Raw genomic sequence first — 55,950 nt, forward strand, 5'->3', positions numbered from 1 at the left:
AATGAAAATATTTTAATAAATGCAAACAAAATAGTTTGATCAAAGAATAGCTCTATCATTTTTCGAGATGATAGAGCTTTTATACTTTTCAGCTGCTTTATGGCTACCGGTACTTACGTACCTGATCCGGGAAAGCCGCTTCGTGCGAACTCAAACCATATCTCCGATGGAAAATGCAAACAGCCGGCTACGCCATACACTCCAACATCTTTGTATCATTTCATTTTTCAAATTCATTCATGGAAAGAAATCTCTGTGTAGAGTAATCTATATTTCGCCTGTCGGATCTATCTGCAGGCGAATGCCTGCTTTAAAATCTTGAAGTGAATAAGTGCCTATTCCGGGAGCGAAGGTTTACCTGAGCGATTGAAATGGGTACTTAATGAACGAACACCACTTACAAACACCAATGTACTCTCATTATCACAATGCCTGGTGTAGCAACACCCATATATACCCTTTCATACATGCACAGGTATGTATATAATATACCCAAGATAACATCAAAGATAAGTAATGTCAACAGACATACAAAAACATTGACTATTATTAACATAATCGAGTGTATTCCAGCTAGTTGGCTTGCTTCCCTTTTTCCCCTTCCCCCTTTTCTCACTATAAAAAAATGTAACTCTGTAACTAATGTTTGAAGAAAATGTAAAAATGTGTTAACTAATTAAATAGGTTAAAAAAACAAGTTACATTTTCGTTTACAGAAAGGTTACAAAAAAAAATATAGATGTAACTCTGAACTATAAACAGTTCCCGTTACATTTTTTTTTCGGATAAAAACAAAAAATGTTTATTTAAATGCTACTTATAATATGTTGTTTTACAATATATTACAAAACAAAATCACAGAAATACAAAAAAACATTTTTTTGTACCCTAAAGCACCCCGCCCTACTTTAATAAACATCCATAAAACTATTTCGCACAAACGAAATTAACCATATTTAACACGGTTTTTATTTTATTTTTTCGTATATTTATTAGTTATAGCGCTTTGAGAATCAATATGGTAACGACTAAAATCAAAATCAAACCCCATCTGGCAGAATGGACAAACAAAAAATACTTCAACGCAGATAACGATTGTGTGATAATCCCCGATAAACTGGATTTATACCACACAATTTGGGACTTGCTCGAAAAACGTCCTGAAAATTGCCTGAGAGACGATGGTAACATTACGCTCGGACTTCCAGACCGTCGTATAGGTAAAGATCCTGAGTATTACAACTACTTAGGTTTTCGCAGTGTGGAGATTATACAGAAACGCATCGAGATAATGTTTCATGCTGAATACCGTGCCTTGATGGATGAACGTAAGCACCGAATGGGTTGGACCTATCTCCATACGACCTATGAATTTATAAACCGATATGGTATAGAATCCATTTCTCCTGATGCACTCTATAAGGATTTTTACCGATGGCGGCGAACGGTAGCCGGACGAATGAACACAACCCGGAGTTATGAATATAAAAATCAAAAATAATTGCTCGACCAAGTGTGCTATAATGTCCGATAATTCACAAAATAACGGACATAAACCCACAATAAAACAACAATTTGTTATATATCAATTTATTACATCGCAATTCTATGACTAAATTTGATAACATGGGCGGCTTTATTTCCGCTGACTTCGTACACCGTGATGAAATCAATTATTTTGCAACGTTCGGAAGCACATGCAATGTTTCCTTGAAAGGTGACCTGAAATGGAAAAAAGCCGACATGAAACATGGTGGATTAACCATAACCGTTACCCCGAAATCAGCTGATGCCGGTAGATATTTTGAAATAAAAGGTACGATTACAATTAAAAGCGATTCATCTGACGAAGAAAGGCTTTTACTTCGCAGGCTCGAATTAAAACCCTATATTTTGATTCGCTACCAGACACCGGATAAAGTTTACCATGTTGCCGGCACTGATGAATATCCATTGGAATGCACTCTGAAACCGTTAACCCCGAATAAGCCTTCCGGATTTAACGGATACGAACTTTCATTCGAGGGAAAACAGCTTTTCATACCGCCAGTACTTAATATTTAAGTCCTTTAGGGCTTACCTGTATTGAAATAACATTGCATAAAATAATATTGCAATGTTATATCTACACCACATTTTCAACGGTATATGGATGATCGACAGCGATTATGCCGCTAACTTTCTTCCTGTTATCGCCGCCTACATCAAAGGTGAAGCTATTCAAAACACTTCTCCCGATAAGCAATCTACCGACAAAGTTGCCTTTGCCACACTACAGGCCTCTAAATATTTTGTCACACCCCACAGCTCGTTTTATGCTCCCGAAGATGCACCTGAAGACTCAGTGGCAGTAATGGCAATACGCGGAGCGATCACAAAACACAGCCAGTTCTGCGGACCCGCCGGCATGGTCGCCCAGGCTAACCTTTTAGATCGCTGCTATGCCAATGATAATATAAAGGGAATTGTTATCGTCACCGAATCCGGAGGTGGCGAAGCTTATGCCATGCAAATATTAAACGAAGCCATTGCCAGAAAAAACAAACCTGTAGTTGGGTTTATAGATGATTTCTCTGCCAGTGCCGCATATGGAATAATCTCCGGTTGTGATCAGATCGTAGCCAACAGGACTCTGGCGCGCGTCGGCAGTATCGGGGCTTATCAAACCATAGTGGATCATACCGAGTATTTCAAAAATAAAGGCATAAACCTGATTGAGATTTATGCAACTGCTTCCAAAGATAAAAATGGAGAACTCCGCGAAGCTTTAAACGGTAACCTGGAACCATTGCGCAAAATGGTAGATGTGTTTAACGAATCTTTCCTCTCCCAGGTTGAAACCAACAGAACCGGAAAACTGAAAACAGAGCGTAAAGATTGGGGAACCGGCAAGATCTTCTTTGCTGACGAAGCCTTAAAACATGGGCTTATAGACCGTATTGATTCATTTGAGAACGTACTCAATTATTTCTAATTAATAGTTTTACTCTATGCCAAAATTTCTTACAGACAAAGAGTTTGAGCGACTTACTAACAGATCGGCAATGCTTGACAGCATTGTTGCTGCAGTTGTTAAGACGAATCCCGAACTCAAAGCGGAAGATGTTACGGCTGAATTGATAATTCAGGCCTTGACATCTACAGATAATGCTTCCGATCCCGGACTTCAATCGAAGTTCGACGCTCTTCAGGAACAATACGATGGTGTTGTTAGTGAACGTGACAACCTACAGTCACAAGTTGATAATCTTCTAAACGGTGCTGCAGAAGATAGCGCTTCTATTACCTCTGATTCAGAAGTAACAGCCAAGCCTGCTACATTATTGGATATCGCCAAAAATCTTAAAGGCGATACAGCTGCAATCATCAATGCTGCAATAGAAGATGGTTTTTTACCTAAACAAAATTAGTATATGTCTTTAGTAAAAATAGATGATCTGAAAAGGGAAGCGATTAACTACGCTAATCTGCTTCACGTCTTGCCGGCATTTCAGTTAAACGAAATTTGCAAACGGCTAAAATTGAACATCGTAGAAGTTCAATATGAAGATAAAAGAGTAAACAAACGTAGAAAAGCGGGTGTTCTGCGCCCTTACTCAAGTAATGTTACCACCGGTAACAAACAGGAAATAATGAAGTTCTTCGAGACAAGCCTTAAGCCTGAGCTTATCTATGCCGAATTAGTTGATGACATCAACTCATACAGGCCGAAGAAACTTCTTTCCAATCAGGGCGAATGGGTGAATAACAAAACAAAGAAGCATCCGCTTGAGGCTGAGATCCTGCGTGATGTTGTTTTGTCATTCTCCGAAGATATCGCCTTCCAGGTGTTTTTTGCAGAACGTGACGAATCCGAACTTAAACCCGATACGGCATTTAACGGATTTTATCCCGGTATCGATGTTTATATTGCCGGTGGTGAAATTGCTTCAGGCAAAAACAATCTGAGGATTACTGGAACATTTGAAGCTCCGACAGATGAAAATGATTATGACTCTTACCTCAAACTGGTAGAGTTTGTTGCAACGGGACATCCTTTGATGAGAAGCTATCCGGTAATTCTTTATTCTGCAGAGAACCCGCTTGATCAGGCGCTCGCTTGTTACAAAAACAAAGTGAAATACTACAAGGAGCCGACAATGGCTGACATGATCGAACGCCTGCGTCAGGATGCTAAATGTCCGAAACTTGAGGTCTTAACCGATCCTATATTGGGTACAGGTGACCGCCTCACGATGGTTCAGCCCGGTCTGCTTGACATCGGTGTGAACAGTCAGTCCGATGCTTCATTCGTTCAGGTTCGCGACCCTTTCGAAAATCCAAATATGGTTCAGTTCTGGGTACAAGCCGCCTTTGGCACACGCTTAGGTGACGTTCACGAAAAACTTTTCCGGACAAACGAACAGAAGAGTACAGCTCTCGATTTCGCCGGAGACTATAAATAATAATAAATTGTATCGGTATCTCCTGCCGGTACAATTATTTTTCAATAACATAAATTTCTACTTATGTCAGACGATAAAAAATTTTATAAATCTATCCTGCGCCGTCCAGGTGGTGAAAATATGGGCGGTTACAAGAACCGTGTTTTATTTTATCCTGAGCATCTGTTTAAAGCCGTTCCGACTTTAATAGAAGCCCCTATCGATACTGCAGACCTGGCAACAGCTGAAGGAGCTTTTGAGCCGGTTGCAGCCGGAACTGAGCCTATGGCTATCTATGCCACTGATAAAACTGTAGGTATGAAAGCTGAAAATCAGGGCGAACTTGATGGTCAAAGCTTCAAAATTACCGGTGAGCTCTTCCATCCGGGCACTCAGACCGAAGTAGCCGGAGTTTGTCGTAAGATCAACAATACACCTGGTTACCTTGTGCTGGAAAGTCCTGAAGGCGAACAGTTCATCGTAGGTCAGAAAGGCTTGCCTTGTTATATAAAGCCAAGCTTTGACGGTGGAACACAACGGTCTGACCGTCGTGGATTTGCCTTTACATTCGAGAATGACAGCTATGCTCCATTCATCAAATTAAAGGTGAAGATTGATATGGACTTGTACTTTAACCCTGTAACCCAACCGTAATGTTAGAACAAATAGACAACTGGCTAAAGGACGTAAAGCGTAAATACGCTTTCGGCCTTGCCATATTTATGGCTCTTGCATCCATTGAAGTCAAGAAAAAATATGGCGATTTTTTCAAAGAAGGTGATACGGAGGATGTAGAACCGAACGATCCCCGCTTTCCTATGCTCATAAACAAGGTGACAGCCATCTACAATATTGTCAGAGCCAATCCCGATAAGTACGCTGAAGCTTTGTCTAAAATCGGGGCTCCGATCATTCGTACCAATGATCAGGTTAAACAGATCATCGCCCTGAATGAAGAAAGAGAAACTCTCCAGGCTAAGATATCAGAACTTGAAGATTTAGACGAAGACAAAGCCGCAGAAATTGACAATCTACAGGAAGAGATCGAAGATAAAGACAAAACTATCGACGAACTCAAAGAGCAACTGAAAACTCAAGGTGTCAAGGTGATGGAAGGTAAAGACCTGCCTAAAACCATCAAATCAAAGTATGACCGGGTTAAAGATATAGTTCCGCTGATGGCAGCCATACACGCTGAGCTGAAAGATACTTCCATCACTGATGAACAGCGTAAGGCTAAAGCTGCAGAACTCTGCAGGCTTGATGACGAACGCCGGACACTCTGGGACGACATCGACGCTTACCTGAATGAGTATAATTCAGTTCTTACCGAGGAAAATAAATTCCGGTATTCAGAAGATCCTGTTATTCGCGGAACTCAAATTGCAAATCGCATGGTACGCCTGAAGGAAAATATCAGGCGTAACCAGGAAGCCGCTGAAAGGCATAAGGCAAGCAATAAGCCGAATCTGGAACAGAAAGCACTTGAGAAAGTTTCTCAAATGCAGGTTGAACTTGATGAATTGACAGTGATGATAAATGAAACAAAGTGAATTTGATAAGCTTTTTCCTGGCGGAATTAAACCGAATCAAATAACACCTTATGTTCACAAAGGGAAATGGGCAATACATGAGTTATTGCCCATTTTGTTAGAGTACATAGGCACGGCAACCGTCCGGATCGCAACATTCAATATCAGCGAAGACAGCCTGCGCCCTTTGATATTGCAATCCTGCTTAGAATACCATTCGACAAGCACGATTTATTTGTACAGATATGCAAAAGCCATAAGCATACTGCGATATATGAACACTATCAACGGGGCAAGCTCACAACAAACCTTGAGCTTCGCAAGACTATTGTTAAGCTTGCTAAAGCCGGCTCTCCTGCAGCCGAACCCATTGCTCAAAAATTTATCCGTGACCAAAATATTGATGAATAATTAATTACATTTGCTTATGTCTTAAATGCAAATTAACAAGTAGATATTATGAATGTAGAAGTTACGATTAAAGATTTATTGACAATTTATTGGAGCCAAACAGTATTGATATTGGGGTTATTTTTTGGTATTATTGGATATTTTGGTAAAAGACATTTCGATTTAAAAGCGAAAAAAGGAGAGATCAACTACAACGCTTTTCAAAACTTTGGGATGCAAGCATTTAGAAGGTATCTTGATACTTTCATTGATTTTAAGCGGACTGTTTCAATTGCAAAGGATATGACTCAAGTTAATGAAAGTCTTTTGCTTTTAGAAAAAGCAGAAGCTGAATTTTCTACTTTTCTTGATAAAAAGGACAATAAAATACTGAATGAGATTACACAAAAACTTTCTAAATTACCGAAGTATTTTAATTTTAATAATCATTCGGAAATATTAAACTTAGTTATAAATGATGTATTTAGAGCAGAAATCATTGAAGAATGCGAAATTTTAGTAGAAGATTTGAAACAGGCATTTAGAAGGAAGTACCTTTATATTGATTAAATTCTATTTATTTGGAGAGGAATGTGTCTATAAATATTTAAATCGTCCTTTCAGAGCTCGCAATTGCGGGCTTTTTTTGTATCTATCAATTTAGATATCTATGCCAAACGCTAAAGACCGGGCTTCAGATAAGATTAAACGGAACCTGTTCAGACCCAAGAAAGAGATTGCCGATGAATTTTCCGAAGCCGAATATGAACGCAAGAAACGTGTCATGCTTGCTGTTACCAGGAAGATCGATGATCCGATTATTCCGGATAAAGAAATAATCGAATTTCTTGAGACAGGCTGCGATGGAACATGCAAGCCTGTCTCTACATCCACAGCCTACAGAGACTTATTGCTGATCAAAAATATTACCGGCAATATAAAACTTGCTTCCAAAGATTGGGAGCGCTATATGGTTGTAGAAACGGCTAAAGCGGAAATACGCAAATCTACAGGCAAAGACTCCAGAGCTGTTGCTTCTCTTCTCAAAGTGATAACTGAAGTCCGTCAATTGGGCCAGGACGATAAAGAAAACTTTTTTGATCTTATGGTTCCCCCTGATTACGAAATAACAGGTGATCCTGAAGCACTGGGTGAAATGGAAGGAGAACAGACTGAAAAGATCGACTATAATCAAAGGCGCAAAGAACTGCGTGAATTATATAAACCGGGTGACATAGAAGATATTGAGGTTATATATGTCAAAGACGATGAATAATCAGGATAAGCATATCTTCTCCGTTGATCAACTTCATACCAGAGAAGAAAAGGTTAAGAAATATCTTAACCTTATGCAGCGTGATTTTGTGAAAGTCAACGCACATAGCAGTTATATCATCGCAGCTCGCGGTACTGGAAAATCTGAAGGGATCGACGCTATTCGCCTGCGTGATTGCGTCTGGTCGATGCCCGGCTCTACCGGTGGGCTTATTTCGCCCTCATACTCCAAAGCATGGGGCAATACACTACCGGCTATTTGTAAAGCTTTGGCTGAATGGGGACTCATTCAGGATGTTCATTACTATGTAGGTCGCAAAGCTCCTGCAGCTGCAGGCTTTAAACAGCCTAAACGCCCGCCTCTACGTGATGCCTGGGCAAACTGCTTTCACTTCTGGAATGGCACGGTTCTGGTCATTCTGTCGTTTGCTCAGGGTATGTCTGCCAACTCAATGTCACTCGATTGGCTGATCGGTCCCGAAGCAAAATTCCTGAATTATGATAAGATAAAGTCTGAAATAAACCCTGCCAATCGTGGTAACAGGAAAGATTTCGGCTATTCTCCGCTTCATCACAGCGTTTTGTATAGTTCGGATATGCCAACATCCAAGATGGGCAGATGGTTGCTTGAGAAGCGTGAAGCCATGCGCCCTGAACATATAGACCTGATCAGAGAATTATACAGAGATTGGCTCAGGTTAAAAAGATTACCCGATCAGAACGATTATGTAAAACGCCAGATTAAAGAGGTTCTACGCGATATCAGTATCGCCCGTAAGTATCAGAAGCCTGTAAAGGAAACAAAGCGCAAAAAAAGAGAATATGCCGTGTTCTACGGCGAATATGATGTATTCGATAACCTTGAAGTCCTGGGCGAAGACTTTATACATGAGATGTACCGTGATAGTCCTACTCTGATTTGGCTGACTGCATTCCTGAACAAACGGCTACTCAAAGTAGCTAACGGTTTTTATTCCGCTTTGGATGATGATTTACATTTCTATATTCCGGACGATCCGGGCGGACTAAGCCTGGAAGGATTCAAATCCACAAACAAACAAAGTGAGTCCTGTCTTACCGACTATGATCTGGATATGTATGCTCCCCTGCATGTTGCATTCGATAGTAATGCCGCTATATCATCGATTGCTATCAGCCAGGTGGACAGAGATGCCAACAAACTCAGAACTGTTCGTTCTGATTTTGTGAAGACTCCTCTCAAGCTGCAGGATCTTGTACAAAAGACCTGCAAGTATTATGCCCTCAAGCCGATCAAAGAAGTAGTAGTCTACTATGACCAGACCTTTACATGGACAACAGGTACAACAGATGAAAGCTATGCGGACACAATAAAGAAATACTTTGAAATGAATGACTTTGATGTTACCATGGTTTATATAGGACAGCAACCCCCGCATGAATGGAGACACAAACAGATCGACCTGGCCATGAAAGGAGATGCAAGCTTACTATATCCTTTATTTAACCTGTTCAATAACGAGTATCTTAAACTGGCAATGGAACAGGCTGCTGTGAGAACCGGCAAAGATGGATTTGAAAAGGATAAGACCCCTGAGAAGCTTGCCGATAGTGAAGACAACCCGGACGAATATAAAACACACATCACCGACGCATGGGATACTCTTTTCGTTGGTACGAACTTCTTCTACACTGAGCCATACCAACTCGGAGGCGGTGTTATATTCTTAGGCAAGAATTAACTTGCGACGCACATATCATTAGGATCATCATTGGTACGGCAAAGCTGTCATTTTGCCGTATTCTTCTCATTTTTAGAGGTGTAACCCGTGCGAATTGTCGATTTTCACGTGCGCGGTTACGATTTGGGGAGGCATATTACGAAAATTTTGATTTTTGCGAAGCGAAATCCCATTCAGGACGGTGCGTGGTTCTTTGGTTCACAAATGGGAAATATTTTCCCCTTGACCCCCTTTTTTAATTGATAGCCAAATAGTTGATATTTGAAACATGAGAAAAGAATGCTTTTAATGCTTTTTGACTATAAATTATTTATATTTAATATTTTAAATAAATATGAGCGAAATAGAGACGATTTAAGGACTTATTTTAACTTTTCCATCTGAAAAGGATTAAGAAAGTAGGCAAAGAAGTGCATCTAATGTGGCATCGTTTGTTATTGGTCGGTGGCACAAAGCGGTATATTTCTATAGGCATGGTCGCCCATCGTGCTCTCTTACTCTTCCGAAATATGATTTATTTTACTCCGTTCATCTTCCTGATGTAACGGTTTTTTATATCGAAAATATTATATCAAGTAATTGATTTAAATATTGCTTTTTTTGTTACTTTGATGGAGAAAGAAAATCTTTTGCAATAGAAAAAAGAATGTGCCTAATTTAATATACTAAAGAACCGATGAATATTAATCCATCGGTTCTTCTTCATTATTATTATATATATCTAGTCAAACTATTCTTAGGATGAGACAAATGCTTGTTCAAGAATCTTATATTTTGGAATATCTTTCTATTTAGAGCTTTTCAGCAATCGATTACTTGAATCATATATTTTTATTTTTCCATCTTGTACTATTGTACCTGACCATTTGCCTGTCGTATATATTATTTTAGTAGGATCTAATAGACTTCTTAATGTAAGGATATAAGATATATTTGCTCTATATTCAGACACAATGAATTCTGCAGTAACTGTATCATAAGGATTGATTTCTTGTTTCATAGTTTCATTAAAGGTTATTTCGTTAGTTAAAATTTTTCCCGTAGTATAACTCCAATTTGTATTAGTGGTTGTTTCAGTAGTCATATTACCATCTGCAAACAACGGCACCTTAAATCCAAAGCTCGAAGAAACTTTTGTCGTAACAGATAAACCTGTAGTCTCTTTAAATTCTGATGTATTTTTTACTGTTTCTGTAAAGCTAAATGTTTTTTCAACTTTAGTATCGTACATATTTTCATATGTCATTCTTCTTACAATGATAGGCTTAAAATCTAATTTGTCTCCAGCTAATATTTTGTAATCAATATCAATTATCTCATACTCTCCTATTGGAGACATAACCCACTGTTGGCGCGCTGTTCCTTTATTTTTAAAATGTATTTTGCTTCCTACAGCGGTTAAATATACATCACTCCTATTTGTATAACCTTTTGCTAAACGAATCAAATACCTATCAGTATTCGATACATTTTCAAAATCAACATTAAACATATATCCTGCTTTCGACATCGCTGCATCGTCAGTAAGATAGGCTACTGTTTGAGTCGGATTGCTCATGCATAAATTTCGCCACCCTTTATGATACCCTCCTACTACTTGCAAGTAAAATCCTCTATAGTCACGCTTTATGTACCAACGTTCTCTTCCTGTACCAACATCCCGTCCATCGAGTTGAACCTGTCCAGAACTTTGTCTTGCGGCCATAAAACTATTTGTCTCTCCAAATAAAGTTATATTCAAAGGGATGTTGGCTGAATACAATTGAGTAATAAGATCAGGGACATTAGTTGTAACACTACTTTTAGTCTTAGAAACTTCGGAAGCATCAATGTTGTCGCTATTTAGAATATCCTCATTACAAGAGGATAACATGAAAAGCGACACAACTAGAAAAATACTAAAAATAAATGAATGTTTCATAAAAGTTAAATTTAATAAATATAAAAATAAATATGCAAATGAAAAATAATGTTTATTATTGAATATATCAAGCTTTATATCTACTATCGATAAGTCATAAATATTAATTATTGGTTACCTATACACCTATAAAGTAATTTTAATCGATTTTTATTTAATTAAAATTAAGTAATCATAATTAATAAAATTTAAAAAATCTTATACTGAAATTTTCGCTTTCTGTCGGCATATACTAGACCGTCAGAAAGTTGTTTGAACATCGCTTCAACAGTAGTTTTACGATGCTTTTTTTATAGCTTAATTCAAGCCATTTTAAGGCACTTTGTGCCGTTTCGAAACAATGTTCCATGAGTTATAGTGCGAAAATAAGCCTCTAAATGGGCTAAACAGCGGTGTTTTAAAACCTGAGAAACCCCTGTTTTTAGCCCGAAAACCGCTATTAACAGCCGTTTTATTTTGTCCTTTAGTTTCGTTGGTCCTTCCAATAATTTTGAAAGAAAAAATAAAATTATGGCACTGATCAATATTACAAAACAAGTACAGAGACGAAAACTCAGGACATATATAAGTTCGGGCAGAACTTGCAGTATTAATCTTTCAGAAAGCGAAAGAGAAAAAGATCACAGCGAAGAAGTACTGGTTACTACCGTTCATATCATAGCCGTTCCTCTTTATAAAAAGATTGAGGTTATTCCAATCAAAGCTCCTATACCCGGAGTAGGATATAAAACTAATATTTAACTATGGATCGTATTCACTGGACGAAGATATGGAAACTCATGGAGAAGAAAGATAAGAACGGTAAATCTGTTCCATTCTCTCTTTCTTATGTAAAGAAGAGTACAGGCACTATCGTAAATGTGCCCAGCTGTACCCTTACATCCATTCATTCCAAAGGCTCAACCCTGAATATACTTTATGCCTGCGAAGATAAGCCGCGAACTATTCGCAAGTGCCTGATAATAACGTTTAACGGAAAATCAGTTTATCTATGAGTAAAAAGCAAACTATTTTTGACTTTGGTACGACCGCTTATCTCGGAAAATCCAGTTCTTTTGTCAGTTTTGAAAAAGATACCGGATTCCTGGACGATACAAAGAATACTTATGCAACTGTCGAGCCTAAGAATATAAAAAAGGAAATTGAATTTGTATATTGGGGCAAAAGCAATAAGCTTCCTGTAGAGATACTGGATAAAGTACATGGAAATATTACCGTTGCTTCAAACACGGATTTCAATGCACGTATCTCATATGGTGACGGATTGATCGTTGCCAAAAAAGTCAAGAAAGACAGTCTAATCAGTTATGAAGAACTATTGCCTTCCGAGAATCCCGAAATTTTTGAATTTCTCGAAAATAACAACGTAACACGTATCCTACAGGAAGCAGGAAACGACCTGGTTACTTTTGCCGATGGTTATATCGAATTGATCTTCAATAGGAAAGAAAAGGCTCAAATTGTAAAGGTACGGCACAAAGAAGTAGCTTTCAGCCGCCTGAGCAAGCAGCATGAGAAAACTGGAATAATCGAATATCACGGCTATTCATCCAAATGGGGAGAAAGCCAACAGGACGATATAATTGCAACTCCGTTTTTAGATCGGGCAGCACCGTTATACGATCTGAAAAAGCGCTTGGGAATACTTCCTGATGAGAATACCGGAAAAGTATCGAAAACGTCAGAGAAACGGTTTATTTTGTCGTTAGGCTTGCCGGTTCCCGGACGCTTCTACTATAACAAGCCTTACTGGTGGTCGATCTTTAAATCGGGATGGTATGATATTTCGTGTGCAATGCCGCTTTTCAAACAGGCTTTGATAGAAAACAAAATGAAGATTTTGTTTGAAGTGAAGATCAACGAAACTTTTTGGGAAAAGTTATTTAAATCTGAAGGCATCACCGACCCAAAGAAAAAGGCTGATAGAAAGACTCAGTTCCTGAAAGAACTGGATGACTTCCTAGCCGGAAAAGAAAATGCTGGAAAAAGCTTCGTAAGCCATTTTAAATACGACCAGATCAAAGGCTACGAAATACATGACATCATCATTAAGCCTATCCAATCTAATCAGGATGGCGGCGAATATAATGAAGATGTGGAAGAAGCAAACAATGTTATTTCTTATGCGATGGGTGTACACCCATCTTTACAGGGTGCAACTCCCGGTAAATCCAAAAACATAAACGGAACTGAAGCAAGAGAGCTGTTTATCATAAAACAGGCTATGACAAAACCGCTGCGTGACGCTTTACTGCAGTTTCTTTATGTTTGCAAAGCTATAAACGGATGGGATCAGGATATTCACTTTGTAATTCCGAATATCATGCTTACCACCCTGGATAAAAACACCGGAGCTGAAAAGAGCATCGGTAATCAAAAAATGTAATTGTATGGCTATTATCAACTCAATAGAACAGTTAAGGGAAACGGTCAGAGTCAATAAAGATGCACCGTTCGCAAATTTTGTGATGTTCCTGAATGATGCCCGCGATCATTTTTTGCTTCATTATCTGGGTTCCAAACTTATTGATAAACTGGAGTCCGTTGATTCATCCGGTACGACAGATGAAGACGCAAAATATATCAAGATCCTACCAATGGCACGGCGTGTTTTAGGCCCGTATGCCGTTATGCTATCAACCGATGAATTGAGTATCAACACCGGTGACAGCGGACATACTGTAACTAAAACGGAAAAACTTGCGCCGGCTTCGGATGCCAAAATTGCGAAAGCTGCAAACAGCCTGCTTGAAAGATCTTGGAAAAACCTTGAGTTTCTACTTGAGTATTTAGATACGAATATTTCTTCTTTCCCGGAATGGAAAGAAAGTAAGTATTACCAAAATTGCCGTACAAAATATTTCCCGTCTGCAGCAGTATTCCAAGATGCCGGACTGATTGATATTGAATATAGCCGCCTGACGTTTGAAAAACTCAGGCAACTGATCATCCGTATTGAAGAATCGGAAGTGACCGACTTTATTACTGACGACATAGAGAAGTTTATTATTGATTCTACGGATGAAAATAAACAGAAAGCGGCTTCACTTCTGAAAAAAGTGAGAGCATATATAGGTTCTAAAGTCGGTGAACTGCACACTAGCCAGAATACAAGAGTGCAACGATCAAGACATAACAATCCGGAATATAAAGCGATAATCAGACCTTTATACAAGGACGAATCGGACAATAATCCGAATTATTATACAACACAGGCACTTTACTGGCAAGAACAAATTATTTCAATGCTTCCGGAACTTGGCTTCGGGAATACTTCGGGTAAATTGGAGTGGAGTAATGAAGGTAAAAAAATCTTTTCTGCGATTACATGAGAAATTTAAAGTTTATGGATGAAAGCCAAACGGAATATTCTTATATTCTACCCGGTGAATGGGACGAACTAACCGCCGGACAGTTGCTCTTCCTTATCGGACTGGTAAATAAAAATATATCCGCGGAAGAGATAAAGCTCAAGATGTTTCTTTTCTGCCTGAAGGCACGGATAGGAAAAAGAAACACAGATGACAGTTTTCGGCTTAAAGTAGGTAAAAATTATTTTGACCTGTCTGCAGATGAATTGTATGCCATAAGTGAAATCTTTGATTTTTTATTCCTTGAGACTGAAGACGGAATCCGGATAAATCCGTTACTTGTAAAGAATCCGTTTCCTGTAATCCGTATCGGATGGGTTAGACTGTATGGTCCCGCCGACGGATTGACAGACTATACATATCAACAATTCATGGAGCTGCAGATTGCTCAGGCTGATGCCGCCGGTTCAGAGAAAAAAGTGAATGAGTTTATCTCTTCCCTTTACAGGCGAAAGAAAGGTAAACCTTCCCAATTGTCTTTTCTGATCCCGAACAAAAAGAAGACCGCAATTGTTTGGTTTTACATGGGGTGTATGGCGTTCATTCAGGAACGGTTCCCTCTGGTGTTCTCCGGTGTCGGCTCTTCCGATCTAGCAGACGGTCAGATGAGAATAGTAGATGCGTTGGCTAAAAATGACGTAACTAAGAAAAAAGAAGTACGAAACGCTGATTTATACGAGGCTCTATATACTATGCAGATTGCAGCCGAAGAAAGCGAGAAGTTAAGGAAAAAAGAATAGTTGTTTGTTTTTTGTAGTTTTATTAAGGTTGTTTGTTTATTGAGAAAGTGTGAGCAGAGCTGCTCGCACTTTTTTTGAAAATAGTTGTAAAATAAGTACTTTTTTATTTGCATAGTTGTAAAATTACAACTATATTTGTATAGTCAAATAAACAAAAGAGGTCTATGAAAATTTGGAAAGTACGAGAAATGATCAACTATGTGGAAGGTGACGATTGGTATCTTGTAGCACAGAAAGGCAGCCACCGACACTTTAAGCATCCGACAAAGAAAGGCCGTGTCACGATTCCGGGTAAGCTAAGCGATGACTTAGACCCCAACACGGCAAACAGTATTTTAAGACAAGCAGGGCTGAAATAAGCCCTGCATAAAACTAAAAGAGCAATGGAAAATATTATTGTAACAGTAGGAATAACAGAAAATAATTATTCGGCTAGCGTCGATATAGGCGACGGTATCGCCGTAGCAACAGGCGAAACATTTGATGAATTGAAAAAAGAAATGAAATCGGCAGTAGAATTTCATTTGGAATGTATGCGCGAAGATGGAGAAGATATACCGGCTCCCTTCGATAAAGACTATGAACTGGTATATAAATTCGATCCGCAAAGTTTATTAACTCATTATAAGGGTATATTTACAAATACTGCGCTGCATCGCCTTACAGGTATAAATGAACGTCAGCTGCAGCGTTATGCTTCGGGTGAAAGCAAACCACGTCCGGAACAATCTCAAAAAATAGCTAACGCCTTACATAAGTTAGCAGATGAATTGCGAGTTGTGGATCTCTAATGTTTATTTGACGATTAACGTTTTCACAATGAGCAGCCCGGACTTTTATAGTTCGGGCTTTTTCATTTTATTTCTTATCTTCCGATAGAATAATTCAAAAATTCTTGCAATCTTTGCATCGCGACAATTATTATGTTTTTTAAACAGCTAGCTGGAATTGCTCCCTATCATTGGGAGCTGTTCCCGCTTTTGATTTTTATGCACTATAGGCGGTTGTCTATCCGTAACATGAAACAGCTAGCTGTTCATAATTGTTGTCGCAACGGGTATGGCAACCGCTTTCTTTTGCCATAGTTTTAAATGCGACAACAATGGATAAAACAGAAGCACAAAGCCTGCTCGATATTCTCTACAGCGAGAAATCGACACCGGAAGAAAAAGAACTCGCTTATCGCCGCCTATCTGAATTAATTTTGTTACTTTTGGTATAATAAATCATTATAAGCATGGGAATTATAGCATATTTCAGACAAAAAAGAAAAGCATATAACAATCAGAAGGCTACAACAAAAATTTCTGCAGTGGAGAAGCTGATCGAAAGCAAGTTTATGCTTATCGATACGAAAAATTATCAAGTGGCGATGCTTGATAATCTTTGGGCTTTATATCCTGAAGGTGAAAAGCAAATAAATTTTTGTGAAAGTCTGAAATATTATTGTGATATACAAAATGCGTATAAAGGGTATAAGGTTAATAAGAAAGCAAAGCTCCTTATATCACTCAAGTATGAGAATAACGATGTTTTGCCTTATGCTTATTTTGATGGTAAAAACATAACCTTATACCGGGAAGAAAAAGAAAACTGATTCTATATTCTTGTCCTTTAGAAGCTCGCTCCGGCGGGCTTTTTTTGTATCCATAAATTAGTCACTTATGGATAACGGAAAGTACAATCATTATCAGTATTGCGAAGCTATCGCACGCAAACTGAAACCTATCCAACACAGCGAAGATAAAAAGCAATTCTTTGAAGCTACCGAACAGGATGAACTGGAGACTCTTGAAGCACGGCTTTCTGACACAAGCGGAATCCTTTTCATTGCTATTGACGGTAGTGAATCCGCTTTCGGTTGGAAAAACTCCGACTCCCTGATGGAGCAACCTACATACAAGTTTGCCATTGTGGAGAAAACCCTCTCTGATGATTCCAGCACTATTTTTAAGGCACAACAGCATTGCAAAGCCATTGCCATGCAAGTTATTGCTCAGATGATGCAAGATGCTCAGGACTACAAAGCCGGTATGGAATTGCTAGATCCCGGCAGCTTCCAGTTGAAAGGCTTCGGCCCTATTGGAAATAATTACTACGGCATTCTTGTAGGTTTTTCGTTCGACCAGGGCATTAACTACAATATAAATCCAGAGCTATGGGTATAATGAAAAGACTGAGCGAACAGTTGCTCTCATCCCGCAGGAAACCAAAGGCAAACCTACATCATTTACCGTTTGAGATTTCCTTAGAAAGTATGTCTGAAGCCGATAAATTCGCACGTCGCCAAGATAAAGACAGCGTAGAGCAATTTAATAAAGACGTATCCGGTTGGAGCATCAACACGACACGCCGCCTGAAAGCGAATGTCCGTATGATGGTAAGAGAAGACCGTAAATTGTCGGACAGTATAAACCCAAATGTTTATTACGACAATAAATACGGTGTGAAAGAAGCAAACCGCATCGGCTTCTCCTTTGTGCGTGAAGGTATTCACATCCACAAAGGAGCCGGACGCGGACAAGGCGGATATAAAGGCTCTAAGTGGTACAATCAGTATGGAGAACAGAAGACTACACAGCTGTCGAGCCTCGCAAAGATGGGAACCGGCAACCGTAAACCGATTGAATGGTTCGATCCTGTCATTGACCAGGAACTTCCTCAATTAGCAGATTTAGTAGCTGGCTATTCTGTAACCTTATTTATGGACGCATCACGCATTTACATTGATAAATAGTTATGGCAAAGGATTTAAACAGAAGTATAAAAATTTACATCGACAATTCCGATGCTATGAAGAAATCATCGGATTTTGCCAACCGTATCGAAAAGGTTAAACAAAAACTGGAAGAACTCAATGCGCAAGGAAAAAAGGGTTCTCCGGAATATAAAAAAGCCGAAGACGAGCTTAGAAAACTCACCGCATCCTATGACAGATACCAGGCTAAACTGAAAGATACGGAACGTGTTCTGAAGAATCTTTCAGGCGCTACCCGTGGTGAACTGGAAGCCCTCAAAAAAGAACTGACACGTTCACTTAAGAACGTTGCACAAGGTACTGAAGAATATAAAGCGAAAGTACAGGCATTAATTGCCGTAGAAAAGCAACTAAGTATCGTAAAGAAAGAACAGAACGGAACATTAAGTGAAAATGAATCTATGTGGAGCCGTGCTGCTGGCGGCTTCAATAAATATTTTGGTATCGTTACATCTATTGTTGCCGGTATTACAGGTCTATCATTTACTCTCCGTAAATTATCCGAAGACGTTGCAAAGATGGATGATGTCTATGCAGACGTGATGAAAACAACCAATCTTACACGTGATGAAGTCGTTGATCTGAATGAGTCGTTTAAACAAATGGATACCCGGACTGCACGTGAAGAGCTTAATAACCTGGCACGTGATGCCGGTAAGCTCGGTATAAATGCGTCTAAAGATATTCTTGATTTTGTCGAAGCCGGAAACCAGATTAACGTTGCTCTGGGTGAAGACCTGGGCGAAGGTGCAATCAAAAATATCGGTAAAATGACCGATGTTTACAAGCTTTCTACCAAAGAACTTGAAAATATGGACCTGAAAGGCAAGATGCTTGCTATCGGTTCGGCTATAAACGATCTTGGTATGACTTCCACTGCGTCTGAAGCCTATATGGTAAGCTTCACTCAACGGCTCGGCGGTGTGGCTTCTCAAGCCGGTATATCCATACAGAATATTCTTGGCTATGCTTCGGCTCTCGATCAGTCCGGACAGTCCGTTGAAATGTCTGCAACAGCTTTACAGAATTTCATCATGAAGCTGATGGGCGAACCGTCCAAGTTTGCGAAACTTGCCGGGCTTGAAGTAAAAGCGTTCAATCAGCTTTTGCAGACTGACACTAACGCAGCGATTAAACAAGTTCTTACGGCTCTATCCGAGAAAGGCGGTTTTCAGGCTCTTATCCCTGTATTCAAAGATATGGGACTGGATGGTGCACGTGCTGTCGGTGTATTGTCTGCCTTAGCTTCCAATATTGACAAGGTGAATACTGCTCAGGAAATATCGAATAAAGCTTTCGTTGCCGGAACTTCTATTACCGACGAATACAGCATCAAGAATAATAACCTGAATGCCCAGCTGGAGAAAGCACGAAAAAATTTCAAAGATGCTTCCCTGGAACTCGGTGAGACTCTAAACCCGGTACTCCTTACTTCTACGAAATGGACTACATATTTAATCAAGGCATTACCTACAGTTATATCTTTCTTTGAAAAATACGGCAAATATCTACTGTATTTGACTGTGGTGTACGGTTTATATATTGCCGGTGTAAAAACTGCTGCAGGTATAGAAACCGTTTATAACGGTATTCTTACTATTGGCAGGTTGAGACGCATACAGATTGCTCTTGCATCTACTCAATCAACTGCAGCACAGACTTTGTACAACTCGACGTTGCAAAATGGTTCTTTAATAACCAGAGCTTATACAGCCGTTACCTCGTTGTTTTCTGCAGCTAAATTTCTTCTTACCGGCAACATTACTAAAGCTCGTATTGAAATGCAAGCATTTAATACAGCCACGAAATTAAATCCTGCCGGATTAGCTACTGCACTAATTATGGCTCTTGCTGCAGCAATGGCTTACTTATTCTATAAAACGTCCCAGGTTATTACAGCTCAAAAAGCAATAAAAGAGGCGACACAGCAATTTAACGGAGAATTGGCTAAGGAACAAAGCGAAGTGAACCGGCTTTTTTATGCTTTGAAAAGTGCAAATCCGGAAAGTGAAGAGTTCAGAAAAATCCGCAATAAAATAATCAGTCAGTACGGACCTTATATAAGAAATTTAATCAATGAAAAAGGTGAGATTATAAATATATCCCTGGCACATCAACAGGTAAATGATAAGTTGAGAGAACAAATTGCACTCAAAATAAAAAATGCTGCCTCAAGTAAAATTTTAGAAAAATCAATAGAAGATCAGCGTGACGGCGTAAGTTCGGTAATTAAAAATGTTCAAAAGCAATTATCCTTGTCTGATGATATGGCTAGTGATCTCCAGGCAAATATTAATAAAATCATAACCGATTTTACAACAAATAAAGGTTGGGAAAATAACCGTCTCGATCTGAATAAGAAAATTAAGGATCACTTAGATGCCTTTGCCGGACTCAAAAAAAGTATTGACTATAAATACAAGTCAAACTTCTTTGGAGATATATTAAATATTGAAATAGAATCGCTAACATCAAACATAACTCGTGCTGGAAAAGAAATTAAGTCAGTTGAAAATCAATTCAAAGGATTAATATCTCAAGCTACAGAAGTTCAAAATATAATTGGAGATGGTGACGATAACGATGACGGTGGCGGCGACAAAATACCACCGGTAGACCCGGACAAAGACCTTGTTGCCAAACAGAAAAAAGAACTCGATCTGATTCTGGAAAATCTTGAAACAAAACATCAAGATAGATTACATGACATAAAAAAGAAGTATCAAAGCGGAGAGATCGATTCCGAATCAGAATTTAATTCACAGATTTTCGCACAAAGTCAGGCTTATTATATTCTACAAGAGCAGGCTCTTACCGAATATTTGGAAAAAGTATCCGATAAAGCCCTGCGTTCCGATATTCAGAAGCAAATTTCCGACGTTCAGAATAAGCAACTGGATGAAACTTTGAAACATCAAAAGGCAGTCGAACAAATTATACTTGATGCTGATCCTGAGAAAAAAGAAAAGTTGACTTTTGAAAACAGGCTTCGTGAAGCTGGTCTATATGGTATAGATCGTGAGAATCTGACCAAAGATCAGCTTGAAGCCCTTGAATTACTGGAGAAGCAACATAATGACAATCTTGTTCAAATCCGGAAAGATGATAAAGCCAAAAAGAAAGCGGCATCGGAAGAAGAGTTTGAAGAATCTTTTACCTCACGTAAAGAACAACTTCAACAGGAAATAACAGCCGAAGAACAGCGTGTTTCTGTTCTCACCGGAATAGGAGCACTTTCCGGAGAAAATGCTTTTAATGCAGAAGTAGAGCTTCAGCGTAAACGTATAGCACTGATACGTGAAGAAATTGCTGCCCGTCAAAAGGCTGGTCTTGACGTAACTAAGTTGATGCAAAAGCAGCGCTCCGATGAACTTTCCCTAACCCAATTATATGTAAATGAATACAAACGCCGTACACAGCAATTTGCCCAATACGGAGAGTCGATGGGGAACTCATTAGGTAATGCTATCAATAATCAGGAAAACCTCCTTGCTGCATTTGCCGATACAGCCATAGATATACTTTTCGATGTACTTTCGCAAATAATATCAGCTGAAATAGCAAAAGTTACCGCTGTAGGTGTAGGAGCGATCGCTCAGACAACAGCAAAGGAGATCTCATCTAAAAGTTTTGCTGGTATTGCAACGGCTGCTGTACTCACAGGTGCAATCATGGCGGCAATGACTGTAGCTAAAACAGCATTGAAAGGGATGCTAGGTAAAAAAAATTCTGTATCAACGTCTTCTTCAAGCTCTACAACTACACAAAAAAGGGTGGTCAGTCAGCAGGCTGCAGGTAAATATGACGTAATTGGAGCTGATGATGGTAAACTATACAGAAATGTCCCTTTTGCTGGCAGTCCAAAGACCGGAATAGTAACACAGCCTACCCTTATAGCCGAAGATGGCGGTGAGCTAGTCGTTTCGAGTCCTGATCTTAAAGCACTTCAAAAACATATGAATTATCCATATATCGTAAAGGCTATTAATGATGTGAGAGCCGGAACTGTTCAGCAAAGGGCTTCAGGTAATTATGAGAATATAAATACTTCTCAAGTACCAGTAACCAATGATGGAGTAATTATACCAGTTGATATTTTACATGAATTAGTGAAAACGATGAAAGAGGTTCGTGACAAAGAGCTTGACTTCAATATTTACGATTTTGAGAAAAAGAAAAAAACAGTAGATAATGCACGTAATCTAGGTAAAAGAAAATGAAAGTACTTGTTAATAACTATGAGCCACTCGATTTGGCTCCTGATTTTGAATTGAACATACAGATAACAAACCCGTTGCTCACAGATCAAGGTTCAATGTCATTGCCGATGTCACTCCCGGCATCACCTCAAAATCTGAAAAATCTTGGATTTCCAAACAGGATCGACAGATCATATAAACTCCGAAAAAAAACTCCTGTTACAATCGAGGCCAGTGTCATGCAAAAGCGAGCTATATTGGAAATTTTGTCTTATAATAAAGATGATGGTATAGAATCTGTTATTTTACTTAATGAAGCTCAGATGTATACAAAGATGCAAGAGGTAAGTATGACTGCCGCCTTTCAAATAAAAAGAGAAGCAGCTTCTTTCTCTATACCAAATCAGACAATTTCAGATCCTATGGATAGGATGATCAAGTATATGGAACTTGTTATGTTAGGTCAAATAGCAGATCCTGATTTTTATCTCTTTCCTGTCGGAACAGATAATTATAAACACACGTATGAAACGAGATCAGAACAGTTCGAAGTGACTGTCTACAATTTGTTGAACGAAAAGATGACCTGGTCACAAGGAAGTAATTTTGACGATATGCAGGATATTGACCTTAATGGAAACAAATATGCTGTATTCAGGGGTAGAAGGCCCTTTAAGGTGAAGAATGGCGGTGAAGAATACGACGTGCCGAAAGGCTATGGCATAACACCCTTTCTGAAGGAAAATTTTATATTGCACCAAATTTTCAATTATTTCGGTTATGAACTACGAACGTCAATTTTCGATACAGATCCGGACTTATGCCGAATGGTATTAATCAACAATACGGCCGATGCTTTGGTTAAGGGTGTTGTCGATTATTCGCAGCTAGTACCCACATGTACTATACACGAATATCTGGAGACGGTTCGCCAAAGATTCGGTTGTGAATTTTTTGTTTCTGAAGACCTCAAATTTGTTATTCCTGTTTTTTGGAAAGATGTACTAAATAGTAATCCTCGCAGAAACTATACTGACAAAGTAGCCGGTGAGCCTACTATAGATTATGTAACACCTAAACAACTGAAACTTTGCTACAAGAGGGAAATAGATTTTACAGAATCATCTGTAGATACTTATCAGAAATTTGAGAGAGATTATGGCAAGATTATAAGATCAATGAATGATTTGCCCGGCAGGGGATGGAAAGAAGAAGATTATGATCTTGGATTTTATCTGATTCGGAAATATTGTGCGATATATGAATGTTATGAATATTGGAGTAGCAATCAGAATAAAAATGTGAGGTCTTTTCGTTATGTAACCAAGGCTTTGTTCGATTATTATCTTGAAGGTGAAGATACTGAATACGAAGAACCTACTTCAGGTATGCAGTGTGTGCCTTTTATGTATGGTGCGGTTTTATATTCTGGGGGTGGGGGTGTGTATTCATCTGACTATGGTCCAAATCTTCCTTTTTTATACATAGGTGAGCGTCGGCATATGAATACATCTTTAAAGATTATTGTAACAAGCGAAAGCGGTTCAGAATCTATTACCCACAAAGAAGAAGATCCCGGTAGTTGTTCTCTTATGGCTGCATTATATACAAAGGGGATAGGTACAATGCACCGTTTTGATATCGATGGCAATATAGTAGGTGAACTCGATCTAACTTTTGGAGGTGAGAATGGATTATACCAACGTTTTTGGAAAGATTACGACGATGTCCTAAAACATTCTTTTAACAAGCTTACATACGATTTAAATTTCACAGTACTCGATATTATAAATTTCCGTATGGATGAACTAGTCTTTATCGATGGACAATATCTTCTTCCGGAACAATTAGAATATACAATTAAAGAGGATGGTGTGAGAATTAATAAAGTAGAGTTCCGAACAGTTCGCTTATATTGGGATCCACTCGATATTAAAACATGAAAAATAAAAACATTTAGCCTGAAATGTTAAAATTATGCTATATTTACACCTTAATATTAACAAAACTATTTTATGAAAAACTATTCTATTCTTTTACTTTTTTGTTTTCTTTTTGCATGTGACAGTGATAAGGAAGAGACAGATGAAGATATAATAAAAAGATACAATGAGTATTTAATTGGAATATGGGTACCCACTTTTGATGGGCAATCCTATTCCGGTAATACTATAGATATTTACCGTTCAGACAAGACAGCAACTTTTCATGCAATAGAAAGTTATAAGGATGGAATTTATAAAGTTATATCGACTAATAACGTTTTTAATGCCCAAGTAGGTAGGACTTCGACCGGAGCTTTAAAAGTTTACTATGACTATTATAGTAAAGATAGCCATGGCAATCAGGCTGTCTATGGTGGAGAGATAGATCTTTACTCAATAACTAATGAAACTATAGAATATTATGATCCATATTTAAGGAAAAGAGAGGTTTATCAAAAAGTACCTAGTATAAATATTGTAGAATAAAATTATGAAAAAAGTATTACTATCATTATTATTTATCCTTTTTATTATTTCTTCATGTGTTACTGTTAAGTTTAAATCATTTGAAGCAGTCGATTTTTGGGATTATACACCATTAATAAAGAAAGGTTTATTTGTAACCGAATCCAATTCTGTAAATTTTGATTATACAGCTATTGGCAGTGTGTATATAGAAATAAGAGCTGGAGAAGATAAAGACAAATCAAAAGCTGTAAAAAAAGAACAATATTTGGACTCAGATATATACATTCAGAAAAATAAACGTACTGTAGAATACACATCAGCAACAATAGATGATGCACTCAAAAAATTATCTAACCAATTGTCTGATGTCGGGGCAAACGGTATTATAAATCTTAAGATTTCTCAGGTGTCATCAATGCAAATATCTCCTGATACATATTATGGACCAGGTTATATTATAACTGGAATGGCTATAAAGAAATAAGAAATATAAAAAAGCGAGATTTTCTCGCTTTTTTTATTTCCCATCAGAAGTATACCTATAACAAAAGATTTTATATAAAAAAAATAATAATCACGAATAATTATTTCCTGTTCACGAATAATTATTACTATTTCCCAACATTTTATCTACTTTTTCCATATATTTGTAGTGTCAAACAATTTATAAGTTAGTGGTAGGCTAAGGTTCTGCCTAATTTTAGGCTTTTTTTATGCCTGTATTTTAAGATATTTATATAAAGGCGGTTGCCTGTTCCAACATTTTTTCGGTTCTACCGTTAACTTGTAATTGTTTGACGACACGGAACATGGCAGCCGTTCTTTTTTCTGCCTAAAACGTCAAACAATTACAAGTTATGAAAACAGAAAAAACAAAAGAAACCACAGAGCTAACCTTAGCAAGGCAAGGAGAATTATCCCTTCGGAAAGCTCAGAAAACAGTAAACTTTACACTCAAGGAAATGGCAGCCGGCCAAAAGTTGGATGCACAGATGCACATCGGCGACGGTGAAACTCTCTTTGTTTTTATTGCGAACGGTATTTGCGCCACACTGCATTTACAGGCATTCGACCCTGTTATGGAAGGAGGTATAGGATGAGTTCTAGATCAATTCAATTATCAGAAAATTCCATTAAGGCATTGAGTTATATTCAACAGAATTATAGTGATGTTATCGATCTGTTTTATCAGTTGGAGTCTTATATTATGAAAATAGAAAATGAAACAGTACCTGCAGAAGATACTTTACAAGCTATGAGAAATGTGAGAAAGTTGAATGAAATTGTTTCACCTTTAGAATTTTAATAACCATGACACAAAGTGAAGCACAAAGTCTGCTCGATATTCTCTACAGTGAGAAATCGACACCCGAAGAAAAAGAACTCGCTTATCGCCGTCTATCAGAGATGATATCAGTCTTACTACCTGATTAAAACATATTACGATATTTGAAAAGCCGTGCAAATCTGCACGGCTTTTTTTGTCCTTTCGTTTTCAGCTCGAAAGCTTGACTTTTGAATAAAAAACAAAAGTTATGCACCGAATTATCTCCTTTTTTGAGAAATTGTTAGAAGCGATATCCTCTGTTTTGAAAGGTATTTGGGTATTGATTGTAACTTCATTTACAAGCTTCTTCAACCCGATACACGATTTTCTTCTCGTGGTGTTTGTCTTGTTTATTCTCAATTTTTTGTATGGACTCATTTCCGACCTTGTACAAGGCAGCGATTTCAGTTTAAAGAAAGCATTCCAATCAATCTGGTATGTCGCGGGCTTCATGCTTTTGCTATTTATGACTTTCGGAATTGGTAAGAAAATGCACCTGGAGCATCAGTCCGTCATCAATTTTACTTCGTGGATAACATGGGTAGTGATCTATTTCTATGGAACAAACATTTTACGCAATTGGAATATTATACAGCCCAAAAACCAAGTCGTTTCCCTTCTCTACTGGGTTGCTTCAGTAAAATTCGTGGAAAAAATCAAATATCTGAATGAATATTTTAAAAATAAATCAAATGAAAAGACTCCTGATAATCCTGGATCCGGCACACGGTGAAGAAGTAGAAGGTAAACGTTCGCCTGATGGCCGTCATCGTGAATACAGATGGTCACGAGAAAGGCTCAAGCAAATAGAACTATTGCTTACAGCTTGCGGATACACTGTAGTTTGGACAAATACTACAGATGCCGAAATTGGCCTGACCAAACGTAAAAATGTAGCGACTCAGTTGGGCAAACAACATCCCGATCTGGTTCCGTTGTTAGTGTCCCTGCATAACGATGCTTCAGGTGTAACCCCCGAATGGAGGCAAGCCAGAGGTGTTAGCGTATGGACATCGAAAGGGCGTACAACCTCCGATATATTTGCTGACTATTTTATTCAGCGAATACAGGAATGGATGCCTGAAGTTCAACGCAGGATCTATTCCCCCACCTACCTCGATCGAGACTTTGAAAATGACTTCACCGTCCTGATGGGTGACTACTCGGCCCTCTTGATCGAATGTGGATTTCAGGACAACAGGGAAGATCTTTCATTACTTGAAGATCCGAAATTCTGTAAACGTATTGAAGACAGGATTGTAGACTCTATCGAAGATTGTGAGAATTATATAACTCAAAAACTCTCAAAATGAAAATTCATGTTCTTATATCTTTTATCATTTTATTTACTCTTATCGCATGCCGGAGTAATAAGAACCTTAACAAGGTTTCTGAGTTTGAATCGCAAACAGAAAGTATTGTTTCTTCCCAATCGAAAGACAGTACGGGCATCACAACCAACACCCGTGACAGTATATCGAATACCACCACCGAAAAACAATATATTCGAACAACCTGGTATCGACCTGACGGAACAATACAAAAAATACAAGAAGAAGGGCGGGATACTCGACAAGAAGGCCTGGCTGTTCGCCATACAGGATCATCTGCTATATCCCTGACTGAGCAAAAAGCTGATAGTACGCAGAAAACTACTGTAAAGGAGAACGAGACAGAGCAGCTTCAGTCAACGACCGATTCACGCTTAATACAAGGTTCAGACTGGCTGTGGATAGGCATTTTTGTTAGTATAGCCCTGTTCTGCACCTTTATTCTGATTAAAATAAAACGATAGAAAAATGAGAGATATTGTAAGTACTGAAGATATATCCGGTATGGACCGGCTCTTTGAAATATATAAGACATTGCCCGGAAATGAAGCTTCGACTGTTTCCGAATTTAATGATTTTATGAGTGTCAATTCTTCAGGCAGAGCTGTCTTTTTAAATACTTATTGCGACTATTCATTCATGAGGGTAGAGCGTACAACCATTCTTAAAGTGAAACCAAAAGAGGCAGAATGATTACCGATGTCACATATCCCAGAAAACATTGTTTTACCGGCAATCCCATCATAATAAAAGTAATGGCTAACACGGCCGATGATATTAATTTGATAATGGAAGTAGAATCGGAACCGGAAATAACCTTGTCTATTACACCATACACACCAAAGACACAATTCCTTTCGGAGGGCGAGTTTGATGTATCCGATATTCTGAATACCTATTTTGAGTCGTCAAAAGGTTCAATCACATCATTGGTGAATAACTTTAGAATCCATTACCGAATAACTATCGACGGGTATTCCGGTGGTATCTTTGAAGGCTATGCCTATAGAGGGGGAGTAAGTAATAAGAATTACACCCTTCTTAAATCGTGGGGCTTGGATATGTTCGATTACAGGCTTAATAGCTTAGAAAAAAGACAGTTCCTGTTTACTACCAGAACCAATCATAATAGTATCCGCCTGCGAGAAAGAGAACTCTATCCTTTTGTTTTCCTTCATCCGGGCAACCCCATTTCCTTTATATCTTCCAATGGACGTGTAATAACTTTGCCTTCAAAAGTGAAAGATTCTGTCTGTTCAATGAATATAGAAACAATCCGAAACATGTTTGTCAGCCTTTATAACGAACTACCGGCTTTCATTGCTGTACATGTCGACGGTAAATCTATTTTCAATATAACAATAACACCTAGCCAAATCGCTGAAGAACATGTGGTCCTTCGTTTTAGAAATTCATTAGGTGCTTATGAACAAATTGAAATAACAGGATCTTCCCTTTTTACATCTCAATTTTCAGAAGAAAGGACATGGCTTACTCCCCATCAAGACGGATACTATGAAGAATTACGTGACAGATTAGCCTCCAAAGAAGGTGTAAAAGTAGAAACCGGATATAAGAATAAAGATGAAATTGCACTATTGAAAGATCTATTGAAAAGTGACGAGATCTATTACATAGATTCTGGAATAAGCTACAATGAGGTTAACAATAGATGTCATGTTACTGCAGAGAAATTTGAACTTTTGAAAGTAAATACAACACCTAAATCAATTGCATTAACGATCCGTTTCGCCACAGAAGACATTTATGAATCACCAGATATCGTTCTGGAATATTCGACGGCCACATTCCAAAATCTTACGGCTCCCGGTAGCCCCGAGATCGAAGCTGATGGCTTTATTTATGATGATGATTATCCATTCTATGCAGAATAAAATAAAATATGGCAAAAAAATTTACAAGTAAAATAGGACTCCAGCCGGTCTATTCAACCAAAGATCCTAACGGAAACCCGGCAACTAAAGGTGAAAAATTTACTCAGATCACCCGTGACAACTATGAGCTGATAGAGGAAGAACTTGAAAATAAAGCGGATGAAGTAAACGAAACCGGAAAAGTCGTACGTACCTCTGATGGTACTGTAGATATATCAGATAAAGCGGACAAAACAAATGATGCCGGTGATTTTGTTGCCTATTCCAAAGATGGCAAAGCAATCACTCCGACCGATTTTGAAGCTGAGCTCAAGAAAAAAGCCGACGGCCTGTATGTCGATCAGGACAATAAGCTATGGCTCAAGTCCGGAGAGAATACAATCGGCACAGGCATTGAACTGCCTAAGAGTAGCGGTGGTGTTCCTAATGTATCTGAGATCAATGATAAATACGATTACACATCCAAGCAGGCAGCACGTATTGCGCTACCTGTTGATGATCGCAAAAAAGGTCAGGTGATCACCTATCAGCTTGCCTCCGGGGTATGGGTACTGGATCAGTTCAACGGTGATTCGCTCGGCTCATGGAATAATGACGGCAGCTGGAGAAGCTTTGTTAGCGAATCCGAACTCAAGGGTATAACAACGGATATCGAATCACTAAAGAACAACATTATCCGGATTGATACCAAAACGGAAAAGATACCCAGTGACTTCGATCTGGATGATGATAACAAGTTATATCTGATAACATCATCCGGTGAACGTATTAATGACGGAATACAATTGCCTGAGGGTGGCGGTGGCGGTTCAACGGATGGAGTCCTGATGAAATTGCGTATTGTCGGATTATCGACCATGACAGTAGGAGAAGATAAGGATGTATTTATAAAATACGATTTTACTTCTATAGAAAGGGGCAGTGGAGATGCTACAGGACCCGGTACTTATTCCATCAGCGTAAATGGCATAAACGTCGCCAATGGAGCTGCTAACCAAGGTGAAAATACATTCAATCTGAAAGGATTGATATTTCTGGGTTCGAATATCGTGGTTGTGCGTGTAATCGACAATGAAGGTACTGCCAAAAAAGTAACCTGGAATATCCAGGTAGCGGCTTTATCCCTGACATCGACCTTTGCCGATGATACCGTTTACAATACCAATCCTGTATTGTTCCGCTATACCCCGATAGGAATAGGCAATAAAACGATCCGTTTCTTTCTCGATGGTACCGAACTAAGTCCTGATCAAACCGAAACCTCAGGGCGTCAAATGACCAAAAACCTTACCGGATTGACAAACGGCAGCCATACGATCAGGGCTATTGCTGAAAGTACAGTTGCCGGCAGTGCATTGACAAGTAACGAATTGTATTATGAGTTTATCTATGCCGATGCTGCGGCCAATAAGCCTGTAATAGCCCTGTCTTATAATAAAACAGAGGTAGAACAATTCTCAATGATCGATATCCCTTTCTTAATCTATAATCCGGCAGGCCCTACAGCCGGTGTTACCATACGAGTCAACGGACAATTAGTTTCTCAACTGACCGTTCCACGGACAAAACAGAACTTTACCTATCAGGCAAATACTGAAGGTCCGTTGGCGATTGTGTTTACCTGTGGAGCTATAAGCAAAACGCTGAACATAACGGTGAATAAATCAGGATTCGATATCCGGGAAGAATTGTCCGATCTGGAATATAAAGCTTTTGCTGTGGGTAAATCCAATTCAGGAAACGATCGTGATAATTGGAATTATAACGGACATGCATCACGCTTCACCGGCTTCTCGTGGGCCGATGACGGATGGCAGAAAGATGCTGCGGGAAATAACTGTCTGAGACTGATCGGCGACAGTAAGGTTGAAATAGATATCCATCCTTTTACTAACGATATCCTCATTACAGGTGCAACGCTGACCGTTGAATATTCGACCAAACAGGTGACAGACGATCAATCCGTAATAATGTCGTCCGTTTTTTCGGGTATCGGTGTTGTATTTACCCCAACTTCTGTGACTTTACAATCGGCGCAATCTATCCTGACAACAAAATTTAATAGTGATGAAAAGATCTCTATTTCGATTGTAGTTCAAAAGCTATCCGAAAACAGGCTTGCTTATTTATTCGTGGACGGTGTAGCCTCGGGAACATTACAATATCCTGCCAGCGATAACTTTACCCAAAGTGCTCAGAAACCGTTTGAGCTGTCTACAGGAAACCGTTCCTGCCAGTTGCAAGTGTATGGTATAAGATGGTATAAGAACTCTTTGAACTTCGATCAGATATTAGGCAATTATATCTTCGATATTGAGAATCTGGAAGAAAAAATGATTGTTTATACCAGAAATCAGATTGTAGATGCTTATGGCAACATCGATTATAATAAAGCACTTCAGTTTTTGCCTTGCCTTACATATATCGGTGATGAACCTAGTTATAAAGGCGATAAAAAAATAAATGATATAATTTTCGAGGACCGGCAAAGACCGGCAAATTCATTTACGTCTATAGGTGCTCAGGTAGATGTACAGGGAACCTCCTCGCAGTTTTATCCACGTACAAATAAAAAGATAAAGCTCCAGAATGGCGTAACTTATACGGAAAGTGGATTGGAGTCGAGTAAATATCAACTCGAAGAAGGAGGTATTGCCGCAAGTGTACTTTGCGAAAAAGTTGATTTTGCCGAAAGTTCGGGGATGCACAATGTGGGAATGGCTAAACTCGTGGATCAAATGCTGAAAGAATATGGAATATTTACCCCGCCCCAGGAAACAAACCCGAAAGTGAGGGCCACAATCTATGGACGTGCGGTGTTGTCATTCCGTAAAGAGACAGCTTCTTCACAGGCTGTATTCAGAGGAAAAAGTAATCTTAATTTTGACAAGGCAGCCCTGGAGGTGTTCGGTTTTACAGCAGGATGCCAGTCATGGGAGTTTAAGAACAATACCTCAAAACTCTGTTTGTGGAAAAATGCCGACTTTTCAAACTGGAAAGATGATATTGAAGCCCGTTATCCCGAGGATTCGGAAGATATAAGCGACATCAGGGAGTTGTGGGAATGGGTGATATCATGTATCGGTAATCCCGATAAATTTAAAGCGGAATGTGATCTGCATTTCGATGTTCAGAACTTATTGTTCTACTACCTGCATACCGAACATTACGTGATGACCGACCAAAGAGCCAAGAATCAATTTGTAACTACCTATGGTAAGGTTGGGCGAACAGGGAAAAAAATATTCTGCTTTCTCGATTATGATAACGATACACTAGGACCTATCAATAACGAAGGGCGTACTGCTTTCTCTCCTTATGTCGAAGATATGGATCGGGTAAATACTTCTTACGTGTGGAACGGATGGGATAGTGAGCTTTGGAGGCTTGTCAGGGTAGCATATCCCGAAGAAATAAAGTCGATGTATCAGAATTTAAGACAAAGACAAATCCTGTCGCTATCAAGAACAATGGACGTTTTCCAAAAAGAACACGCTCTGAAATGGTGTGAGCTGGTTTATAACAAAGATGGGAAATTTAAGTACATAGATCCATTGGTAGAAGGATACTACGATTGGTCGAGTGGAAATCCTATACATAGATATACAAGCGAATTCATATATGCCTTGCAGGGAAGCCGTCTACGCTACGAATCCTGGTTCTTTAAAGAAAGGTTTGATTATATGGATAGTAAATACAATATCGGAAATCACAGAACTGATACCGTATCGATGCGTCTGTATACACCGACCGATTTGAATGGTCTGGCATCTGATCTTAACTTCAAGGTCACAATGTGTAAACCCGGTTATGTGCGAATCCTTTTCGGTTCGTATTTGACAACAGGAATCAGATGTGTTAAAGGAGAATCCTATCAGATAGATGCACCTACAGGTGTACAGCTGAATGATACTGAATGTGTCGTATATGGGGTTTCGGCCATAAAATCACTGGGTGATTTGTCCGGTAAATATATCGGAACAATAGATATCTCCAGAGCCTATACCCTTGAGGATGCAATTGTAGGAAGTACGGCTGTAGGGTATAAGAATACGAACCTTAAATCTTTTGGAACAGGAGCAAATGGTAAACTGCGGAAAGTAAACGTGGCGAATTGCCCGGATTTGAAACAAGCCCTCGATTTCAGCCAATGCTATTCGCTTGAAGAGATCGAAGCCAGAGGCTCCGGCATCACCGGTATTTCTCTTACACCGTCAGGTGTTTTGAAAAAAGCCTACTTGCCTGCTACGTTTGCAGCCATAGTTTTAAGAAACCAGCCTCATTTGGAAGTATATACACTGGAAGGTTATGCAAATGTGAATACGGTGATTATAGACAATGTTCCCGGTATTGATGGATATGCCCTGGTTAAGAATTGTATTAATACAGCAGGTTCGAAATTAACGAAGGTCAGGCTGATCGATATCAATGCTTCGGATACGAATTCGGCTATATTGAATGCCATCGCATCGATGACCGGAGAAGATGAAAACGGTATTCCGACAGATAAAGCCATCGTGACCGGAAAGATACATCTGCAGTCGATCACTCAGGGTGCTTTGGATCGGTTTAAGATAGCATTTCCAAATCTGACAATTACTTATTCAAACTTGCTACAAGTCATAGATTTTGAAGACAATATTGTTAAAATGCTCATGGTCGCTAATTATGATACTAATAAGGATGGGGAAATCAGTCCGAGTGAGGTGGCATTAGCAGAATTGCCGACCGGGTTACTTTCCGATTCGGGTGCTAAGTTATTTAGTGAAGCTCATTATTGGGGTGGTACTTCTGTTGTCGACCTATGTGATACTTTAAAATCAGCTAGCTTATTGACAGGTAAGACTACATTGAGAAATCTTAGTGAATTGAAGGAGGTTACTGTGCACCAAAGTGCAGAGGATACCTTAGATAAGACTCCGTTGCTATGGAGTTCGCAATCTGTAACTAATTGTTATACGATTGAAAAATGGAATCTGTCGGGGAGGTATTCCGAGAATAGTAAAAAAGGGGTTGTATTAGGGCGTGTAAATGCTGATTGGGGAATATATTACCAGTATTGCTATGCCCTTAGGGGTTATACGGATATCGTTATAGATGAGAATTGTGCTTTCGACGATACATACGAAAGTACTTACCCACATGGATCGGCTATTAAGTCTCTTACATTAAATTATTTAGCAGGATTGACGGTAGGCAATTTACCAAATCTGGTTACAGTAAATATAAATGGGTTTTCTAGACCGGCTACGATTCAGGCGATAACTCTACAAGCAAATAGATCATTTAGATATCTTAATATAGGAGGTATTGGCATTTTGGGTAATTTTAGACAAGCAGGTATTGCTAACGTAGGAAATACTAATCCAATAGAGATTATAATAGGCGATGGTATTTCAAGTGGTACAGGCACATCTTCTATAGGTCCGATTTGTGCGACAAGCAATACTGCTACCTATATTAATAAATGGACTAAGTTAGATTTGGGTAAAAATATTAATAGTACTATTGTGGTAGGGAGTCTGGGACATACAACTGGGCATAGAAATACAGCCTGTATCGGTACTCTTATCATACGTAATGAAAATAGTGTATTGCCACTAAGTTTTTCGCCGGGAGGTTGGTATTCCAATCTATTTGAAGCCGTTTATGTACCGGATAATCTAGTTGCGTCTTATAAAGCAGCAACCAATTGGAGTAATGCTTCTTCTGTAATTAAAGCTCTAAGTTTATTGGGATAAAATAAAAGAAATTGTAATATGAAAAATATCGAAAAAGCAGAAACAACTTATACACCTGAACCGGAAATTTCACCTACACCCGATCTAGCCGATCCGGGTGAAGGCAAAGGGTGGCGTAGAAAATCGGACGGATATATTTATATAGGTTCGGTCTATTTAGGAAAACTATTCTTTATAAATGGTAAACGTCTCGATGAACCGATAGATGAAAAACCCGAGGATTTCGAACTGGTAGATTTACTAGAAGGATGAAAGAAGTGAGCAGGATAGTATTTTATCCTGCTTCATTTTTAAAGCATACCATCATGTTTTATAATTAAAGGATTCGCTTTAATACGATCTTTCGGTGTATATTTATCGGTCATCTTGATATCTGAATGCCTGGCCTGATCCCTTACAGTCAATACATCATATCGTTGCAACATATCTGTAATACCGGTATCCTTTAATGAGTAGAATTGATATCTGTCTGGAAACTTCAGATTCTTACGTACATGGTAAGCCCAGTAATCCGTAAATTGTTTTTCGTGCTTCCGTTCAGTTCCAGGTCTGAAATCCTTCGAAAACAAATAATAGTGTCCGGGATTATCGAAAATACGAAGTTCTAACATTAAGTGGATGATTTTCTCTGGAAGAGTCACTGTTGCACTGTCTCCATTTTTTGCAATTTCTCCCGGAATAAATAACGTTTGATTCTGAATGTTGAAATAAGAGAGCTTCAAAAGGCTCATTTCTTTACGACGAACAAAACAATAGTGTAGAATATAACAAGCCAGTAAATAATACCGATTCTCTTTAGAGAGATAATCACATAGACGTATGATGTCATGTTCATCTATTATTGTTCTCTTTTTCTGTAAACGCTTAGTGCTTATGGGATTTATACCCTCGGACGGCTTTGATTTTAAATACTGTTTATCGACAAGGAACTGACTGAAGTTACTTGCAAATAACAGATAGTTATTTCTAGTTACAACGGAGCGTTGGAGTTCTTCATATATATAGTCCAAAAAATCAGAAATAAACTCCCTGTTAAACTGATAAATATATTCAATGGGGATGGTTTTGCTTTTATTCCAGTTTTCAATATTCTGCAATTGTGATTTGTAGGACCGATGCGTATCCTCTCTAAGTACCCCATCATCCAGGAGTTTCTTGATATATTTGCGGTAATGCTCGCAGGCTTCGGTAAATGTTTTATAAGCCTTTTCGTTTTCCACTTCAATCCATGGATTCCACCCTTTCTCCAGTTTGACCACAAGCCGCTTCATCAGGCCATCAGCATATTTACGACGGTCGCCAATCTTATCAATATGATTGAGCTTAATACGTTTTTGACGAAGTTTCTTCATCGCAGGATCGTATGCCCTGAACCCGACATACCACATTTTGCCTGTATAAAGCTTTGGATAAGAAAAGCCCTTTATTTCTTCTATAGCGGGATTTCCGTTTTTTTGAATTGTATCCATTTTTTTTTTACCCTCTCCGATTAGTAAGAAAGTGTAAAAAGGAACAAACTGTACTTTTTATATGTGTACCGTATCTGTGCCGGCTGAATATTGTAAAATGAAGAAAATCCTTTCTATGAAAGGATTTTCAGTATTCTCAGTTGCGGAGACCGGATTCGAACCGATGACCTCCAGGTTATGAGCCTGGCGAGCTACCACTGCTCCACCCCGCGATATTGTGAGTGCAAAAGTATGGAATAAACCATTACCTTCCAAATAAAATGATATAAATATGTGAATTTATTTTTCTAATTATGGCTAATTACGCTATACTAAGTGTATTAGCTCTTGCTTTTTTTTACCAGGTATAAGTGAGACCAAACCTGATCATCTGGTTATAATTGAAATATCCCCATGTTTTATCGTTATTTTTGTTAGCATAAGGAATGCCATCGTCATATTTCATATAAAAGTATAGGGTTGTTGAAAAATAATTATTCAAAGCAAAGTCAAGCGAACTTTCCCATTCTACATACACTTTTTCATAATTGGTAAAATATTTTACGCGCGATGCGAATTTTGTGTATCTGTTATGAGAATAAGATAAGTTTACGTTAAATGTAGATCCGAATTCAGTATTACTTCTTTTTCCTTCTTCAATACCGAATGATGTTGCAGGAATGCTATCGTCACGAACCCATTTATAATTGACTGATAATACGGATAAGTCGGCAGCTATATTAAATTTTCGGTATTTGCTTTTTTTAGAAACATTTTCTGTCGCATAGCGCATACCAACCCCCATGTTGGCTTCAAATGGAGAAAGAAAAGATCTTTGTTTTATTCTAACCTTGTCGTTAGTAAATTTTTGAAAAATAGGGGTTTTCATTTCTAAGTTTGCAGAATAGGACCATTTATTAAAGGCCTTGACACCAAAGTTGCTATATGTTCTAACATAGTCTTCAATAATATTGATTTTCCCTTTATTTTTATTTTCTTCTTTATCTTTATCATCTACAGATGTAATTTGTTTTAGCTGTAATCTCCATTCTACAAGGTTGTTAAATTCAATTTTATTTTTTTTATAATTGAAATTGAATTTTTGATTACTAAATAGGTCGAAATTATTATCACTTCCCCATCTCTCTGAATATGTATTATATGTGAGTTGTAGACGATGTTCACCGTTTCTTAACCAAAATACAGGTTTGATTCTTATTTTCTCTATCTCAGGAGTAAAGATACTGATAGCATCATCAGTAGATAATAGTTCCTTAAATGGATTTCTTTGCTCAACTACTTTTTCATCAATAACAGTGCTACCCTTAAATGCCAAAGCATTTAATTTGATTTTTTGAGGGTTATCCATATAGTATTCACGCCTCATATTTTGTATCTCCTCAATGCGTTTTAGTTTCGGCGCGAAGGTACTGTCAGGAGATATAAGATGAAACTCTTTAATGTCAGCAGCCTCTGTCTTGGTTGTAAAATCTAGATTTGTAGGTAATATTTTACCGTCAAAAACAACAGGTAGAAATGCTGGTTCAAAAATTACGGTATCTCGAAACGAAACATTATTTGAAAAGGGAGTCCATTCGGACGACATTATCAATAAGCCGTTCTCATCTCGGAGAGGTTGTAAATTTGCTTCTTGGATACTATTTGTAAAAACAGTATCTATCTTTAGAGGTGCAGAAAACCCAATTGTTGTATCTTTTATTGATAATTCTTTCAGCTTACTTCCAATATCTGTTATTTTGTTTAACAAACTATCCCTATTAGCCTGTATTTTATCTGAATTCTGGGCATTCAGGGAAGTAAACGCAAATAGTAGTATTGTCAGGTTGAAATAGAACTTATTCACTTTCATTTCACTTATCTTTTTTCGATAAAGAATATTCTATGGTTCAATTAATTTACAAATTTAGTAATTAAATATTAATTTTCATTTTAATTTATATTAAATAGCTTCTAGTTTACAAGCCCTTTATAAACATCTCTTAGTTTATAAAGCTAATTTTGTGTATTTGTCTTATTATTGAATATTTTCCCGTAAATTTGTAAGGTGCAATAATTAAATGATGGTGTTTTCACTCTGTCATTTCGCTAGTATTTATAAGAACAATGAAGGGTCAAAGCCCTATTCACATTATATTAGATGAATACATTTGGTAATATTTTCAGACTTACTTCCTATGGAGAATCTCATGGTGCAGCTATAGGTGGGGTTATAGACGGTTGTCCGGCAGGAATAACTGTAGATATGGATTTTATCCAGAACGAGCTGAACCGTCGTCGTCCGGGACAATCTAAGATAACAACACCGCGTAAAGAAGCGGATGAGGTGGAGTTTCTATCGGGGATTTATGAAGGTAAAACAACAGGGACTCCAATCGGTTTTGTTATTAGAAACAATAATCAACATTCTTCCGATTACGATAATTTGAAAGATATATATCGTCCTTCTCACGCTGATTATACATACACCCAGAAGTATGGTATACGCGATCATAGGGGAGGGGGGCGCTCGTCGGCGCGCGAAACTATAGCACGTTGCGTTGGTGGGGCTTTAGCTAAGCTAGCTCTTAAAGAACTAAAGATGGACATCGTAGCTTATACATCTCAGGTGGGTAATATAAGATTGACAAAAGCATATAATGAATATGATTTATCTCAAATAGAATCTACTCCGGTACGCTGTCCTGATACGGAAAAAGCATCTGAAATGATTTCTCTTATCGAAGAAGTAAAGTCAAAAGGAGACACAATAGGAGGTGTGATAACTTGCGTTGTTAAAGGTGTGCCTGTTGGTCTGGGTGAACCTGTCTTTGGAAAACTTCATGCAGCATTAGGTAGTGCTATGTTGGGTATCAATGCGGTGAAGGGATTTGAATATGGCGATGGATTCGATGTTAATCATCGAGGATCGGAAGTCAATGATGTCTTTTATAATGATAACGGGAAGATTAAAACTCAGACTAATCACTCCGGAGGAATTCAGGGAGGAATTTCGAATGGCCAGGATATATATTTTAGAGTTGCCTTCAAGCCTGTCGCAACTATTCTGATGCACCAGAATACTGTAAATAAAGATGGTGAAGATACGGATCTGAAAGCTCGTGGGCGTCATGATGCTTGTGTCTTGCCTCGTGCTGTACCTATCGTTGAGGCTATGGCAGCTATGACTATATTGGATTATTATTTGTTGAGTAAAATGAATAAAGCATTTTTGTAAACTATTCCAATAATTTTTGTCTTTCAGGTGATTATGGATTTACTACAACTTCTATTTTAATGTCTGATTTGGTGTTAGGGTATGAAAATTGTGAGATCTTATCCTTATAATTATTACTTATGATGAGGAGAGTTATTTTATCATTAGGTTGCTCTGATATAAATTCACATTTGCCTGTATTGCTTATTTTATGATGTTTGTTGGGGTATATATTTTTATCTCCAATTGTCAGGATACCATTTTTATCAATGATATATCCAGCTATGTCGCTGGTATAAATACCATAGTAGACAAATATGTCAGTATTGGTGTCAGCGAATAATAGTTCATTGTTTTCTATTTTATAGTATGATTCAATTTGAATGACATATTCTTTTTCAAACTCAAGTTCATTATTATTACAAGAGAATAAAAAGAATAATATTGATAAAATAAAAGTATTTTTCATATTAAGGGAGATTAAAAGTAAGTTTTTGTATAGATTGTCGTTTATCAACAAGAATCAAATGACATGTTTAGATCTTAAAATTATATAATAAATTTTAAATACAATCGTAAATTAACTTTTTTTATCTAAAAATTTAGATGGGTATTCAATGGGGGTATTAACATAAAAATATGAGGGTGTGTTAAAATCTAAACACACCCTCATAGCTCTGCTTCTTATGATAATCCTAAGCTTTCAGACTTATTTGATTATTTTCAATTCTTCTATAAGTCGTGGACATTTCATCACTTTATCTATTGTGTATAGTACATAGCGGATATCTACGCTAATAGTACGTTGTACCTCCGGTTCGAAAACGATGTCACCGCTTAAGGCTTCCCAGTTTCCGTCAAAAGCCAAGCCTATAAGCTGCGCTTTACCATTAAATACAGGGCTACCCGAGTTTCCTCCTGTAATGTCGTTGTTGGATAGGAAGTTCACATGCATTTTACCATCTGTATCTGCATATTGTCCAAAATCACCACCTTTCAGATCGTTTAGGATATATTGCTGTACGGCAAATTCAGGATCATTGGGGTTTTCTTTTTCCAATACACCTTTCGATGTAGAATAATAGTCGTATGTGACAGCGTCTGCCGGTTTATAACCTCCAATAGAGCCATAGCTCAGACGTTGGGTGAAATTTGCGTCAGGAGAGAATGTTTTATCCGGTTCCATTTCCATTAGCCCTGCCATAAATAAGCGCTCGCCTTTATCTATCTGAGTGTAATATTCTCCGGCTTCTTTTTGTAGTAATTTAAGGCAAGGTTCCAATGCTTTAGAAAGTTCTATTGCTGGGTCTTTGTCCACGTCTTTTGCTTTTCCATTAGAAATAAGGGCAACTACACCATCAAGAGTGGTAAGCTTAGTGTTCTTAAAGAACCAGTCTGCATATTTATCGTAGTCACCTTTAAATTTCTTATTGATTGTTTCATATATTGCAGGTCGGTATTCAGCAGGAACACGTTCTGCATAAAGCTTTAATAATACAGGCATTACTTTACGATCCAGAGACGGTTCGTAATCCTTATAAGCATTTGTCATGCGAGCTCTCAATTCTTCCGCTTTATCCGCCTCATCCATTTTGTTTACGAACAATGCGGTGTTAGCAAAGCGAACCATTTCTATTCCATTGTAAAATGTTTCGAACAAATAGGTTTGAATCTCACTTGTTCTCATTGTAGATGTGTATCCTTCTTTTAGCATAGGAAGCACCTCTCCATATTTTGCAGACTTGCCGGAAGCTGAAATCCATTCGCCAAATTTGGTTTCCAGATCTTCTTTATTCTTTATTACTCCTAACTTTGCAATAGCTTCGTTCATACCCATTGCGTTTTTCCAATAGTTAGAACTTCCTGCATATTTAGAAGCATATTTAATACGTACAGCATCGCTGGCATTCATTGCTTTTTTCCATATCTCTTGTTTGGCTCCACGAACCTCTATACGAGGTTTGTGTTGTGATTCTACCATTTGATTGATTCCCCAAGAAGACATATAACGTTCTGTACTACCCGGATAACCAATAGTCATTGCATAGTCTTTATCCTTAAATCCTTGTACAGATACAGGCACTGAGTATTTAGGTGAGTAAGGAACATTGTCAGGACTATAATTTGCAGCTTTATTATCTTTGTTGGCATACACACGGAATACAGAGAAATCGCCTGTGTGTCTTGGCCACATCCAGTTGTCAGTCTCCCCTCCGAATTTACCAATCGAAGATGGTGGGGTAAAAACTAATCTTACGTCTTTGAATACTTCGTATACAACCAAATAATACTTGTTGTGAGAGTAGAAAGGGACAACCTCGGCACGAATAAATTCATTTATCTTACTTTTTTCTATGCAAATGTTTGATAATGAATCTATTTTTTGATCACGTGTACTTTCGTCATCGTCGGGTGATAATGTAGATGTTACAAAGTCTGTCACATCTTCTGTTTTTTGCAAGAATGAAACGGTAAGTCCTTCTGCCGGCAATTCTTCACTAAAAGATTGACTAACGAATCCATCCTTCAGGTAATCGTGTTCTACAGAACTTAACTTTTGAATATCACCGTATCCGCAATGGTGATTGGTAAAAATAAGCCCTTTCTCAGAAACAGCGACACCGGTACATCCACGTCCAAAAATAACGACTGCATCTTTTAACGAAGGATTGGTTTCACTATATATACTATCGGTAGGGAATGAAAAGCCCAACTCTTGCATTCGGGCAAAACTTTGTTTGTTTAATTCTTTCAGTAGCCACATGCCTTCGTCGGCTTTGATAAGTAATGCCGAAAGCAATAACACTGAAAATAAAAATATTTTTCTCATTAGTTTTTATAATTATATATTGATTAATTAATTATTTAGCGTTTTTATGTTTAAAGTATCTGTTTATAAAAGGAATCTCGCTTAAAGGCAAATCTCTTTTTATGACGATTGCTGTAAATGCAATGAGGAATAAAGTACGATACCCTAAACGTAGGACTTCATTGTCAATAGTAGGGTACATGGCCGTAATATAAAATACTATAGCCAATATAAAATATAGGAATATATTTTTTACATCATATTTGATAGGAAAATATTTCTGTCCTATCGAATAAGATATCAATACAAGGATAAGATTACAGATAAAAGTAGCCCAAGCACTGGCTATATATCCATAGATAGGAACAAGAATGATATTCATTGCTACTTGGATAATACATCCTAATATTGAAAAATAAGCTCCATATTTTGTTTTGTCTGTCAGTTTATACCATACAGATAGATTAAAGTAAACCCCAAATAGAATTTCTCCCATCATGGCAATAGGTACAATGACTATTCCCACAGTATAATTTTCACTGATAATATATTTTATAATGTCAAGATAAAACATTACCCCAAGGAAGACAAGCAAAGCAAATATTATGAAAAACTTCATTGCATCGGCATAAGCCTTTGTATTACCATCGTTCTTGTTCTTGCTGAAAAAGAAAGGTTCATAAGCGTATCTGAATGCTTGTGTAAACATGGTAATGATAACCGTTATTTTTATACAAGCCGAATAGATTCCTAATTGGTTGAATGCCTCTTCTTTACTGTCGAAAAGAAACGGATAAGTCAATTGGGCTACTGCCTGATTGATAACTCCGGCCAATCCCAATATTAATAGGGGAAATGAATATTTTAATATACGACGTAATAAAGCTGGATCGAACTGAAATTTTAGATTTTTCATTGTATTCGGTATCAGCATAATAAGTACAGCCAATGTCGAAATCAAATTAGCAAGGAATATGTAACCGATGCCGATATCCTGATGATAGAATTTATTTAATATAAAATCAGGATAACTTTTACTTAACCATGGACATACAACAAGGAAAAGTACATTGAAAAGTATATTAAAGAATATAAATGCTAATTTGAGGGTTGCAAATCGTATAGGCCTTTTTTGATATCTCAGGTAAGCGAAGGGGATTACCATAAAGGCATCTAAGGCGACTACTATAGCCATGATCATTATATGTTCTCTATGATCGGTGTATTGCATCCATTCCGATATGGGGCCGATAAAAGAAAAACAAAAAAGAATAAATAAAAGGGATGTTGTACCTAATGATATAAGCGATGTAGAATAGACCTTGTCCGAATTTTCATCTTGTTTATTCATAAAACGGAAAAAGCTGGTTTCCATACCATAGGTTAATAGGACGAAAAATAAAGCCGTGAAACCTAAGATGTAGTTGACTTGTCCGTATTCTGAGGGATTCGTAAAAATATATACATGAAGTGGTACTAAACAATAATTAAGAAGTCGCCCGACAATACTACTCAATCCGTAGATTGCAGTATCTTTTGCCAAACTTTTCATTCCGCTTCCCGCCATAGATAAAAATTTAGCTACAAAAATAGTAAAATAAGTTAGGAGTTTTTGTCTATGTGTTATAACTTTTTGTTTCGTTCTGTAAAGCGAATTGTCATATTGTAATTAATTATTGTGTTTTGTAAGAATCTTATATCAGGAGCTTATTGGTTGTTTGGATAATAGCTGTCTGTGCAATTATAAAAAGTGTCTGTAGATAACGTTTTTTTCATATTTAAAACTAACTTTGCAACAGTAAATAAATCAAAAAGAAACCTCCATGAATTATTATCATCTGTCTATTTTAGTACATCGTCAGGCCACCAGGTATGGTAGAAAAACAGCTCTGAAGTATAGAAATCCATATGAGAAAAAATGGAAAAGTATATCTTGGAAAAAGTTTTCTGAAAATGTAATGAAAACAGCCTGGGCTATGGCTGAAATTGGAGTTGAGGAAGGCGATAAAATTGCAGTTTATTCGCAAAATATGCCACCATATTTATTTACTGATTTTGCCTCATATGCCAATCGTTGTGTATCTGTTCCTATCTATGCAACATCATCGCCTACGCAGGTGGAATATATTGTGAATGATGCCAATGTGAAATTACTTTTTGCCGGGGAACAATTTCAATATAATAATGCGTTTAAGGTACAGCAGAACTCCTCTGTTCTTAAACGGATCATTGTTTTTGACAAAAATGTAAAGTTACATGCTGAAGATAAGACATCCCTCTACTTCGAGGATTTTATGGCTTCGGGTGAAAACTCCAATGCAGAGGTAGCAGTTCGCGTGCGTATGAAGTCAAGACAAGATGATGATATTGCATGTATAATCTACACATCGGGAACAACAGGTGAACCTAAAGGAGTTGTAATACCTCATTCATGCTTCCTGCAAGTATTTAAGATTCATGATATTCGTCTGACAATGACTTCGAATAAGGATGTGTCGATGAATTTCCTTCCTTTGGCTCATATTTTCGAGAGAGCTTGGACTTGTTATGCGATCCATAAGGGGATGACCATTGCTATTAATCAGGACGCAAAAGAAATTCAGAAATCGATAAAACAAGTGAAGCCTACAATTATGTGTAGTGTTCCTCGTTTTTGGGAAAAGGTATATGCAGGTGTAGATGAAAAGATTTCAGAATCTACCGGAATAATGAAGTGGTTATACACTCATTCTATCAAGACGGGGAAGAAATATAATCTTGACTACAAAAACAAAGGTATCCGTGCTCCATTTGGAACAAGAGTAAAATTCTTTTTATATAATAATACTGTCTTTCGTATTCTCAAGATGGTGATAGGTATTGAGAAAGGAAATATTTTCCCTTGTGCCGGAGCTCCGTTGTCTGATTCTATTATTGAGTTTCTGCATTCTGTAAATATTCCTATTGTTATAGGATATGGACTCACCGAAACTACTGCTACAGTTAGTTTTTATCCCGAAAAGGGCTATGTTATAGAATCTATTGGTACTCTTATGCCGGAAGTAGATGTGAAAATCGATTCGCAGAATAACGAAATTCTGGTGAAAGGAAAAACTGTAATGCGCGAATATTATAACAAGCCCGAAGAAACAGCAAAAAGCTTTACCGAAGATGGCTATTTTCGTACTGGTGATGCAGGGCGCTTGGAAGGTAATGTCTTGTATATAACAGAACGTATTAAAGATCTTTTCAAGACAGCTAATGGTAAATATATAGCTCCTCAGGCAATCGAAACAAAGGTTGGAGAAGATAAGTTTATTGACATGATTGCAGTTATTGCCGATGAACGTAAATTTGTGAGTGCTCTTATTGTTCCCGATTATAAAGCTCTTGAAGAATATGCTATTTCTCAAAATATCAGCTACAATGAAATTGAGGACTTATTCTCGAATGTAGATATTCTGCGGATGCTTGACGGACGTATCGAATTGCTGCAGGCAACTTTTGCTCCTTACGAGAAGATTAAGAAATATAGACTTCTATCCGAACCATTTACTATGGAAGGTGGTGAGTTGACCAACACGCTGAAAATTAAGCGTAAATTTGTTGCTGAAAAATATAAGAATCTTATTGATAAGATGTATCAGGAATAAGTAAACTAAGTATTTAGTGATACTTTAAAATAATGGCAGGTATATATATACATGTTCCTTTCTGTAAGACAAGGTGTATTTACTGTGATTTCTACACACGTACCGATATGTCACCGAAGCTTAATTATGTTGCTTCTGTATGTAAAGAAATCGAACTACGAAAAAATTATATTTCGGATGAAACAGTTGACACAATCTATTTTGGAGGAGGAACACCTTCTCAACTTTCCTTCGAAGACTTTTATCGTATATTCGAAACTATTTTAAAGAATTTCGATGTATCGCCTAATGCGGAAATAACGATGGAAGCAAATCCCGATGATTTGGATATTCGATATTTAGAAGCATTGAAGAATCTTCCTTTCAATCGTTTAAGTATGGGGGTGCAAAGCTTTGATGATAATGAATTGAGATTCCTGAAACGGAGGCATTCATCAGAAAAGGCGATAGAAGGAGTAAATGCTTGTAAGGCATTGGGCTATGATAATATTAGCATCGATCTTATGTATGGTCTCCCCAATCAGACAATGGATATTTGGAACAAGAATCTAGATAAAGCTATATCTCTTGATATACAACACATTTCGTCCTATCACCTGATATATGAACAAGGAACCCGTTTGTATCGTTTGTTCAAACTCGGGGATGTAAAAGCAGTTGATGAAGAATTGAGTGTTGAGATGTTTTCTGTAATGATAGATAAGTTAACTTCAGCCGGATTCGAACATTATGAGATATCCAATTTTGCAAAGGATAGGCTTTATTCGAAGCATAATAGCTCATATTGGTTGGGTGAAAAATATCTTGGTTTAGGGCCGGCGGCACATTCTTTTGATGGACAGGATCGAGCTTGGAATATTCCTTCTATATCTAAATATATAGTAAAGATAGGAGAGGGGAAACTTCCTTTAGAGATTGAAAATTTGGATAAGAATACTCGTTACAATGATTTTATTCTTACAGGGATGCGTACAATGTGGGGAGTAAACTTGTTAGAATTGGAAAGACTATTTGGGGTGGCTTTAAGGGATTATTGTCTGAAAAATGTACAAAAGTATATTGAGGAAGGCTTTGTGTGTAGAAATAAAGAAATATTGACGTTGACGCGAGGTGGCATTTTTATATCGGATGGAATAATGAGTGATTTGATGTGGGTAGACTGACCTGATTATCTTATTAAAATAAAAAAAGCTCCAAACTAATGTTTGGAGCTTTTTGCTGTGATATTTTTCAATAATCTTATTCAGCACTTTTCTCTTCAGCCGGAGCTTCTTCTGTAGCTACTGCTTCAGCCGGAGCAGCCTCTTCGGCAGCGGCTTCAGCTTTAGCTGCGTTTTCTTCAGCTTTTTTCTGAGCTACTGCTTCAGCTTTAGCTTTGTTAGCTGCAACTTCTGCTTCTAAACGAGCTTTTGCTTCAGCTTTAGCCTTTGTTTCGTTTTTGTTGATGATAGCTTGAGTGCCTTTTTCTTTGTCTGCTTTCCATGCTTCGAATTTAGCATTAGCGTCAGCTTCAGTAAATGCGCCTTTAGCAACACCACCTAGAAGGTGTTTCTTCATTAAAACGCCTTGTTCAGAAAGGATGTTACGAGTAGTGTCAGTAGGTTGAGCACCAACTTGTAACCAGTACAAAGCCCTGTCGAAATTTATAGTTATTGTAGCAGGATTTGTGTTCGGGTTATATGAACCAACCTTTTCAATAAATTTTCCATCACGTGGAGCTCTGCTATCTGCAATGACGATATGATAAAAAGGATAACCTTTCCTTCCTCGTCTTTGTAAACGGATCTTTGTAGCCATTTTTCTTTCTTGTTAATTATTAATTAATACATAATTGTTATTAGCGGGTGCAAAGATATGAATAAGTTTTTGTTTTATAACAATATATCTTGTATTTGTTCCTTTGTTTCGCAAAAAAAAGCTAAACTCCCATGGAATTTAGCTTCGTCTTTATGTCGACAGTCTTAATTTAGTGTTTTAAGCTAGGTTTTTTACGTGAGCAGCTAATTTCGATTTTAAGTTACCCGCTTTGTTTTTATGGATAACATTCTTTTTAGCTAATTTGTCAAGCATAGAACAAACCGAAGGGTATTGTGCTTGTGCTTCAGCCTTATCAGTTAAGGCACGGAACTTTCTAACTGCATTACGAGTTGTTCTTGCCACGTATCTGTTTCTCAAGCGTCTTACTTCTGCTTGTCTGATTCTTTTTTCTGCTGATTTATGATTTGCCATCTTGACTAATCCTTATTTTTTTATAATTATATTTTGTTTTTTTTGTAGCCCATAGGGGAGTCGAACCCCTCTTTCAAGAATGAAAATCTTGCGTCCTAACCGATAGACGAATGGGCCATCCTGTGGAGTTTTCCGTGTTTTCACATCTCGTTTCTCCTTCGATTGCGGATGCAAAGGTAATTCAATTTTGTTTACATGCAAATAAATGACCATCTTTTTTTTAATTTTATTTTCAGTTTTTTACTATATCATTGATTTACAGGTTTGTTTATTTTGAAAAAAATACTGGCTTTATGACTGTGTTTTTAGTCTTATATTGAAATAATGAAAAACAGATTCCAGCCTGAAAAAAGAGTATTTATATTTTCCATCATTATAAAGATTGCTTCCTCTGGATATGACACTAATATTCTACCTTGTATTACTCGTCTAAATACTCTATTTTTGCATAGCTTTAAACCGAACGAAATAATCAGATGAAGAAATTTTTTACATTTTTATTTTCTCTATTTACAATTACTTTAGTTGCTCAAATAACATATCGTTCTCCTCTCGATATTCCACTTATTCTCAGTGCAAATTTTGGAGAGCTTCGACCAAATCATTTTCATTCGGGCATTGACTTTAAAACACAAGGGGGCATAAATAAGCCTGTGTATGCCATCGCCGATGGATATATTTCGCGAATATCTGTTTCTCCGTCAGGTTATGGGCTAGCTATATATATAAATCATGCGAATGGGCAAACCAGTGTATATGGGCATTTAGAGAAATTTGTTCCTGCAATTACTGAATATGTGAAAGAGAGACAATATGAAAAGGAATCTTATCCGATAGATATAACATTAGATGCTTCGGTATTTCCATTAAAGAAAGGTGATTTGTTCGCATATAGTGGTAATACCGGGTCTTCGGGAGGGCCTCATGTACACTTCGAAATAAGAAACACCGAGAATCAGATAGCTCTTGATGCTCTTGAATATTATAAAGATAAAATAGATGACAATCTTTCTCCTATAGTAAAAGGTATAGCTGTATATCCCGTTGAAGGAGAAGGGGCTGTAAATGGAGGTAGTGAACCATATCGGCAGACTGTAGGCGGAGCAACGACTGCAAAGAGAAAAGGAGCAAAAGCGATAGCAGATTCTATTTTTGTATGGGGTAAAATAGGTATTGGCATCCATTCCATCGACCGAATGACGGGAACTAATAATATATATGGCGTAAAGGCTGTGCGTCTGTTTTGTAATGATAAAGAAATATTCTTCTCGGATATAGTTTCTGTCGATTTTGGCAATACGAGGATGATTAATAGTATGATCGACTTTGATTATTGGTATAAGAAGAAAGTTTTCTATATGAAATCTTTTATTGAACCAGGAAACAGGTTGCAGTTCTATAAAACTATAGATAACGGATATATTAATATCAACGAGGGAAAAGCATATAAGCTGAAATACGAACTTACCGATTTGTATGGTAACATTTCCACGTATACTTTTTATGTATATGGGAAAAAACAGGATGTTTCTCAGGTGAGGGAATGTACTCAACTAATGGCTTGGGATCGGGATAATTATTACGAAGGTAACATGTTCTCTATATCTATACCCAAAGAATCTTTGTATAATAATCTTTGTTTTAACCTAAAACGTACATTAACTAAGGATTATATGTCTGCTATATATGAAGTTGGAGATGAACATATACCTTTGGATAAGCCTTGTGATATTACTATAAAAATGACCAAAGATACACTTGTCAATAAAGCTCAATATGGCATAGTTCGTATCAATGGTGCTCGCGAATCGTGGATTGGAGGCAAATACAATAATGGTGCAATAACTGCTCGTGTTCGCGAATTAGGGAGTGCTTATGCTGTTGCTATCGATACTAAAGCACCAGTAATTACTCCGGTTCTTCCTGCAAAATGGGTGGCAAAAGGTGAAATGAAAATACGTGTTTCTGATAATAAGAGTGGAATCTCATCTTATCGCGGAACAATAGATGGAGACTTTGTTCTGTTCGAACACGATGTAAAGTCACCTGTATATACTTATAAATTCGATTCTAGACGATTGAAAAGAGGTCAGAATCATAAATTAATATTTACCGCTGCAGATGCTTGCGGCAATGAAAGTAGATATGAATATGAGTTTAAATATTAAATTATAGGTTTATAACTCATCTATCAAATCTTTACTGTTCATTTCTTCCATACCATATTTTTGAGATCCTTTGTCTCCTGCCTTTCCATGCATATACACACCGAGTATAGCTGCATGTTCGCTGCTATACCCTCGGGCAAGTAGTCCTGTAATATATCCTGTAAGCACATCGCCGCTACCGCCTTTGGCCATTCCGCTATTTCCTGTCGAATTGAAGTAGCAATTACCGTCAGGCAGGCAGATCATAGTATGCGCTCCTTTAACAATTACAATTGATTTTAGATTGGCGGCCAGCACTCTTACGCTCTCTATTTTTTCTTTTTCATCAGCCCATTCGCCGATCAACCGTTTAAGTTCACCTAAATGAGGCGTGAGAATGGAACCTGCCGGAATTCTTTGCCGCAATTTATAATGGTCTGCTATTATATTTAAGGCATCTGCATCAATAACCATCGGTTTATGAGTTGTGTTGAACAGATGCTTTAAAGCCTCTATAGTTTGATGCGCCTGCCCCAATCCACTACCTATACCAATGGAAGAATATTTGGAGATGTTGACGGGAACATTTGCGAAAAATGGTTCTTCGTCCAAACTTAGTATAGCAGAAGGATAGACTATATTTAAGGCATACCTTTCTTCGGCCGGAATATGCGTAGTGACTAATCCGCATCCTGATCGTAAAGCAGCTCCTGTGGCTAAGACGGCGGCTCCTGCCATTCCTCGCGAACCACAGATCAGCAATGCATGTCCATATGTTCCTTTATGTGCAAATTTATCCCGTTTCAATCTTATACCTTCGATGATGTCATCAGTTATATAGTGGTAATACGATTCGGTATTGTTCATATACTCTTTACTAAGTCCTATTGGTAATACATTGATTTCGCCACAGTATTCTCCTGCTTGGGGAAGCAGCATCGCTAACTTAGGAAATTCGAGGGTGAGTGTAATGTCGGCTTTGATGATTTTTTTGTTTTTATTTCCGAATTCACTAATCATACCTGATGGTAAATCGATAGATATTATCCTATTAGATAGCGAATTTACTTTTTCAATAATGGACAGTAGTGGCTCTCTGAGTTCACCATTTACTCCTGTACCCAATAACGAATCTATGAGAATAGTATAATATTTTATATTGTCCAGTTCGGTTTGAATAATATCTATAGGTAACCGGTCTAAATTATATTTGCATTCTTCGGTTAGATATTCTTTCTCAAAAGCCAAATATATGGAGCAGTTATAGCCGGAATGATATAATATACGAGCAACTGCCAATCCATCCCCACCATTATTTCCTTTACCTATAAGAAATAAAAGAGGAGATCGATTATCGATATTACTGCATATCCATTGAGCTATACTGTTGGAGGCCCTCTCCATCAGATCTATAGAATTGATCGGTTCGTTTTCGATCGTATATCGATCTGCATTTTTAATTTGTTTACCTGTAAATATTTTCATAATGATAATATTTAATTAATTGATACCAGATATTTCTTTTTAAAAATAAGTAACAAGCCCACCGTCAGAATCCGTAAATTCTTTTAATAAGGATTGCATGTATTCAGCTGTTTCTTGTAAACCTTCCTTTCCGCTGTATCCATTTATGATAGCTAGAAAATTACTTGTAGAAAGTTCTATTTTTGTTCGTTCATGATCACTTGTAGGTGTTCCTATTCCCCCAATAGCATCGCGATAGACGGGGAGCCCTTCTATGTTTAGTATACCTCGGCCTATACCTTCGTAGGGTTCGTTTATCATTCCGATACCTAAAGTTAGTGTGTTCCCTTCTATTTTATCAGCGTCGAATCCACCGATAGAATACCCTGTTCGGATAGAAGTCAGATTGATTAGATCTACTAATGTGTCTATTTGGTATAAAGGTAATTCTCTTAGTATTCGACGACAAAGAGCTTCGGATGAAGGACGGTAGCGATTGGGGTCTTTTCCGAATTTCTTATAAGCTGTACGTGTAGCAGCTATAGCATGATTCTTTTTTATATCTTCTATCTGATGGTTGGCCCTGTATTCAGAGGAAGATTTGGTTATTAGTTTCCATAAATTTTCATTATGAGAACTGTTCTTTACTTGAGCAAAAATAGCTGCACCGGCAAAGTCAGGGCATAACTTTCTTATTTCGTCAGATACATTTATTGTTAACATTATATATAAATCTATATTCAATAATCTCAAAGGTACGATTTTTAAGAATCGGAGAGAATCTCTATAGATAGATTTCTGTTTACCCCAATAAAAATTTTATCTTTGTATCTGTTTTGGTGATGCAAACAGATATCCGTCTTTTGCATAAAAGGGAATCCGGTCAGAATCCGGAACAGTGCCCGCTACTGTGGTCTTTTTATATTTTGAACATTACTCTTGCCACTGTTTATATTATACAGTTAACTGATAATCGGAAACGGGAAGGTGTTCAAAAAACGAAGCTAGTCAGGAAACCTGCCGAACAAAGCACTATTGATCATTATTTCCGGGGTCAGAAATATGATTTTAAGTAACGAGAGATGTTAAACGATACATTTTATCGCTATAAAAAGTAATAACAATTACACTTGCAAAGTAATAAATAGGTCTTTGACCTTAAAATTATAATTGGAAAATGTCTCAACAAGAGCAAGAATCAAATACACTTTGTCCTATCATGTTTGCAGGAACAGGTAGTGATGTTGGTAAAAGTATCATTACATCGGCGTTCTGTCGTATCTTCTTACAGGATGGGTATCATCCCGCACCGTTTAAGGCACAAAACATGGCTTTAAATTCATACGCGACTCCTGAAGGATTAGAAATAGGTCGTGCGCAAGCTGTTCAGGCTGAGGCTGCTGGCGTTTCATGCCATACAGATATGAATCCTTTGTTGTTAAAACCTACTACAGACAAGATTTGTCAGGTTGTGCTTAATGGCCGGCCTGTCGGCAATCAGCATGCTTATGAGTACTTCAGAGTAGAAGGTCGTGAAGAGCTTCGTAAGGAAGTTAACGAGGCGTTCGATAGATTGGAAAAAAGATATAACCCTATTGTGATGGAAGGGGCAGGCAGTATATCCGAAATAAACTTGAGGGCTGTTGATCTGGTAAATATGCCGATGGCTATTCATGCAAAGGCCAATGTTATACTGGTTGCCGATATCGATAGAGGGGGTGTTTTTGCCTCTGTTTATGGCTCTGTAATGTTATTGACAGAAGAGGAAAAGAAATACCTGAAAGGTATACTCATTAATAAGTTCAGAGGTGATATTCGACTTTTCGAATCGGGCATTAAAACGATCGAGGAACTTTGCGGTATTCCTGTTATCGGAGTTGTTCCCTACTATAAAGATATTTATATAGAAGAGGAAGACTCGGTTATGCTTCAAACAAAGAATTTGCAGGCAACATATGGTAAAGTAAATGTAGTAGTAGTTTTATTACGTCATTTATCTAATTTTACTGATTTCAACGTTTTGGAACGTGACCCACGTGTACATCTTTACTATACAAATAATACGGATGAAATTGAAAAAGCAGATATAGTCCTTATTCCCGGCAGTAAAAGCACATTGTCTGATTTATATGAGCTGCGCCGTAATGGAGTAGCACAAAGTATTGCCAAGGCGCATAAGAATGGTGCTACTATAGTAGGTATTTGTGGCGGCTTCCAGATTATGGGACAAGAAGTTTGTGATCCTAATCATGTGGAAAGCAATCTCGATCGTCTTCCGGGGCTAGGCTTATTGCCGGTTACAACGCAAATGGAAGGCGAAAAAGTAACGCGTCAGGTCAGGTTTTCTTTTTTAGGATCAGAGACCGTTTGCGAAGGATATGAGATTCACATGGGAGCAACTGTGCCTGTGGGTGGCGCGAAAGATTCTCCTCTAAACAAGCTTGATGATGGACGAGATGATGGATACTTCTTAAATGATAAATGCTTTGGTACATATATTCATGGTATTTTAGATAACGAAGTAGTTATAGATTATCTGTTAGCTCCATATGCCGACAAGCTCTCGGATACGCCTTTCGATTTCAACGCTTTCAAAGAAGAACAATATAATAAACTGGCCGATCATGTCCGTAAATATGTGGATATGGATTTGGTCTATAAAATAATGGGAGAGTCTGCACAATGATATTAGGACACGGAGATGATATATATAGTCACAATAAGCCGATTGTAAGTAATTTCAGTTCGAATATTTATAGTCGTCAGAATCTTTCGGATTTGCAGCAATATCTTTGTTCCCATATCGATGCAATACATTCTTATCCTGAGCCTGACGCATCTTCGTTGTTGAAGTTATTGGCTCAAAAGCATAGTGTAGGTACAGAAAATATATCTGTAACCAATGGAGCGACAGAAGCAATATATCTGATAGCTCAAGCTTTTCAAAACTCTGTTTCATCCATTATATCTCCAACTTTTAGTGAATATGGCGATGCTTCCTGCGTAAATAATCATAAGGTGCAGTATGTAAGATGTTTGCAGGAAGTAGATCCGTATGCAAATCTGGTCTGGATTTGCAATCCTAATAATCCGACTGGTACAGTTACATCTAAAGATTTGTTGAAGGAATATATAGTAAGCCATCCATTACAGTATATAGTTATAGATCAATCTTATGAACATTTTACAACGAAAGATTTATTTTCAGTAGAGGAAGCATCCGGATATAAGAATGTACTACTGTTACACTCCATGACAAAGCATTATGCCATACCGGGCCTTCGCTTAGGATATATTACGGCACATACAGAGACATTGAGGATGATTTCAAAATATCGTATGCCTTGGTCTGTAAATGGACTAGCAATAGAAGCCGGTAGATTTTTATTGGAAAAAGAAGATGCGACAATAGATCTCAATAATTATTTGATAGAAACAAAGCGTTTGCAAAATGAATTGAACAGGATAGATGGCATCATTGTTTTACCATCCGATACCCATTTCTTTTTATGTAAATTAGAAAACAAAAAAGCATCGGATTTGAAAAAATATCTAATAGATGACTATGGCATTCTTATTCGTGATGCAGCTAATTTTAATGGATTGAATGAACATTATTTTCGTATTGCTACGCAATCTAAAGAGGAGAATAATCTATTAGTGAAAGGGATAAAAGGATGGATATAAGTTGTTTATATATTCTGTTACCTTTGTTCCTGGGTTGGTTAGCCGATCAGCTTATCGGTGACCCTTCGTGGCTACCACATCCAATTGTGGCGATGGGCAAGGTTATTGCCTGGGGAGAAAAGATGTTGAATAGAGGAAAAGACAGATTGTTGAAAGGCGGATTGTTTTCTATTGTACTTATTTTATCAAGTTTCTTCTTAGTTTACTTTATTGAGAAAGGTTTAAATGCAATACATCCATTT

General features: G+C 37.7%; 52 protein-coding genes, 2 tRNA genes and 1 riboswitch. Of the genes, 42 read left to right on the forward strand and 12 right to left on the reverse strand.

Annotated features, from left to right (window positions below; all coding sequences use genetic code 11):
* Positions 1-99: 99 nt before the first annotated feature.
* From JGH11_RS04480 to JGH11_RS04535, 11 genes are all read left to right on the forward strand, one after another.
* Positions 100-261 carry a hypothetical protein gene (locus tag JGH11_RS04480; protein WP_201110372.1) on the forward strand — a complete coding sequence of 54 codons (162 nt, stop codon included), beginning with the start codon at positions 100-102 and terminating at the stop codon, positions 259-261.
* A 757-nt stretch (positions 262-1,018) separates the two neighbouring features.
* Positions 1,019-1,501: a hypothetical protein gene (locus tag JGH11_RS04485; RefSeq protein WP_201110373.1), complete on the forward strand. Its 483-nt coding sequence runs from the start codon at positions 1,019-1,021 to the stop codon at positions 1,499-1,501.
* A 107-nt stretch (positions 1,502-1,608) separates the two neighbouring features.
* Complete coding sequence (locus tag JGH11_RS04490) at positions 1,609-2,064, forward strand: hypothetical protein (RefSeq protein WP_201110374.1); 456 nt, start codon at positions 1,609-1,611, stop codon at positions 2,062-2,064.
* 88 nt (positions 2,065-2,152) lie between these two features.
* The gene (locus JGH11_RS04495) at positions 2,153-2,974 is read left to right on the forward strand and encodes a S49 family peptidase (RefSeq protein WP_236263861.1); all 822 of its coding nucleotides are present in this window, start codon (positions 2,153-2,155) and stop codon (positions 2,972-2,974) included.
* A 16-nt stretch (positions 2,975-2,990) separates the two neighbouring features.
* Positions 2,991-3,410: a hypothetical protein gene (locus tag JGH11_RS04500; RefSeq protein WP_201110376.1), complete on the forward strand. Its 420-nt coding sequence runs from the start codon at positions 2,991-2,993 to the stop codon at positions 3,408-3,410.
* Between the two features lie 3 nt (positions 3,411-3,413).
* Positions 3,414-4,445, forward strand: a complete 1,032-nt coding sequence (locus tag JGH11_RS04505) for a hypothetical protein (RefSeq protein ID WP_201110377.1) — start codon at positions 3,414-3,416, stop codon at positions 4,443-4,445.
* Positions 4,446-4,565: 120 nt separating this feature from the next.
* Positions 4,566-5,078, forward strand: coding sequence for a hypothetical protein (locus tag JGH11_RS04510; RefSeq protein WP_201110378.1), 513 nt, complete (start codon positions 4,566-4,568; stop codon positions 5,076-5,078).
* Entirely contained in the window at positions 5,078-5,977 is a 900-nt protein-coding gene (locus tag JGH11_RS04515; RefSeq protein WP_201110379.1) for a hypothetical protein, read from the forward strand. The genes JGH11_RS04510 and JGH11_RS04515 overlap by 1 nt, the downstream gene beginning before the upstream one ends.
* Positions 5,978-6,415: 438 nt before the next feature.
* On the forward strand, positions 6,416-6,916 hold the full coding sequence (locus JGH11_RS04525) for a hypothetical protein (protein WP_201110381.1): 501 nt from the start codon (positions 6,416-6,418) through the stop codon (positions 6,914-6,916).
* Positions 6,917-7,016: 100 nt separating this feature from the next.
* Positions 7,017-7,622, forward strand: coding sequence for a hypothetical protein (locus tag JGH11_RS04530; RefSeq protein ID WP_201110382.1), 606 nt, complete (start codon positions 7,017-7,019; stop codon positions 7,620-7,622).
* A 187-nt stretch (positions 7,623-7,809) separates the two neighbouring features.
* A complete protein-coding gene (locus JGH11_RS04535; protein WP_236263862.1) occupies positions 7,810-9,342 on the forward strand; it encodes a hypothetical protein in 1,533 nt (510 codons plus the stop codon).
* A gap of 787 nt (positions 9,343-10,129) precedes the next feature.
* Here the strand turns inward: JGH11_RS04535 and JGH11_RS04540 are convergent.
* On the reverse strand, positions 10,130-11,263 hold the full coding sequence (locus JGH11_RS04540) for a hypothetical protein (RefSeq protein ID WP_201110384.1): 1,134 nt from the start codon (positions 11,261-11,263) through the stop codon (positions 10,130-10,132).
* Between the two features lie 510 nt (positions 11,264-11,773).
* On the opposite strand from JGH11_RS04540, the gene JGH11_RS04545 reads away from it, so the two are divergent.
* The 24 genes from JGH11_RS04545 to JGH11_RS04660 all read left to right on the forward strand — a co-directional run bounded on the left by JGH11_RS04545 (position 11,774) and on the right by JGH11_RS04660 (position 35,330).
* The gene (locus JGH11_RS04545) at positions 11,774-12,004 is read left to right on the forward strand and encodes a hypothetical protein (protein ID WP_201110385.1); all 231 of its coding nucleotides are present in this window, start codon (positions 11,774-11,776) and stop codon (positions 12,002-12,004) included.
* A 2-nt stretch (positions 12,005-12,006) separates the two neighbouring features.
* Entirely contained in the window at positions 12,007-12,258 is a 252-nt protein-coding gene (locus tag JGH11_RS04550; protein ID WP_201110386.1) for a hypothetical protein, read from the forward strand.
* Complete coding sequence (locus JGH11_RS04555) at positions 12,255-13,649, forward strand: hypothetical protein (protein ID WP_201110387.1); 1,395 nt, start codon at positions 12,255-12,257, stop codon at positions 13,647-13,649. The genes JGH11_RS04550 and JGH11_RS04555 overlap by 4 nt, the downstream gene beginning before the upstream one ends.
* A 4-nt stretch (positions 13,650-13,653) precedes the next feature.
* Positions 13,654-14,595 (forward strand): DUF6712 family protein, encoded by a 942-nt coding sequence (locus JGH11_RS04560; RefSeq protein WP_201110388.1) that lies wholly within the window; start codon positions 13,654-13,656, stop codon positions 14,593-14,595.
* Between the two features lie 14 nt (positions 14,596-14,609).
* A complete protein-coding gene (locus JGH11_RS04565) occupies positions 14,610-15,374 on the forward strand; it encodes a hypothetical protein (RefSeq protein ID WP_236263863.1) in 765 nt (254 codons plus the stop codon).
* Between the two features lie 188 nt (positions 15,375-15,562).
* Positions 15,563-15,733, forward strand: a complete 171-nt coding sequence (locus tag JGH11_RS04570) for a type II toxin-antitoxin system HicA family toxin (RefSeq protein ID WP_236263864.1) — start codon at positions 15,563-15,565, stop codon at positions 15,731-15,733.
* A gap of 24 nt (positions 15,734-15,757) precedes the next feature.
* On the forward strand, positions 15,758-16,165 hold the full coding sequence (locus JGH11_RS04575) for a type II toxin-antitoxin system HicB family antitoxin (protein ID WP_201110391.1): 408 nt from the start codon (positions 15,758-15,760) through the stop codon (positions 16,163-16,165).
* 446 nt (positions 16,166-16,611) lie between these two features.
* The gene (locus JGH11_RS04585) at positions 16,612-16,971 is read left to right on the forward strand and encodes a hypothetical protein (protein WP_201110393.1); all 360 of its coding nucleotides are present in this window, start codon (positions 16,612-16,614) and stop codon (positions 16,969-16,971) included.
* A gap of 67 nt (positions 16,972-17,038) precedes the next feature.
* Positions 17,039-17,542: a hypothetical protein gene (locus tag JGH11_RS04590; RefSeq protein WP_201110394.1), complete on the forward strand. Its 504-nt coding sequence runs from the start codon at positions 17,039-17,041 to the stop codon at positions 17,540-17,542.
* Positions 17,533-18,111: a hypothetical protein gene (locus tag JGH11_RS04595; RefSeq protein ID WP_201110395.1), complete on the forward strand. Its 579-nt coding sequence runs from the start codon at positions 17,533-17,535 to the stop codon at positions 18,109-18,111. Before JGH11_RS04590 ends, JGH11_RS04595 begins: the two co-directional genes overlap by 10 nt.
* A gap of 2 nt (positions 18,112-18,113) precedes the next feature.
* Entirely contained in the window at positions 18,114-22,352 is a 4,239-nt protein-coding gene (locus tag JGH11_RS04600; RefSeq protein ID WP_201110396.1) for a phage tail tape measure protein, read from the forward strand.
* Positions 22,349-24,274 (forward strand): hypothetical protein, encoded by a 1,926-nt coding sequence (locus JGH11_RS04605; protein ID WP_201110397.1) that lies wholly within the window; start codon positions 22,349-22,351, stop codon positions 24,272-24,274. The genes JGH11_RS04600 and JGH11_RS04605 overlap by 4 nt, the downstream gene beginning before the upstream one ends.
* Positions 24,275-24,346: 72 nt before the next feature.
* Positions 24,347-24,802 (forward strand): hypothetical protein, encoded by a 456-nt coding sequence (locus JGH11_RS04610; RefSeq protein WP_201110398.1) that lies wholly within the window; start codon positions 24,347-24,349, stop codon positions 24,800-24,802.
* 4 nt (positions 24,803-24,806) lie between these two features.
* On the forward strand, positions 24,807-25,268 hold the full coding sequence (locus tag JGH11_RS04615; protein ID WP_201110399.1) for a hypothetical protein: 462 nt from the start codon (positions 24,807-24,809) through the stop codon (positions 25,266-25,268).
* A 373-nt stretch (positions 25,269-25,641) separates the two neighbouring features.
* Positions 25,642-25,884 carry a hypothetical protein gene (locus JGH11_RS04620; protein ID WP_201110400.1) on the forward strand — a complete coding sequence of 81 codons (243 nt, stop codon included), beginning with the start codon at positions 25,642-25,644 and terminating at the stop codon, positions 25,882-25,884.
* On the forward strand, positions 25,881-26,090 hold the full coding sequence (locus tag JGH11_RS04625; RefSeq protein ID WP_201110401.1) for a hypothetical protein: 210 nt from the start codon (positions 25,881-25,883) through the stop codon (positions 26,088-26,090). The genes JGH11_RS04620 and JGH11_RS04625 overlap by 4 nt, the downstream gene beginning before the upstream one ends.
* Positions 26,091-26,095: 5 nt before the next feature.
* Positions 26,096-26,218, forward strand: coding sequence for a hypothetical protein (locus tag JGH11_RS20445; protein WP_255561574.1), 123 nt, complete (start codon positions 26,096-26,098; stop codon positions 26,216-26,218).
* A 101-nt stretch (positions 26,219-26,319) separates the two neighbouring features.
* Positions 26,320-26,844: a hypothetical protein gene (locus JGH11_RS04630; RefSeq protein ID WP_201110402.1), complete on the forward strand. Its 525-nt coding sequence runs from the start codon at positions 26,320-26,322 to the stop codon at positions 26,842-26,844.
* Positions 26,804-27,424 (forward strand): N-acetylmuramoyl-L-alanine amidase, encoded by a 621-nt coding sequence (locus JGH11_RS04635; RefSeq protein WP_201110403.1) that lies wholly within the window; start codon positions 26,804-26,806, stop codon positions 27,422-27,424. The genes JGH11_RS04630 and JGH11_RS04635 overlap by 41 nt, the downstream gene beginning before the upstream one ends.
* Positions 27,421-27,906 (forward strand): hypothetical protein, encoded by a 486-nt coding sequence (locus JGH11_RS04640; protein ID WP_201110404.1) that lies wholly within the window; start codon positions 27,421-27,423, stop codon positions 27,904-27,906. The genes JGH11_RS04635 and JGH11_RS04640 overlap by 4 nt, the downstream gene beginning before the upstream one ends.
* A 4-nt stretch (positions 27,907-27,910) precedes the next feature.
* A complete protein-coding gene (locus JGH11_RS04645; RefSeq protein ID WP_201110405.1) occupies positions 27,911-28,135 on the forward strand; it encodes a hypothetical protein in 225 nt (74 codons plus the stop codon).
* The gene (locus JGH11_RS04650; RefSeq protein ID WP_201110406.1) at positions 28,132-29,337 is read left to right on the forward strand and encodes a hypothetical protein; all 1,206 of its coding nucleotides are present in this window, start codon (positions 28,132-28,134) and stop codon (positions 29,335-29,337) included. The genes JGH11_RS04645 and JGH11_RS04650 overlap by 4 nt, the downstream gene beginning before the upstream one ends.
* A gap of 8 nt (positions 29,338-29,345) precedes the next feature.
* Positions 29,346-35,078 carry a hypothetical protein gene (locus tag JGH11_RS04655; RefSeq protein WP_201110407.1) on the forward strand — a complete coding sequence of 1,911 codons (5,733 nt, stop codon included), beginning with the start codon at positions 29,346-29,348 and terminating at the stop codon, positions 35,076-35,078.
* A gap of 18 nt (positions 35,079-35,096) precedes the next feature.
* The gene (locus tag JGH11_RS04660) at positions 35,097-35,330 is read left to right on the forward strand and encodes a hypothetical protein (protein ID WP_201110408.1); all 234 of its coding nucleotides are present in this window, start codon (positions 35,097-35,099) and stop codon (positions 35,328-35,330) included.
* A 38-nt stretch (positions 35,331-35,368) separates the two neighbouring features.
* On the opposite strand, the gene JGH11_RS04665 is transcribed toward JGH11_RS04660, so the two are convergent.
* From JGH11_RS04665 to JGH11_RS04675, 3 genes are all read right to left on the reverse strand, one after another.
* On the reverse strand, positions 35,369-36,547 hold the full coding sequence (locus tag JGH11_RS04665) for a site-specific integrase (RefSeq protein WP_201110409.1): 1,179 nt from the start codon (positions 36,545-36,547) through the stop codon (positions 35,369-35,371).
* Positions 36,548-36,687: 140 nt separating this feature from the next.
* Positions 36,688-36,759, reverse strand: a tRNA-Met gene (locus JGH11_RS04670).
* A gap of 125 nt (positions 36,760-36,884) precedes the next feature.
* Positions 36,885-38,396, reverse strand: coding sequence for a DUF3078 domain-containing protein (locus JGH11_RS04675; RefSeq protein ID WP_201110410.1), 1,512 nt, complete (start codon positions 38,394-38,396; stop codon positions 36,885-36,887).
* A 288-nt stretch (positions 38,397-38,684) separates the two neighbouring features.
* On the opposite strand from JGH11_RS04675, the gene aroC reads away from it, so the two are divergent.
* On the forward strand, positions 38,685-39,761 hold the full coding sequence (gene aroC, locus JGH11_RS04680; protein ID WP_201110411.1) for a chorismate synthase: 1,077 nt from the start codon (positions 38,685-38,687) through the stop codon (positions 39,759-39,761).
* Between the two features lie 31 nt (positions 39,762-39,792).
* Here the strand turns inward: aroC and JGH11_RS04685 are convergent, their stop codons facing one another.
* The 3 genes from JGH11_RS04685 to JGH11_RS04695 form a co-directional block, all read right to left on the reverse strand.
* Positions 39,793-40,209: a hypothetical protein gene (locus JGH11_RS04685; RefSeq protein WP_201110412.1), complete on the reverse strand. Its 417-nt coding sequence runs from the start codon at positions 40,207-40,209 to the stop codon at positions 39,793-39,795.
* A gap of 240 nt (positions 40,210-40,449) precedes the next feature.
* The gene (locus JGH11_RS04690) at positions 40,450-42,570 is read right to left on the reverse strand and encodes a S46 family peptidase (protein WP_201110413.1); all 2,121 of its coding nucleotides are present in this window, start codon (positions 42,568-42,570) and stop codon (positions 40,450-40,452) included.
* A 31-nt stretch (positions 42,571-42,601) separates the two neighbouring features.
* On the reverse strand, positions 42,602-44,116 hold the full coding sequence (locus JGH11_RS04695; protein WP_201110414.1) for an oligosaccharide flippase family protein: 1,515 nt from the start codon (positions 44,114-44,116) through the stop codon (positions 42,602-42,604).
* A gap of 256 nt (positions 44,117-44,372) precedes the next feature.
* Here JGH11_RS04695 and JGH11_RS04700 point away from each other — a divergent pair, with 256 nt between their 5' ends.
* Positions 44,373-46,181, forward strand: a complete 1,809-nt coding sequence (locus JGH11_RS04700) for a long-chain fatty acid--CoA ligase (protein WP_201110415.1) — start codon at positions 44,373-44,375, stop codon at positions 46,179-46,181.
* Between the two features lie 32 nt (positions 46,182-46,213).
* On the forward strand, positions 46,214-47,344 hold the full coding sequence (gene hemW, locus JGH11_RS04705) for a radical SAM family heme chaperone HemW (RefSeq protein WP_201110416.1): 1,131 nt from the start codon (positions 46,214-46,216) through the stop codon (positions 47,342-47,344).
* 76 nt (positions 47,345-47,420) lie between these two features.
* On the opposite strand, the gene JGH11_RS04710 is transcribed toward hemW, so the two are convergent.
* From JGH11_RS04710 to JGH11_RS04720, 3 genes are all read right to left on the reverse strand, one after another.
* Positions 47,421-47,978, reverse strand: a complete 558-nt coding sequence (locus JGH11_RS04710) for a 30S ribosomal protein S16 (protein ID WP_201110417.1) — start codon at positions 47,976-47,978, stop codon at positions 47,421-47,423.
* Between the two features lie 177 nt (positions 47,979-48,155).
* Entirely contained in the window at positions 48,156-48,410 is a 255-nt protein-coding gene (gene rpsT, locus JGH11_RS04715; RefSeq protein WP_201110418.1) for a 30S ribosomal protein S20, read from the reverse strand.
* A gap of 45 nt (positions 48,411-48,455) precedes the next feature.
* Positions 48,456-48,527: transfer RNA gene (locus tag JGH11_RS04720), tRNA-Glu, on the reverse strand.
* A 359-nt stretch (positions 48,528-48,886) separates the two neighbouring features.
* On the opposite strand from JGH11_RS04720, the gene JGH11_RS04725 reads away from it, so the two are divergent.
* Positions 48,887-50,578, forward strand: a complete 1,692-nt coding sequence (locus tag JGH11_RS04725; protein ID WP_201110419.1) for a M23 family metallopeptidase — start codon at positions 48,887-48,889, stop codon at positions 50,576-50,578.
* 9 nt (positions 50,579-50,587) lie between these two features.
* Here JGH11_RS04725 and JGH11_RS04730 read toward each other — a convergent pair whose 3' ends face one another.
* On the reverse strand, positions 50,588-52,042 hold the full coding sequence (locus tag JGH11_RS04730; RefSeq protein ID WP_201110420.1) for an NAD(P)H-hydrate dehydratase: 1,455 nt from the start codon (positions 52,040-52,042) through the stop codon (positions 50,588-50,590).
* Between the two features lie 39 nt (positions 52,043-52,081).
* A complete protein-coding gene (locus JGH11_RS04735) occupies positions 52,082-52,744 on the reverse strand; it encodes a B3/4 domain-containing protein (protein ID WP_201110421.1) in 663 nt (220 codons plus the stop codon).
* Between the two features lie 97 nt (positions 52,745-52,841).
* Positions 52,842-53,061: riboswitch (cobalamin riboswitch) on the forward strand.
* Positions 53,062-53,198: 137 nt separating this feature from the next.
* Here JGH11_RS04735 and JGH11_RS04740 point away from each other — a divergent pair.
* The 3 genes from JGH11_RS04740 to JGH11_RS04750 form a co-directional block, all read left to right on the forward strand.
* Entirely contained in the window at positions 53,199-54,707 is a 1,509-nt protein-coding gene (locus tag JGH11_RS04740) for a cobyric acid synthase (RefSeq protein WP_201110422.1), read from the forward strand.
* The gene (locus tag JGH11_RS04745) at positions 54,704-55,708 is read left to right on the forward strand and encodes an aminotransferase class I/II-fold pyridoxal phosphate-dependent enzyme (RefSeq protein ID WP_201110423.1); all 1,005 of its coding nucleotides are present in this window, start codon (positions 54,704-54,706) and stop codon (positions 55,706-55,708) included. Before JGH11_RS04740 ends, JGH11_RS04745 begins: the two co-directional genes overlap by 4 nt.
* Positions 55,699-55,950: cobalamin biosynthesis protein (locus tag JGH11_RS04750; RefSeq protein ID WP_201110424.1), on the forward strand; the 252-nt coding region annotated here is incomplete at its 3' end. The genes JGH11_RS04745 and JGH11_RS04750, both read left to right, overlap by 10 nt.

The organism is Dysgonomonas sp. Marseille-P4677, assembly GCF_016652235.1.
Classification (GTDB): domain Bacteria; phylum Bacteroidota; class Bacteroidia; order Bacteroidales; family Dysgonomonadaceae; genus Dysgonomonas.

Coding starts and splice junctions, on each gene's coding strand:
- JGH11_RS20445 (WP_255561574.1), top strand. CDS start 26,096: ATGACACAAAGTGAAGCACAAAGTCTGCTCGATATTCTCTACAGTGAG.
- JGH11_RS04740 (WP_201110422.1), top strand. CDS start 53,199: ATGTCTCAACAAGAGCAAGAATCAAATACACTTTGTCCTATCATGTTT.
- aroC (WP_201110411.1), top strand. CDS start 38,685: ATGAATACATTTGGTAATATTTTCAGACTTACTTCCTATGGAGAATCT.
- JGH11_RS04655 (WP_201110407.1), top strand. CDS start 29,346: ATGGCAAAAAAATTTACAAGTAAAATAGGACTCCAGCCGGTCTATTCA.
- JGH11_RS04675 (WP_201110410.1), bottom strand. CDS start 38,396: ATGAAAGTGAATAAGTTCTATTTCAACCTGACAATACTACTATTTGCG.
- JGH11_RS04515 (WP_201110379.1), top strand. CDS start 5,078: ATGTTAGAACAAATAGACAACTGGCTAAAGGACGTAAAGCGTAAATAC.
- JGH11_RS04565 (WP_236263863.1), top strand. CDS start 14,610: ATGGATGAAAGCCAAACGGAATATTCTTATATTCTACCCGGTGAATGG.
- JGH11_RS04650 (WP_201110406.1), top strand. CDS start 28,132: ATGATTACCGATGTCACATATCCCAGAAAACATTGTTTTACCGGCAAT.
- JGH11_RS04505 (WP_201110377.1), top strand. CDS start 3,414: ATGTCTTTAGTAAAAATAGATGATCTGAAAAGGGAAGCGATTAACTAC.
- JGH11_RS04570 (WP_236263864.1), top strand. CDS start 15,563: ATGATCAACTATGTGGAAGGTGACGATTGGTATCTTGTAGCACAGAAA.
- JGH11_RS04545 (WP_201110385.1), top strand. CDS start 11,774: ATGGCACTGATCAATATTACAAAACAAGTACAGAGACGAAAACTCAGG.
- JGH11_RS04540 (WP_201110384.1), bottom strand. CDS start 11,263: ATGAAACATTCATTTATTTTTAGTATTTTTCTAGTTGTGTCGCTTTTC.
- JGH11_RS04510 (WP_201110378.1), top strand. CDS start 4,566: ATGGGCGGTTACAAGAACCGTGTTTTATTTTATCCTGAGCATCTGTTT.
- JGH11_RS04625 (WP_201110401.1), top strand. CDS start 25,881: ATGAGTTCTAGATCAATTCAATTATCAGAAAATTCCATTAAGGCATTG.
- JGH11_RS04735 (WP_201110421.1), bottom strand. CDS start 52,744: ATGTTAACAATAAATGTATCTGACGAAATAAGAAAGTTATGCCCTGAC.
- JGH11_RS04550 (WP_201110386.1), top strand. CDS start 12,007: ATGGATCGTATTCACTGGACGAAGATATGGAAACTCATGGAGAAGAAA.
- hemW (WP_201110416.1), top strand. CDS start 46,214: ATGGCAGGTATATATATACATGTTCCTTTCTGTAAGACAAGGTGTATT.
- JGH11_RS04560 (WP_201110388.1), top strand. CDS start 13,654: ATGGCTATTATCAACTCAATAGAACAGTTAAGGGAAACGGTCAGAGTC.
- JGH11_RS04635 (WP_201110403.1), top strand. CDS start 26,804: ATGAAAAGACTCCTGATAATCCTGGATCCGGCACACGGTGAAGAAGTA.
- JGH11_RS04485 (WP_201110373.1), top strand. CDS start 1,019: ATGGTAACGACTAAAATCAAAATCAAACCCCATCTGGCAGAATGGACA.
- JGH11_RS04645 (WP_201110405.1), top strand. CDS start 27,911: ATGAGAGATATTGTAAGTACTGAAGATATATCCGGTATGGACCGGCTC.
- JGH11_RS04615 (WP_201110399.1), top strand. CDS start 24,807: ATGAAAAAAGTATTACTATCATTATTATTTATCCTTTTTATTATTTCT.
- JGH11_RS04685 (WP_201110412.1), bottom strand. CDS start 40,209: ATGAAAAATACTTTTATTTTATCAATATTATTCTTTTTATTCTCTTGT.
- JGH11_RS04695 (WP_201110414.1), bottom strand. CDS start 44,116: ATGGCGGGAAGCGGAATGAAAAGTTTGGCAAAAGATACTGCAATCTAC.
- JGH11_RS04725 (WP_201110419.1), top strand. CDS start 48,887: ATGAAGAAATTTTTTACATTTTTATTTTCTCTATTTACAATTACTTTA.
- JGH11_RS04590 (WP_201110394.1), top strand. CDS start 17,039: ATGGATAACGGAAAGTACAATCATTATCAGTATTGCGAAGCTATCGCA.
- JGH11_RS04530 (WP_201110382.1), top strand. CDS start 7,017: ATGCCAAACGCTAAAGACCGGGCTTCAGATAAGATTAAACGGAACCTG.
- JGH11_RS04585 (WP_201110393.1), top strand. CDS start 16,612: ATGGGAATTATAGCATATTTCAGACAAAAAAGAAAAGCATATAACAAT.
- JGH11_RS04495 (WP_236263861.1), top strand. CDS start 2,153: ATGATCGACAGCGATTATGCCGCTAACTTTCTTCCTGTTATCGCCGCC.
- JGH11_RS04620 (WP_201110400.1), top strand. CDS start 25,642: ATGAAAACAGAAAAAACAAAAGAAACCACAGAGCTAACCTTAGCAAGG.
- JGH11_RS04640 (WP_201110404.1), top strand. CDS start 27,421: ATGAAAATTCATGTTCTTATATCTTTTATCATTTTATTTACTCTTATC.
- JGH11_RS04490 (WP_201110374.1), top strand. CDS start 1,609: ATGACTAAATTTGATAACATGGGCGGCTTTATTTCCGCTGACTTCGTA.
- JGH11_RS04605 (WP_201110397.1), top strand. CDS start 22,349: ATGAAAGTACTTGTTAATAACTATGAGCCACTCGATTTGGCTCCTGAT.
- JGH11_RS04600 (WP_201110396.1), top strand. CDS start 18,114: ATGGCAAAGGATTTAAACAGAAGTATAAAAATTTACATCGACAATTCC.
- JGH11_RS04575 (WP_201110391.1), top strand. CDS start 15,758: ATGGAAAATATTATTGTAACAGTAGGAATAACAGAAAATAATTATTCG.
- JGH11_RS04555 (WP_201110387.1), top strand. CDS start 12,255: ATGAGTAAAAAGCAAACTATTTTTGACTTTGGTACGACCGCTTATCTC.
- JGH11_RS04630 (WP_201110402.1), top strand. CDS start 26,320: ATGCACCGAATTATCTCCTTTTTTGAGAAATTGTTAGAAGCGATATCC.
- JGH11_RS04690 (WP_201110413.1), bottom strand. CDS start 42,570: ATGAGAAAAATATTTTTATTTTCAGTGTTATTGCTTTCGGCATTACTT.
- JGH11_RS04665 (WP_201110409.1), bottom strand. CDS start 36,547: ATGGATACAATTCAAAAAAACGGAAATCCCGCTATAGAAGAAATAAAG.
- JGH11_RS04525 (WP_201110381.1), top strand. CDS start 6,416: ATGAATGTAGAAGTTACGATTAAAGATTTATTGACAATTTATTGGAGC.
- JGH11_RS04535 (WP_236263862.1), top strand. CDS start 7,810: ATGCCCGGCTCTACCGGTGGGCTTATTTCGCCCTCATACTCCAAAGCA.
- JGH11_RS04710 (WP_201110417.1), bottom strand. CDS start 47,978: ATGGCTACAAAGATCCGTTTACAAAGACGAGGAAGGAAAGGTTATCCT.
- JGH11_RS04730 (WP_201110420.1), bottom strand. CDS start 52,042: ATGAAAATATTTACAGGTAAACAAATTAAAAATGCAGATCGATATACG.
- JGH11_RS04700 (WP_201110415.1), top strand. CDS start 44,373: ATGAATTATTATCATCTGTCTATTTTAGTACATCGTCAGGCCACCAGG.
- JGH11_RS04500 (WP_201110376.1), top strand. CDS start 2,991: ATGCCAAAATTTCTTACAGACAAAGAGTTTGAGCGACTTACTAACAGA.
- rpsT (WP_201110418.1), bottom strand. CDS start 48,410: ATGGCAAATCATAAATCAGCAGAAAAAAGAATCAGACAAGCAGAAGTA.
- JGH11_RS04745 (WP_201110423.1), top strand. CDS start 54,704: ATGATATTAGGACACGGAGATGATATATATAGTCACAATAAGCCGATT.
- JGH11_RS04595 (WP_201110395.1), top strand. CDS start 17,533: ATGGGTATAATGAAAAGACTGAGCGAACAGTTGCTCTCATCCCGCAGG.
- JGH11_RS04660 (WP_201110408.1), top strand. CDS start 35,097: ATGAAAAATATCGAAAAAGCAGAAACAACTTATACACCTGAACCGGAA.
- JGH11_RS04610 (WP_201110398.1), top strand. CDS start 24,347: ATGAAAAACTATTCTATTCTTTTACTTTTTTGTTTTCTTTTTGCATGT.
- JGH11_RS04480 (WP_201110372.1), top strand. CDS start 100: ATGGCTACCGGTACTTACGTACCTGATCCGGGAAAGCCGCTTCGTGCG.